Below are 56,975 nucleotides of genomic sequence, written 5' to 3' on the forward strand. Positions count from 1 at the left end.
AGGGCTCCGCCGACGCTCTGGATCGCGAAGTCGACGATGGTCGTCGTACCGCCCCAGGCGGCGGCCCGGGTGCCGGTCTCGAAGGTGTCGACTGCGCGACCAGCCCCCACCGACCCGCACGACACAACTCAACAGCACCACCCCGCATCCTGAACCACCCCCCACGCACTCGCTGCACCTCTCAACGACGAGAAGAATGAGGCCAGTTCACATGCGCATCCGCAGAAGCCGCGCCCTCCCCCTGATAGCCGGCGCCGCCACCCTCGCGCTGTCCCTGTCCGCCTGTGGCCAGAGTGGCTCGGGCGGTAGCAAGGAGAAGGAGAGCAGCGCCAAGGGCGGCACGATCGGCATCGCGATGCCGACGAAGTCCTCCGCGCGCTGGATCTCCGACGGCGACAACATGGTCAAGGACCTCAAGACCAAGGGCTACAAGACCAAGCTGGTCTACGGCGAGGACGACCCGGACACCCAGGTCTCCCAGATCGAGAACATGATCACCCAGGGCGTCAAGGGCCTGATCATCGCGGCGATCGACAACAAGTCCCTGAACAACGTGCTCCAGGAAGCCGCCGCCGCGAAGATCCCGGTCATCGCCTACGACCGCCTCATCCTCGGCACGAAGAACGTCGACTACTACGCGTCGTTCGACAACACCAAGGTCGGTGTCCTCCAGGCCACTTACATCGTCAAGAAGCTCGGTCTGGACGCCGGCAAGAAGGGCCCGTTCAACATCGAGCTGTTCGCCGGCTCGAACGACGACAACAACACCAAGTACTTCTTCAACGGTGCGATGAGCGTGCTCCAGCCGTACATCGACCAGAAGGTACTGGTCGTCAAGTCCGGCCAGACCGCGCTCAACAAGGTCACCACCCTGCGCTGGGACGGCACCAAGGCGCAGAACCGCATGGAGGACATCCTCACCGGCTCGTACAAGAGCGGCCGGGTCGACGCGGTGCTCTCGCCCTACGACGGCATCTCCATCGGCATCCTGTCCGCGCTGAAGTCGGACGGCTACGGCTCGGCCAGCAAGCCGCTGCCGGTGATCACCGGCCAGGATGCCGAGCTGGCGTCGGTGAAGTCGATCATCGCGGGTGAGCAGACGCAGACCGTCTACAAGGACACCCGTGAGCTGGCCAAGGTCGCGGACACGATGATCGACGACGTCCTCAACAAGAAGACGCCGCAGACCAACGACACCAAGACCTACGACAACGGCACCAAGGTCGTCCCGGCGTATCTGCTTCAGCCGGTGAGCGTGGACAAGACCAACTACGAGGACGTGCTGGTCAAGGGCGGGTACTACACGGACGCGCAACTCAAGTAGTTCCGCGGCCCGTCACCCGACCCCACACTTGATTGGAAGGCACGACCATGGCGGGACCCGTCCTGGAAATGCGCTCGATCGTCAAGACCTTTCCCGGTGTCAAAGCGCTCTCGGACGTCACGCTGACGGTCCGTCAGGGCGAGGTCCATGCCATCTGCGGTGAGAACGGCGCCGGGAAGTCCACCTTGATGAAGGTGCTCTCCGGCGTCCATCCGCACGGCAGTTACGAGGGCGACATCCTCTTCGAAGGGGAGGAGTGCCGCTTCCGCGACATCCGGGCCAGCGAGCACCGAGGCATCGTCATCATCCACCAGGAACTGGCGCTGGTGCCGTTCCTCTCCATCGCCGAGAACATCTTCCTCGGCAACGAGCACGCCACGCGCGGGCTCATCAACTGGAACGAGACCCTGCGGCACGGCACCGAACTGCTGCGCCGGGTGGGCCTGAGCGACCACCCGGAGACCCGCGTCGCCGACATCGGCGTGGGCAAGCAGCAGCTCGTGGAGATCGCGAAGGCGCTGTCGAAGAAGGTGAAGCTGCTCATCCTGGATGAGCCGACGGCGGCGCTGAACGACGAGGACAGCGGCAAACTCCTGGATCTCATCCTGGAGTTGAAGAAGCAGGGCATCACCTCGATCATCATCTCGCACAAGCTGAACGAGATCCGCAGGGTCGCCGACTCGGTGACGATCCTGCGCGACGGCCGCTCCATCGAGACGCTCGACGTGAAGGCGCCGGAGACGACCGAGGAGCGGATCATCTCCGGCATGGTCGGCCGCGACCTCGACCACCGTTTCCCCGAACGCACCGCGTACGAGGGCGAGTCGGAGGCGGCGCCCGCGCTGGAGATCCGCGACTGGACCGTGTTCCACCCGATCGACCAGCAGCGCAAGGTAGTTGACGATGTGTCAATAAATGTGCGCAGGGGCGAGATCGTCGGCATCGCCGGACTCATGGGCGCCGGCCGCACCGAACTCGCCATGAGCGTCTTCGGTCGCTCCTACGGCCGCTACGCCGGTGGCACGGTCCTCAAGGACGGCCAGGAGATCCGCACCAAGTCCGTCGCGGAGGCGGTCGGGCACGGCATCGCCTATGTCACGGAGGACCGTAAGCACTACGGCCTGAACCTCATCGACACGATCAACCGGAACATCTCGCTGGCCGCCCTGAACAAGGTGTCCAAGCGCGGTGTGGTCGACGAGCAGGAGGAGCGGCAGGTCGCCGAGCGGTTCCGCACGTCCATGAACATCAAGGCGCCGACGGTCTTCGAGCCGGTGGGCAAGCTGTCGGGCGGCAACCAGCAGAAGGTCGTCCTCAGCAAGTGGATCTTCGCGGGTCCCGAGGTGCTGATCCTGGACGAGCCCACGCGCGGCATCGACGTGGGCGCCAAGTACGAGATCTACACGGTCATCGACCAACTCGCCGCCGAGGGCAAGGCGGTGGTCTTCATCTCCTCCGAACTGCCGGAGCTGCTCGGCATGTGCGACCGCATCTACACGATGGCGGCGGGCCGGCTGACCGGTGAGGTGCCCCGGGCCGAGGCCACGCAGGAAGTGCTGATGCGCCAGATGACGAAGGACAAAGAGGTAACGCGATGAGCACGGACGTCACCGACAAGATCCCGGCCGCGGCACCGCCGGGCAAGGACGGATCGGGCGCGGGCGGTGGCCTGTTGCGGCTGGTGCTGGACGGTCTGCGGCGCAACATGCGCCAGTACGGCATGCTGATCGCCCTCGGTCTGATCGTGATCCTCTTCGAGGTCTGGACCGGCGGGGACCTGCTGCTGCCGCGCAACGTCTCCAACCTGGTGCTCCAGAACAGCTACATCCTGATCCTCGCGATCGGCATGATGCTGGTCATCATCGCCGGGCACATCGACCTGTCGGTCGGCTCGCTGACCGCGTTCGTGGGTGCCTTCGCGGCGGTCCTGATGGTCAATCACCAGGTGCCGTGGCCCGTCGCGTTGGTGCTGTGCCTGCTGATGGGCGCGGTGGCGGGCTCGGTGCAGGGGCTGTTGATCGCCTACGCGGGCATACCGTCCTTCATCGTCACCCTCGCCGGGATGCTGCTCTTCCGCGGCCTCACGGAGATCCTCCTCCAGGGCCAGACCCTGGGCCCGTTCCCCGGCGGCCTTCAGAAGATCGGCAACGGCTTCCTGCCGGCGGTCGGCCCGAACACCAACTACCACAACATCACCCTGCTGTTGGGCCTCGTGATGATCGCCGCGGTGGTGTGGCAGGAGGTGCGCGACCGGCGCCGGCAGCAGGAGTTCTCGCTCGACGTGGCGCCCGCCAAGCTGTTCCTGCTCAAGCTGGTGGCGATCGTCGCGGCGATCCTCTGGCTGACCCTGCTGCTCGCCAGCTACGACGGCGCGCCGATCATCCTGATCATCCTCGGTGTCCTGGTGGCCGGTTACGGCTACGTGATGCGCAACACCGTCTTCGGCCGCCACATCTACGCGATCGGCGGCAATCTGCCGGCCGCGAAGCTGTCCGGTGTCAAGGACAAGCGCGTCACCTTCCAGGTGTTCCTGAACATGGGCGTGCTCGCGGCCCTGGCGGGTCTGGTGGTCACCTCCCGCCTCAACGCGGCCTCGCCGAAGGCGGGCGACGGCTTCGAACTGGAGGCCATCGCCTCCTCGTTCATCGGCGGCGCCTCCATGAGCGGCGGTGTCGGCACCGTCCTCGGCGCCATCATCGGCGGTCTCGTCCTCGGCGTGCTGAACAACGGCATGAACCTCCTCAGCGTCGGCACCGACTGGCAACAGGTCATCAAGGGCCTCGCCCTGCTGACCGCGGTCGGCTTCGACGTGTGGAACAAACGCAAGTCCGGTTCGTAACTTCAGCCCGGGCCCCGCACGTCTGTCATTCGCACAGCACGGCGGGGCCCCTTCCATGTGCAGGAGCCGCTCGATGGAACTGAACAGACGCACGGTCATTGCAGGCGCGGCAGCCGCGGGCATCGCCGCGAGCACCCTCGGTACAGGTACGGCGCAGGCGGCATCCGGAGGCAGGAAGCCCGTGAAGGAACTCTTCGGCACCCTCGCCGACGGCAGCAAGGTCTACCGCTGGTCCCTGGAGAACGGCGGCACCCGGCTCAAGGTCCTGTCGTGGGGCGGGGTCGTCCAGTCCCTCGAACTCCCGGACCGGCACGGCAAGTACGCCAACGTCTCCCTCGGCTTCGACAACATCGCCGACTACGTGGCGAAGACCCCGTACTTCGGCGCGCTGATCGGCCGCTACGGAAACCGCATCGCCAAGGGCCAGTTCACCCTGGACGGCAAGAGCTACCAGCTCTCCGTCAACGACGGGGTCAACAGCCTGCACGGCGGCACCCAGGGCTTCGACAAGCACATCTGGGACGTCGAGGGCTTCACCTCCGGCTCCGACGTCGGCCTGCACCTGCACTACACGAGCATCGACGGCGAGATGGGCTACCCCGGCACCCTCAAAGTGAAGGTGACGTACACGCTCAACAAGCACGGCGACTGGCGCATCGACTACGAGGCCACCACCGACAAGGCCACGGTCCTCAACCTGACCAGCCACGTCTACTGGAACCTCGCCGGCGAGGGCAGCGGCACCATCGAGAACCACCAACTCACGATCCCCGCCGCCCGCTACACGCCCACCGACTCGGGGCTGATCCCCACGGGCGAACTCGCCAAGGTCTCCGGCACCCCCTTCGACTTCCGCAAGACCAAGCCGATCGGGCGCGACATCCGGGCCGGCCACGTCCAGCAGGTGCAGGCCAAGGGCTTCGACCACAACTGGGCCCTCGACAAGGGCATCACCGCGAAGCCCGAGCACGCCGCGACCCTGCACGACCCGCACTCCGGCCGCACCCTGAAGATCGCGACGGACCAGCCGGGGTTGCAGTTCTACACCGGCAACTTCCTCGACGGCACCCTGACCGGCACCGGCGGCCACACCTACCGCCAGGGCGACGCCCTGTGCCTGGAGACCCAGCACTTCCCGGACTCGCCGAACCACGCGAACTTCCCGACGACCGTGCTGAGGCCAGGTCAGACGTACAGGACGTCGACGATCCACACCTTCAGCGCCTGACCATTCACTACGGGACGCAAGGCTCGGGTCAGGGGTTCCCGAACTCACACTAATTTCACATCCGTTGAACAGCGCCACTCCCGTCTCCGTATTCAAGGGCGGCCCGTGCTCCCCCGCGCGGGCCACCCAAGACGACGGGCCCGGTCGTCCCCGCCGGGCCCGCCTTCATACGGAGGTTCCATTGGCCGACTCCAACGTCACCTCGCTGTTCCGCAGTACGGCGGCGCACAGCCCGTCGATGGCAGCGCTGGCGCGTGAGAGCGACGGCACCGGCCCCGTGGACTTCTGTATCCCGTGCAACCCGTACTTCCCCACCCCCGCCATGTTCGACGAGATGGCGGCGCGGCTGCGCGAGATCATCACGTACTACCCGAGCAGCGCCGACACCATCACGGCCGAGTTGTGCAATCTGCTCCAACTCCCGCCGAGCTGCGTCGCGATGGGCAACGGTTCCACCGAACTGATCACCTGGATCGACCACTTGATGGTCCGCGAGTCACTCGCCATCCCCGTCCCCACCTTCGGCCGCTGGACCGACCAGCCCATGGAGACCGGCAAGCGGGTCGACATGTTCCCGCTCCAGGAGTCCAACGGGTTCGTCCTGGACCTCGCGCAGTACGCGGAGTTCATCCGCAAGCGCAACACCAAGGTCGCGGTCATCTGCAACCCGAACAACCCCGACGGCGGCTTCCTGCACAAGCAGGCCCTCGTGCAGTTCATGGACGCGATGGCCGACCTGGACCTCGTCATCATCGACGAGTCGTTCCTGGAGTTCGCCGACGCCGAGGTCGAACCCAGCGTCGTACAAGAGGCGATGCTCCGCCCGAACGTGGTCGTCCTGCGCAGCCTCGGCAAGAACTTCGGCCTGCACGGCATACGGTTCGGCTACCTCGTCGCCAACCCCGCGCTCGCCGGGCGCATCCGCTCGATGCTCCCGAAGTGGAACCTCAACGCCTTCGCCGAACACGTGGTGTTCATCCTCAAGGAGCACGGCGCGGAGTACGCGCAGAGCCTCCAGCAGGTGCGCCGCGACCGGCTCGACATGGCGAGCCATCTCTCCGCGCTGCCCGGCCTGACGGTCTATCCGTCGCAGGGCAACTTCCTCTTCGTACGCCTTCCCGTGGGCGCCGAGGGGACCGTGGTCCGGGACCGGATGCTCACCGAGCACCGCATCCTGGTCCGCGAGTGCGGCAACAAGATCGGTTCGTCCAGCCGCTTCCTGCGGCTCGTGGTGCGCCCCCAGACGGACGTGCGTCGCCTGGTGTCCGGCCTGGAACAGGTGCTCTACGGGACCAGGAGGGGAGCCGCCGTACCCGAGCTGAGCACAGGGACCAGCTACAGCTCGGGTACGGCGGCCGTGGATCGCCTTGTCGGCGCGACGAACGGTGCCGGCATTCAGATGCCGGCGGCTGTCGCGCAGATGCAGATGCAGCCGCAGCCCGTGCCCGTACCCATGCAGGCGCCTGCGGCCGCGGTGCCTCAGCCGCAGCCCGTGCCCATGCCTGTACCGCAGCCTCAGCCTCAGCAGCAGCCGCAGTACCAGCCGATGGTGGCCGCGGCGCAGGTTCCGCAGATGCCGATGCAGCCGGTTGCGCAGATGCCGGAGCAGTTGGCCCAGGTGTCGCAGCAGATGCCGGTCATGCAGCAGCCTCAGCAGCAGCCGTACGGGACGCCCGCGCCGGCTCCTCAAGGGCCTACGCCCACTGGAGTTCCGGCTCGCAATGGGCTTACGGCCGCGCAGGTGCGGGGAGCCACCAGCCCCAACGGGATGCAGAATCTCGCGCCCGCGCCCGCCACCGGGTGGCCCAATGCACAGAGTTGGCCCAATGCCGCGGGGATGGGGCAGGCGGGCTAACGGCAGCGAACGGCGCTCAGCAGCGAGGCTCCGAGCGGCAGCGCGTGACAGCCGCGCACCTCGAAGCCCGTCTTCTCCAGTAGGAGGCGGTAGTGGGTCTCGTCCCTCTCCTGGCCGCCGACGTTGCACAGCATGTGGATGTCCCACGCCACCGCCGTCGGAGTCGGCAACAGGCGTTCCACCACCAGTAGTTGGGCTCCTGGGCGCATTGCCTTGGCGCAGTTGTCGAGGATGGTCAGGCAGCGGTCGTCGTCCCAGTCGTGGAGGACTCGGGACAGCAGGTAGATGTCGCCGCCCTCCGGTACGGACTCGGTGAAGTCGCCCGCTACGAAGGCGCAGCGTTCGGGGAGTTGGGGGCGGGCCGCTTCCAGGGCCTCGGGGCGTTCCAGGAGTACGCCCTCCAAGTGGGCGTGGGTGCGCAGGAGTCGGGCCAGTAGGGCGCCGTTTCCGCCGCCCACGTCGACCACGCGCCGTGCGGCCGAGAAGTCGATCAGGGTCGGCACCGGGGCGAACATCTCGGAGCTGGCCGCCATCGCGCGGTGGAACAGGTCGCCGAGTTCCGGGTGTTGGGCGAAGTACGGGAAGTGGTGCTGGCCGTAGCGGTGGGCGAAGGCTTCCTGGCCGGTGCGTACGGAGTGGGTCAGGCCGGCGAAGGAGTCGTAGAACGGGCCCGCGTAGAGGCGTGCCAGCGGGTGGAGGCTGAACTCCGTTCCGGTGCGCAGGGGTTGGCCCGTGGCGGTGAGGTGGTACGTGCCGTCGGACGCGGTGAGCAGGCCCAGTGAGGTCAGGTAGCGGAGCAGGCGGCGCAGAGCCTCGGGGTGGGTGGCCGTGAGGTGGGCCAGGGTGTCGGCGTCGGTGCCGGGGTGGTCGGTCAGGTGGTCGGCGATGCGCAACTCGGCCATGGTGGCCACCGCTTGGGTGGCCCAGGCTCCCGTCATGACGCCGAGGAGTGCGGTCGTGGGGTCGGGGAGCGGGGTGTGGCGGCCGGGGAGGCGGAGTTCGAAGCGGCGGTGGGTCCGGGTGCGGTGGTAGAGGACGGTGACGTTCTCGTGGCCGTTGTAACCGCCGCCGTCGGGGACCGCGCCGCCCCGCTCCTGGAGGAGGAGCCGTAGGCCTGCGGGGACCACCGGGCCGGGGGCGGTGACCGCGAAGGCGTGGTGGGATTCGTGGTCGGCGGCGCGTTCGTCCGCCGCTACGGCCTCCAGCGGGGAGTCCGGGGGAACGGGGAGCGCGAAGATCTCCACGCTGCGGGGGCCTGCCGTGACGTGCACGATAGCGACCGGGGTTTCGGCGAGGGTGGGGCCGTAGCGGCGGGCGAGGCGTTCGCGGACCACGACGCTCGGGGTGACGGAGCCGGGTTCGAAGCCGAGGCGGCGGAGTTCTTCGCAGAGGCCGTCGAGGGAGTCGGGGAAGACCAGGACGGCGGTGTGGTCGAAGACCAAGTGGCGGGCCACGTCGGCCCGTTCGGCGGGGGTGAGGTCCGGGAGCAGTTCGGCCAGGACGGTGTCCGTGTCGTGGGCCTCGACGTAGGCCGCCGCTCGCCGGATGCGTTGTACGTCGGCCTCGGCGAGGCGCGCCTGTACGACGGGGAGGTTCATCAGGGGGTTCCCGGTGATCGTGGGTGGGGACGGGAGACGGGCTCAGATGCCGGTGTAGTTCTCGGCGAAGAAGTCCTGGTGCGTACGGGAGTGGCGCAGGCTGTGGAGGCGGGCGTACTGGAGCGCGCGGCCGTAGCGGGCCTCGGCGTCCTCGGTGACGGGGCCGTGCAGCAGGCCGCTCATCCAGTGCGAGAACTCGTGGGCCCGCCAGACGCGGGGCAGGCAGTCGGCGGCGTAGCGGGCGAGGTCGCTCTCGTCGTCGCGGGTCACCGCCGACGCCAGTGCCTGGGCCAGGCGTTCGGCCTGGAGTACGGCGAGGTTGGCGCCCTTGGCGGCGGAGGGGCTGATGAGTCCGGCGGCGTCCCCGGCCAGCCAGAGGCGTCCGGCGCCGGGGCTGTCGAGGACGTCGGAGCGCAGGTCGACGACCGTCTTCTCCAGCACGGGGCCGTCCTTGAGCGGGCCGAACTCGGCGGTCCTGAGCCGGATTTGCAGCTCGGTCCAGATCCGGTCCTCGCTCCAGTCGGCGGGATCGGTGCCGCGCGGACACTGGAGGTAGTAGCGGGTGACGGTCGCCGTACGGGCCATGTGGCCGGCGAATCCGCGGTCGTGCAGGGCGTATCCGACGGCGGCGAGGCTGGGCGGGGCCTCGGCGAGCACCGCCAGCCAGGTCACACCGTGGTCCCGGCGGGCGGTACGGGTGCCCTGTGCGGTGAGGGTCGCGCGGGCGATTCCCCGGTGTCCGTCGCACCCGGCGACGTAGCGTCCGGTGATCTCCGAACCGTCGCGCATCCGCACCCGGCCCTCGGAGATCTCCTCGGCCTCGGCGCCGAAGCGGAGTTCGCCGCCGCGTCGGAGGTACTCGGCGAGCAGGTCCCGTACCAACTCCTGCTGGGGGTAGACGGTGTGGACCTCGCCGCGTCCCAACTCGCCGTAGTCAAGGGTGAATTCACCCTGCTCGCTGCGGAAGAGGCAGGTGCGGTGCGTCCGGCCGCCGGCCAGCAGGCCCGCGTCCAGGCCGTGTTGGGCGAGTACGCGGACGGAGTGGGCGGCCAGGAACCCTGCCCTGGCCCGCCCTTCCACCGCCTCGCGTCCGCGCCGTTCCAGGATCACGCAGTCGATGCCCTGGTCCAGGAGCAGGTTCCCCAGGACCAGCCCCGCCGGGCCCGCCCCGACGATCACCACCCCGGTCCGCGCCCCGGAGTCGAATCGTTTCCCCACAAACACCCCTGATCTTGCTTTTTCTGCCAAGGGGTTTCATATCAGCCAGATCGCGGTGATGAGGAATTCATAATGACTAAATAGCGCTTAAGGCCCAATTGGGCATATGTCAGTGGTCGTTGTCCAGGTGCAGCTTCAGCAGGTCCACGCCGTAGTCGCCGCCGTTGGGGGTGCGGATGATGGTGTGGATGTGCTCCTGGGACGGGGTGCCGCCGCCCATGCCCATGCCGCCGCCGGGAGGGCCACCGCCGTTGACGCTCGGGCTGGCACTCGGGCTGGCGCTCGCGCCGGCGCTGGGACTCGCGGAGGAGGCCTCGTGGTAGAAGAGCGGGGCCTGGGCGTCGTACTCGATGAGCACGACCGGGCTGTGGATGCGGTAGTAGAAGGCGGACGTGTCCTTGGTCTCGCCCATCCAGTAGAAGTACGTGTCGTCGAGGTGCTTCTCGACCTCGGTCATCTTGACCTCGGCGTGCCCCTCGTTGATGTAGCCGATGTACACCTGGGCCACGGCCAGCAGCTTCTTCCGCTGTGCGGCGGTGAGTTCGGAGCCGCGCAGGCCCTCGTAGGCGAGCTTGAGGTTGTCCGAGCCTGCGCCCGCCTTCATGTCCTCGTTGCCGTTGCCCTGCGAGGAGACCGCCTTGGCGAGCTGGGCCTTGGTGAGGGAGCGGATCATCGCGAGGCCTGCCGTCGTCTCCGGCCGGAACAGGCTGATCTTCTCGCCCTTGTATGTGGCCGTCGTCGGCTCGGAGCCCATGAAGGTCGGGGTCATCACGACCTGGTCGCCGAGCACGAAGTAGTTGATGGCGACGTGGTGGCCCTCGTACTGGAAGCCCCAGGGCTTGGTGGTCGACGGGGTGCCCATGAAGGTGAAGAAGTAGTGGCCTTCGGTCAGGGTCTTCTGGTTGCCGCCGTTGGAGTCGCCGAGGAACTGGTTGAGCTTCATGATGTTGCGGGTCTGGGTGAGACCGTCGGCGGAGAGCGCGACGCCGAGCAGCGCGAATCCGAGGTCGCGCTTCTTCTCGGTCAGGTCGCCCATGCGGACGCCCTTGCGGGCGTAGCCGTCGACGTTGCTCCAGGCCGTCCACTCGTCGGCGTCGATGTCGAAGGTGCAGGACTTGCGCTCCTTCGCGGAGAGCCCGTCGAGGAACGCCTGCGCCGCCTTGACCAGTCCGTCCGTGGAGACGCCGGTCGAGTGGATGGTGAACAGGTCGTCGACGACCGTACCGTCGGTGGTGACGCCCTTGAGATCCTTGTACTTGACCTGGGAGACCCCGGGGCCCATGCCGCCACCGGCACCACCCCCACCGGCTCCGGGCCCGCCCGAGGGCATACCGCTCGGGGCGCCGGACTGTGCGGCGGAGGACGAACTCGCCGTGTCCGACGAGTCGTTGGAGCATCCCGTCATGGTCGCCATGGCGGCGACTCCGCCGGCGAGCAGCGCCTTGTTCATGAACCAGCGGCGGCTGCGCTCGGATGCGGGGGTGTGGGGTCGGTGTCCATGCATGGGGATCAGGGTCCATGCCGGACCTGAAGCGTTCTTGTCAGCGACCTGTGAGGAGAAGGCTCCGGCCGGAGTACCGGAGTTACGTGAGCGGCCGGGCTCCCCTGCCGACCCGCTGCGCGAACATCATCATCCCGAGGCCGCCGAGAGCCGTCGCCGTGGTGACGGCCGTCAGCACCAGTTCGATGTCCGGGTCGACACGCACCAGGGCGACCACCGCGTGGTACAGGACGACGAGTCCGAACAGCGTGTATCCGGCGCCCCACAGCCGAGGCCTGATCACCTGGCCGGCCAACCAGGGAAGCACCCGCTGCGACACGACGGCCGTGATGCCCACGGCGAGACAGAAGAAGGCGGCGAGGAAGAGCAGTACGTCGAGGGTTATGACCACTGGTCGATCATCGCACTGACGGGGCTTCCTGGAAATGGGACGACCAGGGTGGTACGTCGACTTCCGCACGGATGGTCTTCCCTGGCGGCGGCTCGCGGTCCACCACCTCCCACCGGTCGGCGAGCGCCTCCACGAGCACGAGCCCACGCCCGGAATCCGCGAGCGCCTCGGGTTGTCGTACGGCGCCGGGTCCGGGCGGACGCGGTCCGCCGCTGCGGGTGTCGGTGACCTCGATGCGGACACTCCCCGTGACGAGGGAGAGCCGTAGTTCGAAGTCCCGTCCGGGTACGCGGCCGTGGGTGACGGCGTTGGCGGCGAGTTCGGCGACGATCGCGGCGACGGCGTCGGAGGGGTCACTGCCGTGCGGGACGCCCCAGGCGTGGAGTTGGTTCAGGGCGAGGTGACGGGCGAGGCGGGCACCGCGGGGAGTGGGGCTGAGGCGCTGGCTGAACGTGTGTACGGTGGCGGAGGGTTGGGTGGTCATGTGCCCAATGTGACGTCCGGGAAGGGCAGTTCACCAGCTTCCGGGCCCGTACGCTGCGCGAGCGTACGGGGTCACCCGCTGGACAGTACGCGCTACGTTCCGTAACCATGTGCGCGGGAGGTGGGTGCCCATGGTCGAGGGCAGCAGCGGTGAGCCGGAGGCGTCCGACAGCCTGCGGACGTTCGGGGCGATGTTGCAGGCGTTACGCGAGCACGCGGGGCTGAGCCGGGAGGAGTTCGGGCGGCAGGTCGGCTATTCCAAACACACGGTGGAATCGGTGGAGTTGGGCAGGCGGATGCCTGACGATGACTTCGTCGAGGCGTCGGAGCCTGCGCTGGGCAATACCGGCGCGGTGCGGAAGGCTGCGGAACATCTGGAGCGGCGCCCGGGGTTGGCGTCCTGGTTCCGACAGTGGGCGCGCAAAGAGAAGGACGCCATCAGCCTCTGCACCTACGAGTGCCGAATGATTCCAGGCCTGTTGCAGACGGAGGCATACGTACGTGCCCTGTCCGCCGATCAGTTGCCGCCGCTGGACGACACCGAGGTCGAGGAGTTGTGGTCCGCCCGCTCCGAGCGCCAGGAGATTCTGCGAGACCGTCCGCATACCGCGTTCAGCTTCATCCTCGAAGAGCACCTGTTCCGCAGGCGTACAGGCGGAGCGGAGGTCACACGAGGACTCATCGACCACGTGTTGGAAGTCGCTTCCCTACGGAACATCGAGATCCAAATCATGCCCCTGGTACAGGAATCGCACGCCGGGCTGCAGGGCACCATCCACTTGCTGGAAACCTCCAAACTCAAGTGGCTGGCGTACAACGAAGGCCAAGAAACAGGTCAGTTGATCAGCAACCCGAAAGTGGTCAGCGTTCTCCAAAGCCGGTATGCGAGGATGCGTTCGCAGGCTCTCACCATCCAAGACTCCTTGAGCCTGTTGAAACGGATGCGAGGGGATCTATGAGCACCTCCGAACTGGCCTGGTTCAAGAGCAGCCACAGCAGCGGCTCCGGCGACAACTGCATCGAAGTTGCCCTTGCCTGGCACAAGTCGAGCTACAGCAGCAGCGCTTCCGGCGACTGCGTGGAGATCGCCGCCTGCCCCTCCACCATCCACATCCGCGACTCCAAGAACACCTCGGGCCCCCAACTCGCCCTCGCCCCCACCACTTGGACGAAGTTCATCGGCACCCTGGGAGCGTGATGAGCACGCCTGAACTCGCCTGGTTCAAGAGCAGCTACAGCAGCAGCGGCGACGGCGACTGCGTAGAGGTCGCCCTCTCTTGGCACAAGTCCAGCTACAGCAGCGGCGGTTCGGGCGACTGCGTCGAGGTGGCCTCCTGCCCCTCCACCATCCACATCCGTGACTCCAAGAACGCCTCGGGTCCCCAACTCGCCCTCGCCCCCGGCACCTGGACGGAATTCATTCGCGCCATCTGACCGAATGCCGCATATGATCCCCGGACCATGATCCGGGGGGAGATCACATGCAGCACGTTTCCACGCCACTCGCCAGAACTCTGGGCGCGGCAGCTCTGCTGTCGGCGTCCATAGCCTGGGCGGCGACCGCGTTGCCGCCCAGGGACACTCCGCGTCTGGACGTTCTCGTGCCGTTGGGGCTGGCCTCGATGTTCAGTCTGGGGTGGGTGCTGGCCAGTCGGGCGGCGCCGCTCGTGGAGCCGCTGCCGGTGGCCGCCGCTCCGCAGGAGAGGATCCCCGGCACGCTGGGAGCCGTGCGCCGGGGCTGGGGATTCTTCCTCATCTCCTTCCTCGTCGTCTGGGCACCGTGCGCGAGCGCGAGCGCCGCTGCGGGGAAGGGCGTCGACCCGTTCCTGTTCAGCCTGTATTCGGTGGTCGCCTGGTTCTTCGGCGCGGCGTCCACCGTGTTCGCCTCCGCCCTGCTCAGGAACCCGCTCGGTCCCGGGCAGCGCATGCTCAGGGAGGACGCCGCCGCGGGCGGCGTCCACGCGATCCGCGTCCGGTTCCACAAACCGGTGAAAGTGTCGCACCGGTACCCGACCGGGAAGGGCGTCGGCCAGATCGGAACCGCCCGCAACTACTACGTCGAGTTGACGCCCGAGAACGAAGCCGACCGGCAGCGTGCCGTCCAGCTCCATGCCGTGCCCGGGGACAACTTCCGGATGGGCGTCGGCGAGAAGCACCTCGCGCACGCCGCGGCCCAACTCATGGGTCACGGCGGCTGGTTGTGCTGGCCCACTCGCTGGCAGGACATCGCGGGCACCGACAAGGCGCGCCTGGTCCCCGCCGTGTTCGTCTCCGACTCCGGCCATGTGGTCTGGGGCCAGACACATAGCGACGACTACGGGAAGTATCTGCGCGCCGGTGCCGCCCCGGTGTGCCGGACCGACACCGCGTTCGCCGTCGCACCGCTGCCCGTCCCGTCCCGGTACTTCCCGAAGGCGTACGCCGTGTCCCTGTCCATCGCGGCGGGCGGCGCCCTGCTCTGCGTACCGGTCCTGCTCGGTGTCGTCCCGCACTGGGCCGGCATGCTGCTCAGCGTGCTCGCGGGATGCGTCGGGCTCTTCGCGGGGATCAAGATGGGCGGCGTCGGCATGGTCGAGGAACCGTGGACCGTCCGCTACACCGCACACCCGTCGCTTCGCTGAGCCCGTCGTCACGGGGAGGGGAGATCACGTGCAGCACGTTTCCACGCCACTCGCCAGAACCCTGGGCGCGGCAGCCCTGCTGTCGGTGTCCATAGCCTGGGCGGCGACCGCGTTGCCACCTGGGGATGCTCCGCGTCTGGACGTTCTCGTGCCGTTGGGGCTGGCCGCGTTGTTCGGTCCGGGGTGGGTGCTGGCCTCTCGGGCGGCGCCGCTCGTGGAGCCACTGCCGGTGGCCGCCGCTCCGCAGGAGAGGATCCCCGGCAAACTGGGGGCCGTGCGCCGGGAGTGGGGATTCTTTCTCGCGGCCTTCCTCGTCGTCTGGGCGCCGTGTGTGGGCGTGAGCACCTCATGGGTGAAGGGCAATGGCGCCGGCCCACTCCTGTTCGGCCTGTACGCCGTGGCGTCCTGGCTCTTCGGTGCCGTGCTCTCCGGGTACAGCTTCGTCCTGCTCAGGAACCCGCTCGGTCCCGGGCAGCGCATGCTCAGGGACGACGCCGCCGCGGGCAGCGTCCACGCGATCCGCGTCCGGTTCCGTGGCCCTTCCAGTAGCTACTCCGTCGAGCTGACGCCCGAGAAGGAAACCGACAGACAACCCACCATCCGGCTCCAGGCCATGTCCGGCAAGAACTTCCGCCAAGGCGTCGGCGACAGGCATCTCGCCCACGCCGCCGCCCAACTCGTCGGTCACAGCGGCTGGTTGTGCTGGCCCACTCGCTGGCGGGACATCGCGGGCACCAACAAGGAGCGCCTGGTCTCCGCCGCGTTCGTCTCCGACTCCGGCCACGTGGTCTGGGGTGTGACGCCGAGCGACGACTACGGGAAGTACCTGCGCGCCGGTGCCGCACCCGTGCGCCCGACCGACACCGCGTTCGCCGTCGCGCCGTTGCCCCGGCCCTCCCGGTACTTCCCGAAGGTGCACGCGGCACACTTGTCCATCGCGGCGGTGGGCGCCCTCCTCGCCGTACCGTTCCTGTTCGGTGTCGTCCCGCACTGGGCCGGAATGCTGCTCGGTGTGTTCTCGGGGCTGGTCGGGCTCTTCGCGGGGATGACGGTGGGCCTCGTGGGCAGGGAACGGGGACCGTGGACCGTGCGCACAACCTCACACCCGTCACTCCAGTGAGTGCGCCATCACCCCGGGAAGCCTGACCGTCTGCCCGTCCTCGCCAGGGGCGCCTGCTGCTTGCGCAGGGGGCAGTCCGTGCCGACGCGGGCCGTCAACTCGGCGCGGAGGGCGGCCAGTTCGGCCATGCGGGCGTCGATGATGCTGATCTTTTCGGCGAACAGGGCGGACAGCGCCGCCGACTGGTCCGGCGCTTCCGCCAACTCCTCGCCGTGCTGGGCGATTTCGGCCAGGGAGAAGCCGAGGGCCTGGGCGGTGCGGACGTATTCGAGCCAGGGGACCGCCTCGGGCGGGTAGTCACGGTAGCCGTTCGCGCGGCGCTCGCTGGTGAGGATGCCCACCTGTTCGTAGAACCGGAGGGCGTCCCTGCTCAGGCCCACCCGTGTCGCCAACTCCCCAATTCGCATGCCCCCATGATGACTTGATGGCTTGATGGCTTGATGAATTGACGGCTTGACCTTGGACCGCACTCCACTGTTTAGCGTCGGCGGCATGAAGATCGCTTCCTATCTCCGGGTCGTGCGGGCCAGTGCCTGGTACGACCTCGTCGTGACCGCCGGCTTCGCGACCCCGTGGACGTACACGCTGGTGCACGACACGCTGTCGTCGCTCGGCCGGGACTGGGGGCTGGGCGTGCTGCCCGAACTCGACCCGATACAGACCCTGTACGCGAATCTGATGGGGTCGGTCGTGGTCGTCTGGGCTGTACTGCGGCTCGTCAGGCCGCTGGCCGCGCACGGGCTGTTCGACGGGGTGGCCCGGGTGCTGTTCACCGCCTGGCAGGGGTACGCCCTCGCGCAGGGTGCTCCTCGGTTCCTGTGGCTGTTCCTGGTCGTGGAGGCGTCGTTCGGCGTGCTCCAACTGGCGCCGTGGTGGCGGCGGGGAACAGAGTTGCGGGAGTCGCTGGTGCGATGATGCGGGCATGGCTCAGTCATCGCAGGATTCCTCGGTCACCAAGGACGGCATGACCGCGGCACAGGCCGTCGACCGCATCGAGGCCGCGGCGCCACCCCGCCCGCACGACCGCCGGCTGCACGCGCGCGGCGCCGTCTACGACGCCCGCTTCGTGCCCAGCGGGCAGGTCTCCCGGTGGACGGCCGCCGCCTGTCTCACCGCCGAGTCCGAGGCGGTCGTACGGTTCTCCAACGGGTCGGGCCGCTACGACGCCGACGACCGGGCGCGCGGCGTACGCGGGATGGCCGTGAAGTTCCTCGACGACGCGCACAAGGGCGTCATGGACCTGGTGGCGGCCACCTTCCGGGTCTTTCCCAGTCACAATCCCGAGGGGTTCATCGACCTCGTCGAGGCGCTGGGCAAGGCCGGTACGGAGGGTGGGCTCGCCGACCGGGCGAAGGGGAAGCTGGCGGCGGCCGGCAAGTTCGCCACCGTGCTGGCCCAACACCCGGAGAGCCGGGGGGCGTTGAGGTCCTTCGCGGGTCAGCAGGCGCCCGCCAGTTTCGCCACCGCTCGCTACGACGGGCTGCACGCCTTCGTGTTGGTGGACGAGGCGGGTGAGCGCAGGCCGTTCCGCTACCGTCTCGTGCCCCAACTCGGCGAGGTGGAACTGGATTCGGCGTACGGCGAGACGCTGGCCCCGGACTTCCTCATCGGCGACCTCGACTCCCGGCTCGCGACCGGCCCCCTCTCCTTCACCCTGGTCTTCCAGCTCGCGGACCCGACCGACCCGACCCACGACCCCTCACAGGCCTGGCCCGAACACCGCCCGCTGATCCCGGCCGGGCAGTTGCACGTGACGGCCCGCTCGGCCCGCGAGGAGCACTGGCAGCAGCAGGTCTTCGACCCCACCCGGCTCGCCCCCGGCGTGGAACTCTCCGACGACGAGATGGTGACCTTCCGCCGCCACGCCTACTCCGTCTCGGCCGAACGCCGCCTCACCCCCTGACCCCTCTCCCTCACCCCTCACCCCTCACCCCTCACCCCTCACCCCTCACCCCCAAAAAAGTGTGTCACTTTCCCCCCAAAGTGACACACTTTTTTACACCCACTCCCCGGACCCCCCGACCCCAGCTCCCTGTCCTGCAAGGAACTTGACGACCCGTCACTTTACCGATCACACAGCCGACGAACAGAATCCTTACCTAAAGTGCCGTGTCCATGACAGACACTTCTGGAGCAACCAACCCGATCGGGCGCCGCACCGTACTCATCGCCACCGGCACCACGGCCGCCGTACTGGCCGTAGGAGCCGCCGCGCCCGAAGCCCCCACCACCCCCGCCGCGGAAGCCTCGGCCGCGGCCGTCTGCACCCTCACCAAGGAGATGACCGAAGGCCCCTACTACCTCGACGGCGCCCTCGTCCGCGCCGACGTCACCGAGGGCAAGGCCGGCATCCCGCTCAAGCTGGCCCTCACCGTCGTGAACGACAGCACCTGCGCCGTGATCCCCAACGCGCTCGTCGAGATCTGGCACTGCGACGCGCTCGGCGAGTACTCCGGCTACGTCGGCAACAACGGCCACAGCGAACCGGACGACGGCACCTTCCTGCGCGGCGGCGTCCTGACGAACACCGCAGGACTCGCCAACATCACCACGATCTACCCGGGTTGGTACCGGGGCCGCTGCGTGCACATCCACGTCAAGGTGCACACCGGCGTCACTCTCACCTCGAACGGCTCGTTCACCGGCGGCCAGGAACTCCACACGGGCCAGCTGTTCATCGACGAGACGATCACCACCGCCGTCGCCAAGATCTCCCCGTACTCGACCAACACGGTCACCCGCACCACCCTCGCCCAGGACTCGATCTACGACGAGGGAGGCGCCGCGTCGGGCCTCATGACCCTTACCGCGCTGGGCAGTTCGACCTCGTCGGGCTACACCGGCACGCTGACTCTCGGCGTCCAGCAGAGCTGAGCCCAAGGGCCCAAGGGGGGTGGCCCGCGGTGCGACACGGGCCACCCCCACCTCACCTCACCTCACCTCAGGAGGCCGGGCACTCCTTCCACGCCATGTGGTAGATCGTGCTGATGTCGCCGTCCGTCGAGTCCATGGTCATGAAGCTGACCGCGCTGGACGACGAGGTGCCGGCCGCGACCCGCAGCTCGGTGTTGATGTTGAAGTTGCGCTGAACTCCACAGGGCGCCCAGACCAGTTGGGCCCAGTCGGTGCTGTCGGTCGCCTGCCAGTTGTCGTCGTAGGGGCCGTTGAACGGGTGGTTCTTGGCCACGGTGCTCGACGAGCCCTGGAAGTAGTACGAGGCCTTCTGCGCACCGCTCGCACCGCGCTGGAGCGAGGCGAAGCCGCGGTAGTCCACGCTCGCGATGGCGTACGTGAAGCCCTGCGGGACATGGACGACCAGGTTGAGCTGGCAGTTCTTGCGGAACGCCGTGGGGTCGGAGTTGCCGCCGACCTGGGCGAGATACGCGCTGTAGGTCACCGTGAAGGCGGTGTTGTCCTCGGAGACGGCGACCGCCGTCGTGCCCTGCGGGCAGCCCGAACCGTTCACGGTCGCGACATTGATGACGATCTTGTCCGGCGGCGGGTCGTCGAAGACCGGCGACGACGAGTGCTGCGCGGACGGCAGCGCGGTGGCGAGCAGTGCGGCGACCGCACCACTCAGGAGGAGCCCACCAGGCATGGTTTCTCCTTGGGGTTGGGGGGTGGCTGCGCCCCAAGTCTTTGAAGAACCAATGAAGTTCCTGTGAAGACCGACGGCGCGCTCGCATCGTAGGAAGCCGCACACGAAACGGTCAGGGTGAACTCAGGCCATTCACAGACGCGCCTTTCACACCTTCCCCACAGTGTATGAACTCTGTTGAAATAATGGGGAGTTGACACATCCGTCCCCAGGCCCTTCACAGCCGCACATTAAGGAATCCTTCAGGTTCGGCCCTAACTTCGCTGTCCATGACGGGAAAACGAGAGCACCCCGAGCAGCACAACGAACCACCCGCCCAGCACCGCCGGGACAGAGGCCCGCGGCGCCGCCGCGTCCTGATCGGCGGCGGCACAGCGGCCCTGGCGGGTGGCCTCGTGGCGGCCGGCCTCGCCTCGGCCGACACGGTCACGGGCACCACGACGGCCACCGACCAGGCGACCACCACCATCTCCACGGACGCGTCGGCCTCCGCCTCCAGCGGCGTCTGCACCCTCACCGCCGAGGTCACCGAGGGGCCGTACTCGCTCGCCGGCGCTCTCGTCCGCACGGACCTCAGAGAGGAGAAGGAGGGCGTCGAGGTCCAGTACACCTTCACCGTCGTCGACCAGGACAACGACTGCGCGCCGCTGGCCGACGCCTTCGTCGAGCTCTGGCACTGCGACGCGCTCGGCGAGTACTCCGGCTACGTCGGCAAGAACGGCCACACCGAGGACGACGACGGCACCTTCCTGCGCGGCGGGCAGCTGACCGGCACCGACGGGCAGGTGAGCCTGATCTCCATCTGGCCGGGGCACTACGTCTCGCGCGCCGTCCACGTCCATATGCGGGTGCACACGGGCGTGACGATCGCGGACGGCACCTACACGGGCGGCACGCTCGTCCACACCGGGCAGCTGTTCTTCGACGCGGACCTCAACACGAAGGTGCAGGCCACCTCGCCGTACTCGGACAACACCACCGCCGAGACGGTCCTCGCCGACGACACGATCTACGACGACGGAGGGGCCGCGTCCGGCCTGCTCACCCTGACCGCGCTCGGCACGAGCGTCTCCGACGGCTACACGGCCACCCTGACCGTGGGCGTCAGCACTACTTGACCGGGAGGCAGTTGATCGCACAGCACTGATCGGCGACCGCCGATCGCACCCTGACGGGCTGCCGCCCTTCGGCGGACTCGGACTCGGTCCGTGTCTTCCTCGCTTCGTCCCCGCGATGGGCACGGACCGAGTACGCCAGAGCGGCAGCCCACATCCCGTACAGCGGCCGCTACGGGTTCTCCCACGCCGCCGGTTCCGCCGCCAGCGCCCGTACCGGCTCCGGCAGCGCGTCCGCCGCGATGTCCGCGAGCGTGACGCCCTCCAGGATCTTGCGGACGTTGGCCCGCAGCGCGATCCACAGCGGCAGCAGAGGTTCGGCGGAGCCCGTGTAGGCCAGGCCCGTGGGACGCTCGCCGCGCACCGACACGATCGGGCCGTCCACCGCGCGTATGACGTCCGCGACGGTGATCGCGGTCGCGTCGCGCGCCAGCCGGTAGCCGCCGCCCCCGCCACGCCGGCTGTCGACGATCCCGGCGCGCCGGAGATCACCGAGAATTCCCTCCAGGAACTTGTGCGGGATGCCCTGCGTGGTGGCGATGGTCTCGGCCTTCAGCGGGCCGTCGTCACCCCGTACGGCGAGCTCCAATACCGCCCGTACCGCGTAATCCGCCCGTGCCGAGATCCTCATGCGTCCATTGTGGGCCGTTCTGGCGTACAGAATGACCCCGCACGACGGCCTCCCGGGATCACCACGGAAAATGGCTTCGCACGTGCCGCCGACGGTCCGGACCCGAAAGGAGCTTCCAGTGGAGCTGAGCAGGCGTACCTTCAGCACCCTCGCGGGTACGGCCGCGCTCGGACTCGCGCTGGGAGGTGGCAGCGCCGGTTCCCCGGACGCCTACGCCGCGCACGTCGTACCGACCGGCCCGCCCCCCGCCCCGCCCGGCGCGGACGGGCTGCCGCACACGATCGGCTACGACCGCTACTCCCTGCTCGTCGACGGCAGGCGCCTGGTCCTGTGGTCGGGCGAGATGCACCCGTTCCGGCTGCCGAGCCCGTCCCTGTGGCGGGACGTCCTGCAAAAAATGCGCGCCTTCGGCTACAACGCGGTCAGCATCTACGTCTCGTGGAACTACCACTCCCCCGCCCAGGGCCACTACGACTTCACGGGCGTCCGCGACCTCGACCTGTTCCTGCGCACGGCCGCCGAGACCGGCCTCTACGTCATCCTGCGCCCGGGCCCGTACATCAACGCGGAGATCGACGCGGGCGGCTTCCCCGGCTGGCTGACCGCCACCAAGGGCACCGCCAGGACGGCCGACCCGACGTATCTCTCGCACGTCGACGAGTGGCTGACCCAGGTCGACTCCATCGTCTCCAAGCACCTGTTCACCCAGGGCACGGGCACGGTCCTGCTCTACCAGATCGAGAACGAGTACGACGGCCAGGTGACCCACCCGGACGGCGTCGCCTACATGTCCCACCTGTACAAGAAGGTGCGCGCCGACGGCATCGACGTCCCCCTGTTCCACAACGACAAGGGCCGCAACGGCTATTGGACCCCGGGGTCGTTCGACACCGACGGCGACACGGGTGGTTGGCTGTACGGCTTCGACGGCTACCCGACGCCGACCCAACCGCCGCCGGACTGGGGCCACTTCGGGATCGGCGGGGCGAAGGGCGGGGCGACCGCCAGCCCCAAGACCCCTGGTTTCGTACCGGAGTTCGGCGGCGGCTGGTTCGACCCGTGGGGCGGGTCCTGGTTCGAGGGGAAGGGGTACGCGGAGTCGCGCCGGACGCGTGACGCGGCGTACGAGCGGCGCTTCTACCTCACCAACCTCGCCAACGGACTCACCCTCCACAACGTCTACATGACCTTCGGCGGCACCTCGTGGGGCTGGCTTCCGGCGCCGGTCGTCTACACGTCGTACGACTACGGCGCCGCCTTCGACGAGGGCCGCAACCCGACCGCGAAGCTCGTCCCGATGCACCAACTGGGCCATCTGCTGCGGACGGTGCCCGACTTCGCCAAGCTGGACCGGGCGGCCGACGTCACGGTGGACGGGCTGAAGGCGTACCACCTCACCAACGCCGACACCGGCTCCCACGTCTACGTCCTGCGCAACGACACCGCGGCGGCGGTGACTTCGACGCTGTCGACCTCCGACGACGACATCGAGGTCACCGTCCCCGCCCAGGACGCCCGCCTCCTCGTCACCCGACTCGCCCTCGGCGGACGGAAGTTGAGGTACTCGACCGCCACTCCGATGATGGTGCTCACCACCGGCCGGCAGGACATCGCCGTGTTCGCCGGGACGCGCGGCGAGATGGCGCACGCCGTGGTGGAGTGCCCGGAGGAGCCGGTGGTGACCCGGCTCGACGCGCAGGCCGCGTGGGTGTGGGACCGCGGCCTCCTGCATGTCACCGTCCCGCTCGGCATCGGCGGCCTGACCCGGGTCCTCGTCCAGGGCGGCGGCGTCGACAACTCCCTCCTGCTGGTCTTCGCCGACGAGGCCGGCTCCGTACGCCTGTGGCCGTACGAGACCGGTTCGGGCACCGCGCTGGTCTACGGCCCGGCGCTGCTGCGCGGGGCCACCATCAGCGGCACGACCGCCCATCTCACCGGTGACACCATCGCGGAGACCGGCCTGGAGGTGTGGGGGCCGCGCGGGATCACCGAGGTCACCTGGAACGGCAAGGCGGTGCCCGCCACCGCCACCACCGCGGGCAGCCTGCGCTCGAACCCGGACGCGCTGCTGCCCGGGGTGCCCGCGGTACCGCTCCCGGCGCTCGACGGCTGGCGGCGGAAGGTGGAGAACCAGGAGGCCGCGGTCGCCTTCGACGACTCCAAGTGGACGCAGGCGAACAGGACTTCGACCTTCAGCACGACGGCCGTCCCGTCCGGACAGCCGGTGCTCTTCTCCGACGACTACGGCTTCCACTACGGCGACGTCTGGTACCGGGGCCGGTTCACCACGGCCGCCACCGACGCCCTGGAATCGGTGACCCTCGCCTACAGCACCGGCACACAAGGCCTGCTGATGGCCTGGCTCGACGGCGAACCGCTCGGCACCCATCGCATGCCCGTACCGACCACCACCAGTGTCCGGCAGGGCAGTTGGACCGCCAAGCCGACTCTCTCCGTCCCCGAGAAGCTGCGCACGACCGGTCCGCACGTCCTGTCCGTCCTGGTCCGGCGGATGCAGCACGACCAGGACGGCAAGGCTCTCGACACCCACAAGGTCGCCCGCGGCCTGACCGCCGTGACCTTCAAGGGCGCCTCCCCGAAGGTGAGTTGGCGCCTCCAGGGCGAGACGGCACCCGACCCGGTGCGCGGCCCGCAGAACAACGGCGGCCTGTACGGCGAACGCGAGGGCTGGCACCTGCCCGACTTCCCGGACTCCGGCTGGGACCCCGTCACTCTCCCCCGCGCCGACAAACGGCAGGGCGTGGCCTGGTACCGGACCACCTTCAAGCTCGCCGTGGACACCGGCATCGACGCCTCGATCGGCCTCGTCCTCGACGACGACCCGGCCCGCGCCTACCGCGTCCAGATCTTCCTGAACGGCTGGAACATGGGCCAGTACATCAACGACGTAGGCCCACAGCACACCTTCGCCCTGCCGAACGGGATCCTCCGCACACGTGGCACCAACACACTCGCCCTGGCCGTCCTGTCGGACGGCACCACACAGGCGGGCCCGAAGGACGTAGGGCTGACGCTCATGGGCAGCGCGGCCGGAGGAGTACCGGTGACACCGGTGGCCTCCCCCGGCCGCTAGCTCCTCCGAAAGCTACGCGAGCCTGATCACGTTCCACGACAGCGGCTCCAGTACGGCGGTCAGGGTGCCGTCCTGGAGGGCGGTGCCCTCGACCTGGTGCGGGGCCACGCGCTCGGGGTCGTCCAGGGTGTTGCGGGCGTCCGGGTCGGCGTCCGCGAGGGCGCTGTGCTCGACGACCGAGGTCAAGTCGAGCCCGTTCAGGCCGACTTGGAGCGGGAGCGACTCGGTGCGGCTGCGGTTGACCGCGAACACCGTGACCGAACCGTCCTCGCCGCGCACCGCCGTGGCGTGCAGCAGGTCGGCCTCGCCGTACTGCTTCGTCTCATGGGTCGGGGAGTCGACGCGGACGTCCAGGACCTGGCCCCGGCCGTACTTCGAGGCCTGCGCGAACGGGAAGAACGTCGTCTGCCGCCAGGCCGGGCCGCCGGGCTCGGTCATGATGGGCGCGATGACGTTGACGAGCTGGGCGAGGCACGCGACGGTGACGCGGTCCGCGTGCCGCAGCAGGGCGATCATGAGCGAGCCGAAGACGACGGCGTCCATGACGCTGTAGTTGTCCTCCAGCAGGCGCGGGGCCTCCGGCCAGTCGGCCGGGTCCGCGTTCTTCGTGTGCTCCTCCCAGTCCGCCGTGTACCAGACGTTCCACTCGTCGAAGGACAGGTTGATCTTCTTCTTCGACTTGAGGCGGGCGCCCACGTGGTCGGCGGTGGCGACCACGTTCTCGATGAAGGACTCCATGTCGACGGCGGAGGCGATGAAGGAGTCGAGGTCGCCGTCGAGCGGCTGGTAGTAGGCGTGCAGCGAGATGTAGTCGACCAGGTCGTACGTCTCCTGGAGGACCGTCGACTCCCAGGCGGCGAAGGTCGGCATCGCCTGGGAGGAGGAGCCGCAGGCGACGAGTTCCACGTCGGCGTCGATCTGGCGCATCGCGCGGGCCGTCTCGGCGGCGATCCTGCCGTACTCCTCGGCGGTCTTGTGGCCGGTCTGCCAGGGGCCGTCCATCTCGTTGCCGAGGCACCAGACCTTGATGCCGAAGGGCTCCTTGTCGCCGTCGGCGGCGCGCTGCTCGGAGAGGGCGGTGCCGGCGGGGTGGTTGGCGTACTCCTGGAGTTGGAGGGCCTCGGCGACGCCCCGGGTGCCGAGGTTGATCGCCATCATCGGCTCCGCCTGGGGGCCGACCTTCTTCAGGAACGCGATGTACTCGGAGAGACCGAAACGGTTCGTCTCCGTGGAGCGCCAGGCCAGGTCGAGGCGGCGGGGGCGGGATTCGGCGGGGCCGACCGAGTCCTCCCAGCGGTAGCCGGAGACGAAGTTGCCGCCGGGGTAGCGGATGGCGGTGACGCCGAGTTCGCGGACGAGGTCGAGGACGTCCTGGCGGATGCCGTCCTCGTCGGCGGTGGGGTGGTCCGGTTCGAAGATGCCGGTGTAGACGCAGCGGCCGAGGTGTTCCACGAAGGAGCCGAAGAGGCGGGGGTTGACTTCGCCGACCGTGAAGGCGGGGTCGAGGGTGAAGCGGGCGGTGCGCGTGCTCATGGGGTCCTTTCGAACGGGTGCTTACCGTATGCCAAGACATACTGACCTTTGTCCTGAAGGGTCGCCGGTCTCGCGTCCGCTTCTTTCACGCCGTACTTGGCGAGCGGGTCCGCGCCCCGGGGAGCGGCGGCACGGCCGGACGCGCGACCCGGTCCGGCCACGGCCAAGGGGTGCCCGCGGTTCGGGTTGGGGGTCCCCCGTCCCCGCCCCTGCCGGTAGCAGTCCCCGGAGGTTCGACATACCGTACGACGCTCGTACCCTCGAACAAGACCGTAAAATCGAAGCGCGTCCACGTCAATGGGTTGAGCACAGTGCAACGTTCATTCACGGCGTCGATTTCCGGACACAGCGGTCGTTCCCGGTCCCACAACGGCCACCGGACGACATGACGACGGCAGTTGTGGACGCGTAACCTCGGACCGGCTGTGCGGCGGACGGCGAAACGAGGGAGCGTACGACGTGGTGACGACCTTCCCCGGCGGGCTGTCCGATCACTCGAACACGACCCGATGCGCCAGACGTTGGATCACCTCCGCCCCCTCCTCGGTGGAAGCGGCCGGTTTCCCGCTGCCGCGGCGACGGTGAGGTGGCTGAGTCGACGTATGTCCTGGCATATTGCAGCGGTGCGCACCAAGAAGGAGATGAGGCGGCTCGCCGGCGCCCTCATCGACCCCATGCGCGTCCCGGTCCCCGCCGATCCCGAGGCCCTGTTCGACGCGCTGGTCGACTCCGTCATCCGCTGGCGGGGACGTGAAGTCGTCGTGCGCCGCGAGGTGTTCCCGCCGCACACCGCCAGCGGGCTGTGGCTGGAGGGCGACACCTACGACGTCATCGTCATCGACAAACGGGCCGCCGCCTGGCACCAGATCGTGATCTTCTGCCACGAGGTGTGGCACATGCACCGGCGCACCACCGAGCGCGGCCCCCAACTGACCGCCGAACGCGGCCCCCGGCCCGTCGCCGCCCGCACCGACTTCAGCGTCGCCGACGAACAAGAGGCGGACCGGTTCGGCATGTTGATGAGCGGACGGCTGCGCCCCTGGCTGGAGTCCGCGACCGGCGCCGACTCCCCGTACGGCCCCGCCGAGCCCGACGACGATACGCAACAGGGCGTCGCCGGACGCATCGGCGCCGCCCTCAACTACCGCGGAACCAGAAAATGAGCGACGTCATCGACTACGTCAGCTGCGGCCTGCTGTGGCTGGGCCTGCTGGTGAAGGCCCCGGACCTGATACGTCACTGGCGCGACCCCTATCTCCGCGTCATCTGTGTGCTCCTGGGCCTGGCCGGGGCCTGCTTCTTCCTCGGGGCGCCGCCCAGCGTCGGCGCGATCAACGACCTCAGCGGCGTCCCGAACCTCGCCGCACCGCTCACCTACGCGTCGGTCACCGCGTACAGCGCCACCTCGCAGGTGCTGATCGTCTACTGGCGGGGCGGCCCGCATGTGCACCGCACCGCCCGCCGCTGGATCGTGGCCTACGCCCTCGTCGTCGTCGGCATCGCCGTGACCTTCGCACTGGGCGACACCCCCGTGGAGCGCCGCACCGACCTCGACACCTACTACGCGACGACCCCGTTCATCGCCGAGATGATCGTGCTGTACCTGGTCGCACACCTCGCCGCCGTCAGTGTCACCTCGGTGTCGGCGCTGCGCTGGGCACGGCAGGTGCACGGCTGGCTGCGGGCGGGGCTGGTCACGCTGGGCATCGGCTCGCTGTGCGGCGCCGGGTACAGCCTGACCAAGTTCGCGGCGGTGATCGCGCGTTGGTCCGGGCGGGACTGGACGAAGCTCGGCACGACCGTCTCACCGGTCGCCGCCGGACTGGGCGCGGTACTGATCGTCGTCGGCGTACTGATCCCGCTGGGCGGCCCCCGGCTGACCCAGTGGTGGCAGGCCCGGCGGGCGTACACCCGGCTCGAACCGCTGGAACACGAGCTGGACGAACTCCTCACCCGCCAGGCGCTACGGCTGCCCAAACCGCGCTGGTCCTCCCCCGCCACCCGGCTGGTGTGGCGCCAGACGAGCATCCACAACGCGCTCGGACACCTGGACGCGTTCTTCGACCGGGCCCTGTACGAGCGGACGTCGGAGGCCGCCGCGGGCACGTCGGGCGATCCGGAGCGGGCCGAGGCGACCGCGTGGGCGGCGGTCATCGCCGCGGCCGTCGTCGAGGAGCGCGGCCGGGGCCCGTGGCTCGCGCCCGCCGACGCACCGGGCCGGTTCCCGGACCCGGCCCCCAGCACCGCTCTCCTGGTGCGGATCGCCGACGAACTGACACGGTCCCCGCTCGTCGCCGCCGCCCGCACGCGCACCGGCACGACGGAAGGGAGCACCCGGGCATGAGTTTCGTCCCCTACCTCGCCGCCGTCGTCCTGTGGCTGTCCTGCACCGCCCTGCTGCGCCGCCCGCTCCACATTCCGCGCGAGCCGCTGACCCTCTCCACCTGCGCGGCGATCGTCCTCGGCTCCCTGGTCCTGGTCTGCTCGGCGCCGCTGACCCTGCGCACGGTCAACAGCCTGACGGGCGTGCCGAACTTCGGCGCCCCCCTCACGTACGGGATGCTCTCCGCGTACAGCTGCTCCCTGCTCGTCCTGCTGATCTGCTGGCGGGGCGGCTCGCCCGCCCGCATCCGCTGCCTGGTGCTGCGCAGCATGACCGCCTACGGCGCGCTGGTCGTCGCCATCGTCGTGCTGTTCGTGCTGGCGGACCCGAGCGTCGAGCGGCTCACCGACCTCGACACGTACTACGCCAACACGCCCTACATGCGCGAGATGATCGTGCTCTATCTGCTCGGGCACAGCGCGGCCACCCTCGCGGTGTGCATCGTGTGCGTCACCTGGGCCCGGAAGGTCACCGGTCTGCTCAGGACCGGTCTGCAACTGATCCTCGTCGGCACGCTGTTGGACGTGGTCGGCTTCCAACTCGTCAAGTACACGGCGGTGGTGGCCCGTTGGACCGGCCACGACCTGGACTTCCTCTCGACCGGGATCGCCCCGCCGATGGCCTCGCTGGCCGCCCTCACCTGCTCCGCGGGCTTCGCCCTGCCGAGGCTGCTGCCCACGGCCCGCGCGCACTGGCACGATCTGGGCGCACTGCGCGGGCTGGGCCCGCTGTGGTCGGAGGTGCGGTTCGCGTCCCTGGCCCCGAAGCCGCCGAGCGCGCTCTGGCAGCTTCCCCGGATGCGGCTGCACTGGCGTGAAGTGTCCATACACGACGGCCTGTTGGCGCTCGCCCCGTACTTCGACGACCGGGTCCGCGAGCGCACCCGGGACGCCGCCCTGCACGCGGGCCGCTCCCCGCACGAGGCCCGCGTGGTGGCCGAGGCCGCCATGATCTCCGCCGCCGCCCGCCGCGCCGCGGCCCGCGAGGAACCCTTCGGCACACCGAGCACCTACCGCCTCTACGCCACGGAGGTCTCCGACACGGGCGGCCTGGTGGAGCTGGCACGCGCACTGTCCGACTCCCGCCACGACGCCGGGCACAGTGAAGGCCACCCCGCGCTGAACGGCTTCTAGTCTCCTCAACCGGCAACCGGCAACCGGCAACCGCCAACCGCCAACCGGCAAACGTCAACTGTCACCCGGCAAAAGCAGGTTGCTCCAACCCCTTCCCCGCCCCCGGTACGACCAACAGCGAACCAGCCACAGGATGCGGCGAGTTGAGCCCCACGCGCGCTGTGGTGACGTAGAGGTCCGTCAGATCCGCCCCGCCGAACGCACACGCGGTCACCAACGGCACCGGCATCGGAATCACCCGCTCCAACTCCCCGTCCGGCGTGTACCTCCGCACCGCGCCCCCGTCCCACAACGCGAACCACACACACCCGTCCGCGTCGACGGTCAGCCCGTCCGGAAACCCGGCCCCCGCCTCGATCTCGGCGAAGCGCCGCCGTTTCGAAACCCGCCCGTCCGCGTACTCGAACACATCGATCCGCCGCGTGGGCGAGTCGATGTAGTACATGAGCCGCCCGTCCGGACTCCACCCCGTCCCGTTGCTGACGGCCACGTCGTCGAGGACCAGCCGCACCGACCCGTCCCCGGTGATCCGGGACAACGTGCCGCCGCAGGCCGCCTCGTCGTACCGCATCGTCCCCACCCACAGCGCCCCGTCCGGCGCCACGGCCGCGTCGTTGGCGCGCCGCCCGGCGACCGGATCCCGGTGCAGCCACCGGAACTCCCCGTCGGGATCGACGAGCCCGACCCCGTCCCGGAGATTGAGGACCAGCCCCCCGCCGACCCGCGGTTTCGCCGCGCCGACGTGCTGTTCGGTCACGCGGACCGTGCGGGCGCCGGTCGCGGGGTCGTACGTGTGGACCCTGGAGCCGAGGATGTCGATCCAGATCAGCCGCCCGGCCGCCGCGTCCCACGTCGGCCCCTCGCCGAGGGTCGCCTCGGCCCGTACCGCCACTTCGTACGTCATGCCACGCTCCGGTGTCCGAGTCGCTCCGACAGTTCCGCCGCGCCCTTCACGGCGAGCTGCTCCAGCTCGTCCCGCCGCTCGTCGCTCCAGCGGATCATGGGCACGGAGATGGAGAGCGCGGCGACGACCTGCCCGGTGCGGTCGCGGACCGGCGCGGCCACGCAGGACACGTCCGGATTCGACTCTCGGCTCTCGACCGCGACCCCGCGCTGCCGGATCTCGGCGAGGGCCGCGCGCAGGGCGTCGGGCTCGACGATGCTGTTGGGCGTCATCGCGACCAGTGTCGTGCCCGCGGGGATGCGGGCGGTCAGCTCCGGCTCGGGGAGGGAGGCCAGCAGCATCTTGCCCACGGAGGTGCAGTGGGCGGGCAGCCGGCGGCCGGCCGCGGACACCATGCGGACCGCGTGCGTGGAGTCGACCTTGGCGATGTAGATGACGTCGGTGCCTTCGAGGATGGCCACGTGCACGGTCTCGTCGCAGGTCTCGGCAACGGACCGGGCGACCTGCTGGCCCTCGGCGGCGAGGTCGAGCTGCTCGGCGTATCGGCTCCCGAGCTGGTACGGACGGACTCCCAGCCGGTAGCGTCCGGGTTGTCCGGGCACGGGCACGATGTAGGACCGGGCGGCGAGAGTGGTGACGAGTTCGTGCACGGTGGTGCGCGGCAGTTGCAGCTTGCGCACGATGTCGGGGGCGGAGAGCGTCCCGTCCCCGTCGAGGAAGAGCTCAAGGATGTCGAGAGCCCGGGTCACGGCAGGTACGAGGCGTCCCACACCGGCCCCCTTCTTAGAGTGGTGTCGACTGGCGTATCAACTGGTGTATCGACTGGCGCATCGACTGGCGTGTTCGAAATTTCAACTGACGATCGGGATAACGAACACAGGCTAGCCATAGAGGGTTGCACGGGCAATGGTCGGGTGATCGCCCGATTACCGCCGGGCCCGCGGATCCCCCAGCGCGCCGCGCAACCGCTGGGCCCGCAGGACGAGTTCCAGCTCGAAGCGCCGGTCGGGATCGTCGATCTCGCCGCCCCAGAGTTCGCGGATCTGGCGCAGCCGGTAGCGCACGGTCTGCGGGTGCACACCGAGCCGCGCGGCCACCTCCGGCGCCCCGCCACGCGTCTCCAGCCAGGCCAGCAGGGTCTCCGCGAGCCGCCGCCCGTGCGTCGGCCCGCAGTGCGCGAGCGGCGCCAGACACCGCAGCGCGAGATCGTCGATCAGCTCCTCGGGCTGCAACAGCACCAGCGCCTCGGTGTGCTCGGTGCAGTACAGAACTCCCCCGGCCGGTAACAGCCCCCGCTCCATCAGCCCTACGGCGGCCTCGGCCCAGCGCGCCGACTTCACCGCGTCGGCCAGCGGCACCGGGGGCCCGATCGCGCCCGCCCAGCCGGTCAGCGCGCGGTGCAGCAGCTCGGGGCGGCCGGCCGCGTCCGGTTCCGGGACGACCATGCGGGGCTGCTCGTACTCCATGTCGAGCAGGACCTCCTGGCCCACGGCGGGCGCGACCGCCTCGCGGGCCGGGCGCAGCAGGACGCCGACGGAGACCTTGTCGGGCAGCGGCCAGCCGATGCGGGCGGCGCGTTCGGAAAGGGCCTCGGCCGGGTCGCCGCGGTGGTGCTCGGCGAGGAGGAGTTCCATCAGCCGCCGCTGGAGGCGCAGCCGCTCCCCCGCCTGTCGCGCGGCGGCCTCCGCGTAGCCGCGCACGGACTGGTCGACCAGCCCGTCCAGGTACTCGTAGCCCGCGTCGACGAGTTCGTACATCGCGGGCGGCGGGATCTCCACGCGCTGCCCGATGTCGGCGAAGCACCGCCAGGCGAGCCGTACGCCCATGCGGTAGATCGCCTGGAGCGAGTCGAGGCTGCGGCCGTGCAGGCCCTCGCCGCGCCCGAACTCCTGGAAGACGCCCGGCGGTACGGTCGGGCGGCCCTCCGCGGTCTCCAGGTGCTGGACGAAGACCTCGATGGCGCGGCGGATACCGATCAGGGCCATGGGTTCGCCCGAGTCGTCGAGAACCAGGGGCAGTTGGGGGTGCTCGCGGCGGATCTCGCGCAGGATCTCCTCGGCGAGCGCGGGCGCCTCGGCCATGGCGATCGCGGCGAACTCGCGCACCTGGAGACGTGGCACGTCGAGCCACGCCGAACGCGCGGTCACGGCCGCCGGGCGCGCGGGCACGGGGTCAACTCCCCTGATCCGCTTGCTCGTAGGTGATCAGCGGGGTGTTCGGCTGGTCGGGCCTGGCGTCGAGCAGCGCGACGATGCCGAGCGCGGCGCCGACGGCGAGGGCGGCGGCAAGCGCCATGGTGAGTACGGCGGCGAGCAGTCTGGACATCGCAGGGTCGGCCTCTCTGTCCTGAGGTTCTGTCCCGAGGTGTTGTCCCCAGGTGCTGTCCCGAGGTCGTCCGCCCCTGCCCGTCGGCCCAGTGTCGGCAGACATTGACACTCCGTCAAGGGGCGCCTACGGTTCCCGGCCCAAGGGCCGGCGAGAACTCCGTAACCGAATTCCACTGGAGTGTCCGGATGCGCCGTACAGCCTCTCCATTCTCTTTAATTCTCCTGGGACTTGGCACGTTTCTGCTGGTCCTGGCGCCGCTGCTGGCGTGGTACGTCGAACCGCGGGCCGCCGTCACGCCGATCGACATCGACACGACCGCCGTGTACCGGGGCACCGGAAGCTACTTCGACACCGGCGAGTTGCGGACCGTCGACGACCAGCGGATCACCGTCACCCAGCAGGTGCGCGGTGATGTCGCGGACAGCGAGAAGAGCGGGGACGCGGTGTGGGACGTGACCACGACCGTCGACACCGACAAGTCCCTGCCGGCCGCCGATCCGCACGACGCGCTGGAGTTCTTCCCCAACCGGTGGGTCACGGACCGTAGGACCAACAAGCCGGTGCACTGCTGCCACGAGAACCCGTACTTCGAGGGCGACGCGTACCTGAAGTTCCCGTTCGACGTGCGGAAACAGCCGTACCAGTGGTGGGACAACTCCCTTGGCGGGACGGTCACTTTGCGTTACGCGGGGACCAAGAAGGTGCAGGGCTACTCGGGTTACGTCTTCAAGGGCACGGTCCCGCCCACGAAGATCGGCACCCGACTGGTCCCGGGGAGTCTGGTCGACCAGCCCAACTCCCCGCAGATACTCGCCGAGGAGTGGTACTCCAACCACGGCATCGAGCTGGTCGTCGACCAGCGCACCGGCCGCGTGATCTACGCCCAGACCGGCCCCCGGCGCACCCTGCGCGCCCCCGACCACGCCTACGACTCGGTGCTCCTCCTGGACGCCGACAAGCTCGCGTTCACCACGGCCACGCAGCAGGAACAGGTGAGACTGGCGAAGAAGGAGAGCGGTCAACTGCGCCTGGTGGGACAGTCGTTGCCGATCGGTGCCGCTGTGGCCGGATTCGTCCTGGCCGTAGCCGGGGCCGTTTTGGTGCTACGAGGACGTCAGCACACCAAATCTTCTGGTTCACCCGCTTCACCCGCTTATCCGCCCACGATGTGACGTGACGTCAGTTCTAACAACCCCGGAAATTGTCACGTGGGTGAGTAGCCGTCAGGAACGCCGAAGCGAAAACTGTCCACCCACCCGAGCACAGCCCACCCACAGAACTCCCGCACCGCGCCCACCCTTTGCCCGCCCTTGCCAGCCATTGCCAGCTCTTGCCAGCTCTTGTTCGCTTTTCTCCCCTTGTGTTCCCGCAGAGTTCCGCACCCCGAGACGAGTTGGAGCACCCATGCCCCAGCACGTGCCCCACCATCCGCCGCGTACCGCGTCTCCGCCGGCCGCGCAGCGCTCCCCGGCGCCGGTGCCGCAACCGCGCCGCATCGTGTTCCTCGCCCACCGGGACCTCGACAACCCCTCGGCGGGCGGCTCCGAACTCCTCGTGGACAGACTCGCCGACGGCCTGACCCGGCTCGGCCACCAGGTGACCCTGCTGTGCGGCGGCCCGGTGGCCTACCGCGACTACCGGGTCGTGTCGGCGGGCGGCACCTACGGCCACTTCCTGCGCGCCCGTACGGCGTTCACCCGGTCGATCGGTGACTGCGATCTGCTGGTCGAGGTGTGCAACGGGATGCCCTACTTCGCTCCCGTCTGGCATCACGGGCCCACCATCTGCCTGGTCAACCACGTCCACACCGACGTGTGGAGGATGCGGTTCGACGGCCCGATGGCCCCGGCCGCAAGAGTCGGCCGACGGCTCGAACAGTGGGCGCTGACCGGGGCGCAGCATCGCGGCCTGCTGGTCGCGGTCTCTCCCTCGACCGCGCACGCGTTGCGCGGGATCGGGATCGAACGGGACCGGATCCGGGTCGTCCACAACGGAGTCGAGGAACCCGGTCCTTGTGCCGAGCGCTCGCCGGAGCCGTTGTTCGTGGCGGTGGGGCGGCTGGTCGAGTACAAGCGGATCGATCTGCTGCTGCGGTTGTGGGAGCGGGTGCGTCCCGTGGTCGGCGGGCGCCTCCTGATCGTCGGTGACGGTCCTGAGCGGGGGCGGCTGGAGCGACTCGCGGGGCCCGGGGTGGAGTTCACCGGCCACGTCTCGGAGACGCGGAAGCACGAACTCCTCTGCGCCGCCTGGCTGTTGCTGCATCCCTCCGCGCTGGAGGGGTGGGGGCTCGTGGTGACGGAGGCTGCCGCCCGGGAGACGCCGGCGATCGCGTTCGACGTGCCGGGGCTGCGGGACTCCGTGATCGACGGCGAGACCGGTGTACTGGCACGGGGAGAGTCCTCCTTCGCCGCTGCCTGGTGTGCGCTCGCGCTGTCCACGCGTCGCCGTGAGCTGATGGGCAAGACGGCTCGTGATCGGGCGGCGCGCTATCGCTGGCACCGGACCGTCAGACAGTTCCGGGCTGTCGCCGCCGAGGCGGTGAGGGGCTGGGGGTCGTGACCGGCCCCAAGGATCCCTCCCTGCGCAGGTCGGTGGCCCTCTTCCGGGCCTTCCTGCACGAACAGGACGACCCGGAGTCGTGCTACTCACTGCTCGCGACCGACGCGGTCGACCAGGTCGAGGCCTACGACGGTCCCGTCACCGGCCGCACCGTCGTCGATGTCGGCGGTGGCGGCGGCTACTTCACCGAGGAGTTCCGGCGGCGCGGCGCCCACGCCTACCTTTTCGAGCCCGACGTAAGGGAGTTGGGGGAGAAGCCGCCGGACGGGACGGTCATCGCGGACGGGTATCTGCTGCCCCTGTCCGACGGGGTCGCCGATGTGACGTTCTCGTCCAACGTCCTTGAGCATGTGGCCGATCCGCAGACGTTTCTCAGTGAGCTGACGCGGGTGACCAGGCCCGGTGGGCTGATCTATGTGTCGTTCACCAACTGGCTGTCCCCGTGGGGCGGTCACGAGTGGGCGCCCTGGCACTACCTCGGCGCCGAACGGGCCCGCGCCCGCTACCGGCGCCGTACCGGAAAGCCCGCCAAGCACACCCTCGGCGAGAACCTGTTCGCCGTGCACATCGGTGCCACCCTGCGGCAGGTCCGCGCCCGCGACGACGTGACGGTCGTCGCGGCGCGCTCCCGCTACTGGCCCTTCCTCGACCGAGCCGTCGTCAAGGCGCCCGGGATAAGGGAGTTGGCCACCTGGAACCTCCTTCTCATCCTCCGGCGGTGTCCACGATGACGGCGACCACGGTCCAGACACCGCCCCCGGCGGCCGACCCCACCACCACGACGCTCGCCGGGCCCCCGGAAGGCCCGAGGTCGTGGCGCTGGCTGCTGGGGTTCTGGGCCGTGGTGTTCGTGCTGTTCCTCGCCGTGCATCCGGGTCGGCAGACCTTCGACACCAAGCTCGGCGTCACCGTCGACCCCGGTCAATTCCTCTCCGATCTGGGGCAGTTGTGGCACGACCGGGGTTCCTTCGGCGGTATCCAGGACCAGTACGCGGGCTACCTCTGGCCGATGCTGCCGTTCTACTGGCTGGCCCACGCCGTGCACCTGCCGGTGTGGCTGGCGGAGCGCCTGTGGCTGTCGCTGGTCGTCTCGGTGGCCTTCTGGGGTACGTTGAGGCTGGCCGAGCGGCTGCGGGTCGGCAGCCCGGCGTCCCGACTGCTCGCCGCCATCACCTACGCGCTGTGGCCGGTGTTCACGATCGTCGTCGGCTCGACCTCGGCCGCCGCGCTCCCCGGCGCCTTCCTCCCCTGGGTCCTGCTGCCGCTGACCAACGAGCGCTACACGGCTCGTGTGGCCGCCCTGCGCTCGGCGCTGATCGTCCCGTTCATGGGCGGGGTCAACGCGGCGGCGACCCTCGCGTCCCTGTTCCCGGTGGGCCTGTATCTGCTCTCCCGCCCACCCGGACCACGGCAGCGCAAGCTGATCGCCTGGTGGGTGCCGGGGGTCGTGCTGGCCACGGCCTGGTGGTGGATCCCCCTCCTCATGCTCGGTGTCTACGGCGAGAACTTCCTTCCCTACGTGGAGACTTCGCAGACCACGACGGACACCATGTCGGCGACGGAGGGCCTGCGCGGGGCCGGTGACTGGGTCGCCTATCTGCACCTCGGGGAGGCCTGGATACCGGCCGGCTGGACGGTCGCCTCCTCGGTGATCGTGATCGTCTGCTCGGCCCTCGCGGCAGGGCTCGGCCTCGCCGGGCTGGCCCGACGTGACATGCCGGAGCGGCGCTGGCTGGTGCTGATCGCGGTGTCGGTCGCGCTGATCCTGTTCGCCGGGTACGGCGGCCCGTTCGGGGCGCCCTTCCACGGGCTGGTCCAGGACTGGCTGAACGGCCCGCTCGTCCCGTTCCGCAACATCTACAAGTTCCAGGCGGGGCTCGCTCTCGCGCTCGTCCTCGGTCTGGCCCACCTGGTGGGCGTGGCGGCCGAGTCGCGGGGCGCCCGCCCGGTCCGGGGGCGTCGGCTCGCCCCGCTGGTCGCGGTGGTCCTGGTCCTCCCCGGCCTCGCGTGGCCGTATCTCAACGGGTCGATCCTGAACCCGGGTTCGTTCCAGCAACTCCCCAAGTACTGGCAGTCCACGGCCGACTGGCTGCACAAGTACTCCCCCGACTCCCGCGCCCTGGTCGTCCCGGCGACCGCGCACGGCATCTACACCTGGGGCTCGCCCATCGACGAGCCCCTCGACGTCCTCGCCGACTCCCGCTGGGCGGAACGGGATTACGTCCCGATGGGCACCCCCGGCAACCGGCGCGCGATGGACGCGGTGGAACAGGCCCTGGACTCCGGCGGCGAAGTCCCGGGCCTGGCCGACTACTTGAGCCGCGCGGGCATCTACTACGTCGTCGTCCGCAACGACCTCGACCCCGACCAGATCGGCTACGTCCCGACGACCACCGTCAAACGCGCCCTGGAACAGTCCGGCTACCAGCGGGTGACCGGCCTGGGCCCGGTGATGACCGGCGGCCGGATCGCCAACGACACCCCGCTCCAGGTCGAGGGCCTCTACCCGCGCCAGCGGGCGGTGGAGATCTACGAGCCGACGAGCAAGGACGTCGTACGGCCGGGCCAGGCGGGCCTGACGCCGGTGGCCGACACCGCGGTGGTGTCCGGAGGACCGGAGTCCCTGCTGCCTCTCGCGGCCGAACTCCGGGGCCGGGCAACGGTGTTGACGGGAGACAACCACCCGGGTCTTGGCTCCCCGCCGCTCCAGATCCTCGGCGACGGACTGCGCCGCGCGGACACCCGGTTCGGCCTGGTCGACGCCAACACCTCGTACACGTACACCCCCGACGAACGCAACGCGCCGGACGCCGTCCAGGACGCGGGCAAGAAACCGAAGCAGATCCTGCCGACCAAGGGCATCGCCCATCAGACGGTGGCCGAGCTGCGCGGCGCGCGCTCGGTGACGGCGTCCTCCAGCGGCAACTGGCTGTTCCAGCTGCCCCAGTTCGACCCGGTGAACGCCTTCGACGGCAACCCCGACACCGCGTGGGCCGAGGGCGCGGCGGGCTCCCCGAACGGGCAGTGGCTGCGCATCGGCTTCACGGGCGGGTCGTACGACATGCCGGGTTCGTTCAACGTGACCCCGCTCCCGCAGGAGAGTGTGCGGGCTGCGGCCACGGAGGTGCGGGTGGAGACGGCGAAGGGGTCGGCGACCAGCTACCTCCAGCCGAACGGCACGACACAGACGATCAAAGCCCCTTCAGGAACGACGAGTTGGATGAAGCTGACGATCGTCGACTCGGTGGCCCGCCGCACCGGTCTCACCGGCGCGGGCTTCTCCGAGATCGCCCTGCCGCACGTCCAGGTCACCCGGCTCCTGAAACTCCCCACCGACGCGAGCAACTCCGACTCGGCCGCCGAGATCATCTCCCTGCACCGCACGGCCGACCCGACCGGACTCGCCCCCACGGGCACGGAAGCGGGCCTGCACCGCACGTTCTCGACGCCGACGGCGGGAACGTACGAGATGAAGGCGAGCGCGGTGGCGATGCCCGGCGAGGAGTTGGACAAGCTCCTCTACGAGGTGGCCCCCGCCCAGCAGCACCGCATCACGGCGACGGCGGACTCCACGGCGGCGCTGGGCGCAGGCCTCTCGGCCCGCAACCTGACGGACGGCGACCTGACGACGGGCTGGGTGGCGGGCGACCGCCCCACGATCCATCTGTCCTGGACCGGTAAACAGGCAGTGGGCGAAGTGGTGTTGGCGCCCGCCGGCGGTCTCTCGACCCGTGCGACCGAGGTCGACATCAGCTCGCCCGACGGCGCGACGATCGCCGGGGTCGACGAGAACGGCGTGGTGCGTTTCGACCCGATCACGACGAACCGCCTCGACATCACGATCACGAAGACGGCCCCGCTCACGCTCCACAACCCGGTGGCCGACGAGAACCTCCAACTCCCCGTGGGCCTTACGGAGGCGTACATCCCGGCCCTGGACCAGTACCGCACCCCCCAGCCCGACCCCACCCGCACCTTCACGCTGGCCTGTGGAAAGGGCCCGGTGGTGGCGGTCGACGGCGAGCTGTACCGGACGAGCGTGACGGGGACGGTACGAGACCTGACCGAGCGCCGGACGGTGGAGGTGACGCTCTGTCAGGAGGGCCGGGACGATCCGGCGTTGGAGCTGACGTCGGGCACGCACCGGGTCGAGGCGGGCGACGCGGGACCCCTCTCCCTGACGAACGTGACACTCACCCGGGGAAGTGTCACACCTGCGACGGACGCAGGTCGGGACCTACGGGTCGTGGACTGGCTCGGCGACCGCCGCGAACTGACGGTCGGCTTGGGCACGGCCTCGTACCTCACCACGTACGAGAACTACAACGACGGCTGGAAAGCCACCCTGAACGGCAAGGAGTTGTCCCCGGTCCGCCTCGACGGCTGGCAACAGGGCTGGCGCGTCCCCGCAGGCGCGGGCGGCACGATCAAGCTGACCTACACCCCGGCGACAACGTACGAGGCAGGCCTCATCGGCAGCGGAGCGGCCGTGGTCGTCCTCCTGGCCCTGGTGATCTGGCGCCGCCGAGAGGCCAACCCCGACGAGTTCCAACCGCCCCCGCCCCTGCCCGGGTTGTGGCTGGGCACGGTGGCACTGACGTTGGTGGGAGTGGTGATAGCGGGCTGGTTCGCGCTACTGGTCCCGGCGTTGGCGCTACTGGCCTACCGCCGCCACGCGCTGCTGGTCCCGATCGCGTTCATCGCCCTCGCTGGAGCGGGAATCGCAGCAGCAACAGGTGCGGGCACCCCGGTCGGCGCGGGCGAGGGCGCCTTCGGCCGAGCCGCCCAACTCCTCGCGCTGATCGGCTTGTTCGCGGGACTGGTAAGCACGCGGGAGTGGAGCGCCCCTCCAGGGGCGCGGGGCAGCGACATTAGCGGCTCCGCCGCGCGGGCGCGACCAGCCCCCACCGGCCCGCAGCAAAAGGACGCCCCCCAATGACCACACTCGACGATCCCCGCTCCCCAACTCGCATCCCGTTCCCCACAGTTGACGAAATCGCCCGCCACTGCCACCAATCCACCGAACCGGAAACCGTCCACATAGAGGTCCACCTCCCAGGCCCCATAAACCCCGAAGGGCTCCGCACCGCCTTCACCCAGGCCCTGCACCACCACCCCCGCGTCCTCATGCGCGAGGCCCCGGGCCGCTGGTACCGCCGCCGCTACGAATGGGAGTTGACCAACGACCCGGACGTGGAGGTCATGACCTTCACCCCCGCCACCCCCGACGCCCTCGAACAGGCCCGCGCCCGCGCCCTGAACCACACCCCACCCCTGACCGCATCCCCACCCATCCGCCTGGAAGCCGTCGAACTCCCCCACGGCACCGCCCTTCTCCTCACCGTCAACCACACCGCCCTGGACGGCCCCGCCTGCCTCCGCGTCCTCGCCACCGCAGCGGAGCGCTACGGCGGCAAGGACAACGCCCCGGCCGCCCCACCGACCCGCCCCCCGGACACCCCCGAACCCCCCACGGCCACCCCGTCCGTATGGACCCCGCCCGCCCGCGTCGCCCCCGGCACCCCCGACCCCTCCCCCGGCGGCAACGGTCTCCTCCTCACCGAACTCGCCGTCCCGCACCGCCCCAAGGGCTCCCCGTACACCGTGAACGACCAACTCATGGTCACGACGGCCCTGATGATCGCCCACTGGAACCGCGAACACGGCGCACACCCGCGCCCGCTGCGCATCACGATGCCCGTGGACGACCGCCCCCGGGGCACGGACATGCCCATCGGCAACGGCACCCGACTGGTCGAAGTCACCTTCGCCCCGGACGAGTTGACCACCGACCCCGCCAAGATGGGCGAACTGCTCCACCGCACAGCGACCCGCACCCGCGCACTGAAAGCCCTCCCCCGCCCCCAACTGGGTCACGGTGCCGCCCTGTTGACGGCTCCCGTCGTCCCCGTCGCCTGGCGGGCGACCCTCACCCGGGGCCTGCGCAGAGCAGCCGCGCCCTGGACCTCGACGACCCTCCTGAGCAACATCGGCCGTATCCCCTACGCCCTGGACTTCGGCGGTACCGCCGGCCGCGCGCACGCCGTGTGGTTCTCGGCCCCGGCCCGGATGCCCCGCGGCTTCACCGTGACCACCGCCTCCACCGCGGGAAAGCTGCACGTGGCCCTGCGCTGGTCGCGCACCCTCCTCGGCCCCGGTGACGGCGCCCACCTCCGCGACCTGTTCGAGCACTACCTGCACACGACGGAGGAGCACGCGGCATGACGACCACCGCCCCGCACCACCCCGGCCTCCGCGACTTCTACGAGAACCCCGCCGTCCCGGTCGCCTCCGGCACCTCCCGCACCCTCCGCCAGGCCCGCGTCCTGGCCACCGCCCTCGGCCCGCCCACCGAACATCCCCTCACGGTCCTCGACATCGGCTGCGGCGACGGCACGGCGGCGGCCACCGCCGCACCCCTCCTCACCGGCCACCGCGTCATCGGCGTCGACTGGTCCCAGGACGCCCTGTCCCGCGCCCGAACTCACCTGCCGTACACGGTCCGTGGAGAACTCACCGCGCTGCCGCTACGGACGGCCGTCGCCGACGCCGTGCTGTTCAGCGAGGTGATCGAGCATCTCGTCGACCCGGACACGGCGCTCGCCGAGATCCGCCGGGTACTGCGCCCGGGAGGCCATCTCATGCTGTCCACACCGAACTTGGCCGCCTGGTACAACCGGGCCCTGCTGCTCGCCGGCGTCCAGCCCGTGTTCTCGGAGGTGAGCCTGCGCGCGATCCACGGCCGCCCGGGCAAGGAGGTCGTAGGGCATCTGCGGCTCTACACCCCGCGCGCGCTACGGGAGTTCGTGACGGCGGCCGGCTTCGAGGTCGTAGGCCTCAAGGGCGCCCCGTTCCACGGCGTACCGCGCGCCCTACGCCCCCTCGACCGACTGGCGTGCGTCAGACCGCGGTTGGCGTCGATCCTGCTGCTGCACGCGCGGAAGACGTAGGGGGCGCGGCCGTGTGGTGGGGAGTGGCCGCGGCCCTGTTGGCGAACGTGCTGTACAGCACCGGTTTCGTGTTGGAGAAGCGGGCGCTCACGGCTCTGCCCGAGGTGACGGTCCGTCAACCGGCCAGGCTGCTACGGCTGGTGCTGGGCAGCCCGCTGTGGATCGGCGGGTCCCTCGCGCTGGCCGCCGGGTTCGGCGCGCAGCTCGCCGTGTACCGGACGCTGCCGATCGCCGCCGCGCAGGGCATCTTCGTGTCCGGCCTGGTGCTGCTGGTGCTGCTGTCCGCGCGGCTGCTCGGCGAGCGGACCAGCGGCCGGGAACGGTACGCGCTCGGCGCGATCCTCGCCGCCCTGCTGATGGTCGTACTGTCGCTGAAGGAGGGCTCGGACCACGTCAGCCGCGCCGCGCCCTATCCGCTGATCCTGCTGGTGTGCGTGCCCTCGCTGGCGGCCGGCGTCTGGCTGTACCGGTCCACAGAACGCCGCGCGGCCCACCGGCACCGGCTGCCCACCACGGGCGTCGAATACGGCGTGGCGGTGGGCCTGTTGTACGGGGTCAGCTCGCTCGCCATCAAGGGGGTGTCGAGCTTCCTGACCACAAGTGACCTGGCAGGGGCGGTGGTTGACCTGTTGCGGTCCCCGTACCCGTATCTCCTGCTCTGCACGGGCGCGTTCGGCCTGGTGATGTCCCAGGCGGCACTGCAACGCTGCCGGGCCTCGCTGATCGTGCCGGTCTGCACGACGGTGACGAGCCTGTTCACGGCGGTGCTCGGCACCCTCGCGTTCGGCGAGGCGCTGCCGCACGACCCGCTGCGCCTGGCCCTGCGTATCGGGGGCACGACCCTGGCGGTCACCGTCCTGCTGACCATGCCGAAGCACGACAACGCGCCTCAACCACCCGTAGAGGCCAAGGAGTTGACTCCGCCATGAACCCGGACGACCCGCTGCTGAAGATCCTGGCCTGCCCGCTCGACAAGGGCCCCCTGCACCTGCTCCCGACCGACGCCCTCTACAACCCGCGGCTGCGCCGCCGTTACCCCATCGTCGACGGCATCCCCCAGCTCCTGCCCTCGTCCGGAGAGCAAGTGACCGACGACGAGGAGCACTTGGAACTCCTCAAACGGATGACCCCATGACAGCCACGCTCACCGCCCGCCTCGCCCCCTTCCTCCCCACCCGCCTGGTCGCCGCCACCGCCCGCGCCGTCTACCCCCGCTTCGAACCCGAACTGGCCCGCCTGGACGACCTGTTGCCGCCCGACTGCGGCACGGCGGTCGACGTCGGCGGCTGGTACGGCCCCTGGACGCACCGCCTGTGGAGACGCGCGCGCCAGGTCGTGACCGTCGAACCGGTCCCCCACCTGGCGCGGCTACTCGCCGCTGCCGCCCCCGCGCACGCCCGGGTGATCACGGCCGCCGCCTCCGACCGCCCCGGCACCGCCCGCCTGTGGCTGCCGCCGGACGACGAGGGCGACCGGGGTGTGTCCTCGCTGGTCCGCCGCGACATCCACGCCCGCGCCGTGCACGTCCCCTGCGTCACGCTCGACGGGCTGGGCCTCAAGGACGTCGGCTTCATCAAGATCGACGTGGACGGCAACGAACTGGCCGTGCTCCACGGCGCGACCGGCCTCCTGACCCGCGACCGCCCCGCGCTCTTCGTCGAACTGGAGTCACGCATCCAGCCGATCGCGCCGATCGTCACCTACCTGTCGCTGCTGGGCTACGAGGGCTGGGTCCTGCCGGACACCACCTGGACGAGACTGTCGGCCTTCCCCCTGGAGGAGCACCAGGCCCGGACCTCGTACGTCGTCTCCCAGGGCCTGCTGCGCCGAGTCCTGCCCTTCGCGCGGGGCCCCCGCTACGTCAACTCGGTCCTGTTCCTGCCCGACGGCGGCAGCCCAGGTGGCCGCGGGCCCGATGTCAGTGCCGTGCGCGACGATGGATCGCATGCCCGACGCGAAACGCCCCGCGAACCCCTTCAGCCCCCTCGACTTCCAACTCGTCCTGCTGCGCCGCATGGCGGACCACAACCCGGACCTGGTCGAGGACGCCCGACATGAGCTGGGCGCCTCGATCGCCGACATGCGCGAGGCCAACAGGCGTTGGCAGGCGATGCTGCACTCCCCGAGAGGCCGGACCGCCGCCTCCCGCTACCGCTCGATCCTCGGCACCCCGGAATCGAGCGTGACCAGGAAGATCGGCGACCTGGAGTGCGAGGCCCGGCTGTGGCCGGTCCCCCTCTGGCCCGACCTCCGTTTCGAGGTGCTCACGGCCCCGAACGGCGCCGTGTGGAACGAATGGCTGGTCCGCGCCCCCGGCGCCGCGCCCCCGTCCCTCCACACCCTCGACGACCTGACCCCCTGGTCCTGCACGGTCGACGAGGCGGCCCGCGCCTTCGCCCCCGCCCGCCCCCTGGAGGGCACGGCCCCCACCCGCTGGGGCCTCGCCTTCACGGCCCCGGACGGACAGGGCGTACGGCACCGGTGCGCGGCCGAGTTCACGTGGGGGCTGCTGCAACGGGTGGCCTGGTAGGGCAGGTTCCGGCCTGCCTGTCCTGTCAGACTGTCGGCATCGGTGAGGACCGCCCAAGTGGGAGGAACGGGCCTGGAGAGCATGGATCACCACGACATCGCGGAAGCGCTGCGGGAGCGGATCCGGCAGGGGGAGCTGGCCGTGGGGGCCAGGATGCCCACGCAGGCCCATCTGTCAGAGGAGTTCGGCGCGGAACGCGCAACAGTGCGCAAGGCCCTGGGCCTGCTGAGGCAGGAAGGACTGCTGACCGAGGCGGCCCGAGGCGCCCTGCCCCGCGTCGCCGAACAACCGGGGCCCAGGCGCTCGGACCAGAGGCCCGCCACGCCCGGACTGGGGCCCGTCCTCAGGGCCGCCTTCACGGCACCGAATGTGACGTTGGACGTGTTCACGCTCAGTGGAGAGTCGCTCGACGTGCATGTGAGGGTGTGCACCGAGGAACTCAGAACTGGGACTCTGCCATTGCCGCGTTCGATCACCATACGGATCCTGCTGCCGGTCATCGCGCACAGTCTCCCCCTGCTGCGGGCTGTCGACGATCCACAGGAATCCCGCCCCAGACAACGGCTGGCCGATCTGACGCGCCGGAGCACCGCCTCCATCCGGGATGTCGTGTCGGGGATGCGCATCGAAGGCCTGATCGAGTCCGTGTCGTTCGAGGTCCGGCAGGCACCGATCACGCCCATGCAGAAGCTCTACCTCCTGAACGGTTCGGAAGCCCTGTCCGGCTACTACCAGGCCGTCCGGCGTCAGATCCTGCCGGACGAAGGAGCCGCCCTCGATGTGTACGACTTCCTGGGACTCGGCACTCGCCTGTTCCACCACCCCACGGGAAGTCCCTTCGTGGAGAAGGCCCGTGGCTGGTTCGAGCACCACTGGTCGAGCACCGATACCGTCCCGTTCGAGACCCGCAACTGATCCGCGCGCTATCGTCGGATGTTCCGAAGCGCCGTACAGGCAAAGGGTGGTGGGGGATTGCGCATCCTGTTCGTGCACGGGACCGGCGTACGACGCGAGCGGTTCGACGCCCTGTACACCCTCGTCGGCGACCGGCTCGCACCACTTCTTCCCGACGCCGAACTGGTGCCCGTCTACTGGGGCGACGACCACGGCGCCGACCCGACCACCCTGCGGTCCCTGCCCGGCACACAGACAACCAGGGGCATCCAGTTCCCGGACCCGCTCGAACAGGACGTGGCCCGGTGGGCGCTGCTGCTCGCGGACCCGCTGTGCGAACTGCGCGCTCTCGTGGCCGCGTTCGACGCCGACGGCGGATTCAACACACCCGGGGTGCAGTCGGAGGGACGAACCGTCGCCGACCGGCTGGCCCACGGGCCCTCCTCCGACGAGTTGTCGGCTCTCCTGCGTTCGGCGGGACTGATCGACCACTACCCGGACGCCGTCCAACTCGTCGTGCGCGCCGAGGAGTTCCAGGACGCCTGCACCAGCGCCCGGAACGCCCGTGACGCGTACGAGGTGGCCGAGTGCGCCGCACGCGCGATCACCGCCCGCATGCTCTCCGCCGCCGGCGAGGACGCCCTGTGCACGGGCGACGAACGCGACCGCGCGGTGGTCCTCCTCACCGCGCTGCTCGGCGGCACGGCCCGGGGCCCCGGCGGCAGGGCGGCCTCGGCCCTCGGCACGCTCGCGCTGCGCCTGTTCGCGCAGCCCGCCCTGAACCATTGGCGGCGGCCCCTGACGGCCGGGTCCGCACCAGGCGTAGGTGACATCCTCCGCTACCAGGCACGCGGGGCGGACCTGCGCGCCTTCCTGCACGAGCAGGTGATGCTGAGCGGCGAGCCGACCGTCCTGATCGGGCACAGCCTCGGCGGCATCGCCCTGGTGGATCTGCTCGCCCTCGCCGCCGCGCGGGGTGAACCACCCGCGCAGGTACGCCTGTTGGTGACCGTCGGCTCGCAGGCACCGTTCCTGCACGAGATCGGGGCGCTGACCGGGTTGCCGCCCGGCGCCCCTCTCCCAGCGGGATTCCCGGCCTGGCTCAACCTCTACGACCGCCACGACCTGCTCTCCTTCCGCGCCGCGCCCGTCTTCCCGGACGACCCGCGGGTGTCCGATCACGAGATCACCAGCCGCCAGCCCTTCCCGATCTCGCACAGCGCGTACTGGAAGCTGCCCGCCACCTACGAGCTGATCGCGACCGCCGTGCAGTCGGCCGCCGACGGTTCGGAGGTACATGAGTGAGCACGGGCACCACAGTCCTGTCCGACCTCTCGCCCGGCAGGACGTACGCCTTGATAGTGGGTATCGAGCGCTATGACGTGCACTCGTCCTGGAACCTGCCGGGAGCGGCACGCGACGCCGTGCGGTTCGCCGAATGGCTGACCGGTCCCGGCGGGGTCCCGCCGGAGAACGTGCGCCTGTTCACCTCGTCGCTTGAGGCCGGTCGACACTCCAGCCGCATACCACGCGAGGATGCCACGGAACGGAACATCAATCAGGCCCTGTTCAATGAACTGCCCACATGGGACGGCGATCTGCTCTGGATCTTCTGGGCCGGGCACGGCTTCCAGGACGGCGCGGAGCAGCTCCTGCTTCCCTACAGTGAGGCCACCGCCGAAAGAACCGCGCACCTCAACCTGAACTCCGCCCTGCGCTGGCTGAAGGGACTGCCGGGCGGCACCTTCCGCCATCAGATCGCCATCGCCGATTCCTGTCGCACGGACGAGCGCCAAGCCCGGGGGTTGACGCTGGGATCTGTCGACTACGGCAGCGTGGCGGTCCGCTCCGACCGCCGGCAGTCCCGGCTGTACGCGACCATGCCCGGGGACGTCGCGAAGAACCTGGCGGATCGCTTGGCCGGTCTGTTCACCGACCTTCTCCTGGATGAACTCGGCAAACGGAACGCGTGCACGGGCGCCGAGGAACTCCCCGAGGTGGCCCGCAGCCTCCAGCGCCGGCTCCGGCAGGCCGCGCAGACGCCGCAGTTCATCGACGGCCGTGACTGGAACGACTCGTCCCTCTTCGACTACTCCCCGGCCGAGCCCGTCCCCCGCCTCGACAACACCGCCTGGCGCGAGCTGAAGACGCTGGCCGGCGAACAGGATCTGCCCGCCTACACCTATGACGCGGTCCTGTGGGCCTTCGCCAGCGCCGAGTGCGCCGCACCGCCGATCAGCACCCTGCCGCCGCCCGAGGACGGCCTGACCGCGCTCGTCCGCGATCTGGAGCAGCGCCAGGGACGGTCCGGTGTGCCTTTCTCCCTGTTGTTCGCCCGCTGCCTGGCCGCCCACGCCGAGGACCCCGACTGGGGCGTACGCCTGGACTCCTGGGTGGACCGCACGTCCGCCCGGCTCGGTGTCGGCGCCGTGCCTCCCGCGCCCGCCCGTCGTGCGACGGCGCCCGAACTGCACATCCAGCTGCGCAAGTCCGGTGTGGAGGGCGCCTACTTGGTGGACATCTGGCTGCACCACGACAGCTTCGACACGGTGTGGTGCTCGCGGGACCCGCTGGACGTGCCGGCCGCCCGGCAGGAGTTGGGCGGTCAACTCGGCGCGCTCCTGGAGCGGTTCGCCTCGGACGGTGGGGAGCAGACCTCCATCGACCGTATCGAGTTCCATCTGCCGTTCGAGCTGCTGTCCGAGCAGGTGGAGGAGTGGGAGCTGCCGATCGGGCGACGCGGCCGATTGCTGCGCCTCGGCGGGAAGTTCGAGGTGGTGGTGCGCTGCCCGGAGGAACGCACGGGCGCGGCCTACCACTTGTGGAAGCGCAAGTGGGCCTGGTTCAAGGCGTACGGCGGCGGCGAATGGGCGCTGTTCACGCCAGGCACGGGACTGCCGTCGCAGCCCATCTGGCTGCTCGGCCGGCCCTCGGTGTCCGCCCGCCTCGGCCTGGAGTTGCAGGCCGACCGCCATGTGCCGGTGTGCGTGTTGGCCGGGGTGTCCGCCGAAGAGTTGCCGGACGCACTCGACGCGGTGCTTGAGGCGGGGGTGCCGATCGCCGTGTGGCGCCGCGACGGACCGCCGAACGGCGGTGCGTTCGCCACCGACGCACCGGGCCTCGACAGGGCGCTCGCTCCCGCGGGCACCCATGTGAACCTGCGCGAACTACCGCAAAAACTACGCCGGTTACGGATCGAGGGGATGGGTGTGCAGCCGCAGGACCAGACATGGGAGCACGGTCTCGCACTCCTCTGGGACGATCCGGAGCGCAGACCCGAACGCCTGCGGCTCGGCTAGGACCCGGCCGCGGCACAGTCGACAGGGCCCGCAAAGGTCTTGGGAAGGAACAAGGGCACCGTGCAGGACTGGTGGATCTACCAGGGGCCGGGCACCGCGGCGGAGCGGCTCGACCGGCTCGAACGCAGCGCGCCCCCGTGGCGGCGGTTCCGGGGTGTCGGCTCGCGGTACCGGCCGCCGACCGAGGGTGCCGCCTGGGAGGAGACCCTGGAGCGCGGTACCGGGTTCGTGCCCGAAGACCATGAGATCGACGTGGTCAACACAGCGCTGTATCTGCGCCGTCCGCTCCTGATCACCGGCAAGCCGGGGGTCGGCAAGTCGACCCTGGCGTACGGCATCGCGGCGGATCTGAGGCTCGGCCCGGTTCTCCGCTGGCCGATCACCAGCCGCAGCGGTCTCCAGGACGGCCTCTACACGTACGACGCCATCGGCCGGTTGCACGACTCCTCGCTGCACCGGTCGCCGCCGGAGGCCACGGGCCGCGACAGCGCGGAGCCGCTGCCCATTTCCGCGTATCTGCGCCTGGGGCCGCTCGGCACCGCCCTGCTCCCCCAGTCACGCCCTCGTGTCCTGTTGGTCGACGAGATCGACAAGTGCGACATCGATCTTCCCGGCGATCTGCTGACCGTTTTCGAGGATGGGTCGTTCGAGATCCCGGAGTTGGCCCGGATCGCCGCCCAGGACGCGGCTCCGCCGGTCGGCACCGCGGACGGGCCGGAGCCCTCGGCGCGGATGGAGAGCGGGCGGGCGCAGTGCAGCGCCTTCCCGGTGGTGGTCCTGACCAGCAACGGCGAGCGGGAGTTCCCCCCTCCGTTTCTGCGCCGCTGCATCCGGCTGAACATCGAGCCGCCGGAACGCGACCGCCTGGAGGAGATCGTGCGCAAGCGGCTGGCCGTCGACCCCGGTACGGATCCCGCGAGCGGCCTGATCGACGCCTTCCTCGGCCGCCGCGCGAGCGGTGACCTCGCGACCGACCAACTCCTGAACGCCATCCAGCTGCGGCTGAGCGGCGCCTGGCCCGACCCCGCCGACAACGAGCGGCTGCTCTCCGTCGCCCTGGAGCAGCTCACCGACAGCCCGAGTGCGTGAGCCGACCGTGCTGGACCAGGTACAGGCGGCCATCGCGGCGGCGGGAGTCGACACAGGGCCCGAGGAACTGGCCGACATCCTCTGGCTCGCCCGATGCATGAGCGGTCCGCCGACACCGCCCGCACCCCGGCAGGCCCCCGCCCGGCCACCGGCCCCCACGACGGCGGGCACGACGGCGGCCACTCCACCGCCGTCCCCGGCCGCACCCGCCCCGGCCGCGCCCGCCGCTCCCCCGCCCCCGGGCATCCCCCTCTTCCCCGCGCCCCCGCACACGGACCCCTCAGCCGCCCCGCGGCAGCGCCCGTCCCTGCGGCCCGCCGCCCGGCGCGGCGGCGCCTACGTCCGCGTACGCCGGGCGGCACCGCTGGACGACCCGCTCTCCCTGATGCGCGCGCTGCGCCCACTGGGCCGACGCCGACTCCCGGGCAACCGCCCCGAGTTGGACGAGGAAGCGACCGTCCTGGCCAGCATCGGACACCGGACGCCGCTGCCCGTACTCCGACCGGCGAAGGAGCGCTGGCTCGATCTGACCGTGGTCGTCGACACCCACAGCTCGATGCTGCTGTGGCACGACCTCGTCGCGCAGTGGCACCGCGCTCTCGTGCAGACCGGGCTCTTCCGCACCACCCAGGTGTGGCATCTGCACACGGACACCGAAGCCGTCACCCTGTCCCGCACCCCGTACGGACGGCGCCTGCCCGCCTCGGTGCTCGCCCGGCCCCGGGAGAACGGCCTGGTACTGCTGTTCAGCGACGCGGTGTCGGCCGCGTGGGACACCCGTGGCCTGCGTCAGGCCCTGCGCACATGGGCGGCGCACAGCGTCGTCGCGCTCCTGGACATCCTGCCCGAACGCCTCTGGGCCCAGAGCACCATCGAGACCGCACCGCACTGGATCCGCACCCCCAAACCGGCGGCACCGAACGTCAGTTGGTCGGTGTCCGCCGCGAGCGACCGCGCCCGCCGGCACCGGACGGACCGTCATATCGCCCTGCCCGTCCTGGACCTCTCGCCGCACGCGCTGGGCGAACTGGCCCGGCTGGTCTCCGGGGACGGCCGGCGCCGGCATCTGCCGTGCCTGCTGCTCGACGACGCGCCGCGGCCCGCCGCACCGGGGCGGGGCGAGGCACCCCGCGCGTTCCAGGCCGTCCAGCGGTTCCAGCACGGCGCGTCCCCGCACGCCAGGCAGCTGGCCGGGTATCTGTCCGCGGTGCCGCTCACGCTGCCGGTGATGCATCTGGTGCGGCGGGTGATGCTGCCCGGCGGAGACCACGGGCATCTCGCCGAGGTGGCACTGGGGGGGCTGTTCGAACCGTGGGAGGTCACGGCCGGGACCGATCCGGCCAGGGCCCTGTTCCATTTCCGTCCCGGGGTACGGGAAGCGCTGCTCGGCGCCCAGTTGCGGCAGGACGTGACCGCCGTGCAGGAGATCGTCAGGCAGGAGATCTCCGCGTTCCTGCGGCAGTCGCCGGGCAGTGGCGGGGACTTCCTCGCGCTCCGGCTCATCGAGGACGAACCGGCCGCACAGCCGATCCCGCCCGAATCCGAAGCCTTCGCCTACACGCTTACGACGGCGGTGACGTCCGGCGGCACGGCACAGCAACGGGTCGTCAACGCGCTGCTGGAACAGCTCGTCTCCGGCAGTCTGCGCGTCGGCGACACACTGCCTCCCCAGCGTCAACTGGCCGCAGACTTCGGCGTATCCCGGGACACCGTGCAACGCGCCTTGAGGGAGCTGCTGGCCGAGGGGTACATCGAGAGCCGCCAGGGCTCCGGCACTCGCGTGACGTCAGTTCCCCTGCGGAACCCGGGAATCGGCCCGGAGCCCGCCCCGGCCCAAGAGCCGATCGAGGCCGACCTGGCCCAGGAACTCGTCGAGACATTCACGTCCCCCGTCGTCACCATCGACGTGGTCGCCCCCGCCCTCAGCCAGCTCCTGAGCGCGCTCGCACCCCGCCTTGAAGACACCCGACGAGGGGCATCGCGCCCCTCGTCGCTCCGCATCCGGGTCCTGCTCACCGTCGCGCCCTCGGACAACCTGGACACCACGGCCCGCATCCGGGCGCAGGAACTACGCACGCAGCTTGAGCCGATCCGCTCCTTGGTCCCCGACATGCGCCTCGAAGTGCACCCGCTGCCCTCCCACCCGCTCACTGTCCTATACAACCTGAACAACGACCGCGGCCTCACGTCCCTTCTAGTCACCCCGGACGATCTCGTCGACCCGCCCCTGTACACCCAGCCGCCCGCCGAACTGACTGAAACACAAGCCTGGTTCGCCAGCTGGTGGAACATGCTCACGGAAGACGCCCCGGATCCCCCCGCCGATCCCCCCTCGTAGAAACCACGCCCGTAGCCTCAGCCCTCGGTCCGGCCGGCGGCAGCCGCGAGCACCGCCCCCACCACCACCCCCACCGACCCCGGATGCAGATCCAGAAAGAGGTTCGGCTCGACCAGTTCCAGTTCCATCACACACGGCTGTCCGTCCGGCCCGTCCACCAGGTCCACGCGCGCGTACAGCAGCTCGGGTGCGTCCGGTACGGCGGCCAACGCCTGTTCCGCGACGGCGAGTTCAGCCTCGGTGGCGGTCCACGGTTCCAGGTCCGGGTGGGACACCTTGTCGTCGTCGTAGGCCGTGCCCCGCGACAGTACGGCGCCCTTGCGGGAGGCGTGGACGTATCGCCCGCCGAAGAACAGCAGCGCCCGCTCCCCGCTGACGTCCACGTTCGTGAGGTACGGCTGCACCATCGCGGTGAACCCCTCCGCGTGCATGCGCTCCAGCTGTCGTACGGCCGTCCCGTGCTCGTCCGGTGTGTAGCGGGCGGCGAAGCGGGCGCCCGCGCCGGAGGTCGGCTTGACGACGTACTCGTGGTCGTCGGGGAGGTCGACGGGGTCGCCTGCGGCGACATAGCGGGTCGGTACGACGGGTACGCCGGCCGCCGCGAGGACGCCGAGGTAGCGCTTGTCGGTGTTCCAGCGCACGACCTGCGCCGGATTGGCGAGCCGCGTCGCCTTGCCGACCCGCTCCGCCCAGGCCACGAACTCGGCCGCCCGCCAGCTGTAGTCCCAGGTCGAGCGGATGAGGACGAGGTCGTAGCCGCCCCAGTCGGTCTTCTCGTCGTCCCAGGGGACGGCCACGGCCTCGGCCCCGGCCGCCCGCAGCGCCTCGACCAGTACGGGGAGGTCACGGTCCTTGCTGGGGTGCGGTCCGGGATCGTAGGTGGCGAGCGCGATTCGGGGCACGGGAGCCTCCAGCTTCGTACGGCGGTAGATCGTTTTTGCAGGGTAACCACGGCCCACGCGACCTGGGCAACCGGATTGACCTTCACCCTCGGTGAAGCCCCAGCATCGGTGGCGGAACCCGAAGAGACAGGGGCTCGGATGGACATGCTGACGATCGGGGCCTTCGCGCGGGCGTGCAGGCTGTCGCCCAAAGCACTGCGGCTGTACGACGAGCTGGAGCTGCTGCGGCCCGCGCGGGTGGACCCCGACACCGGATACCGGTACTACGCGGTCGAGCAGCTGGAGCGGGCGCGGCTGGTCGCGTGGCTGCGGCGGCTGGGGATGCCGCTGGCCTCGATCCGTGAGGTGTGCGCCCTCGAACCGGCCGCCGCCGCCCGCGAGATCCGTGCCTTCTGGGCCCGGGTCGAGGCGGAGACGGCGGAGCGCCGGGATCTCGCCGGGTTCCTCGTCGACCATCTCGCGGCCGTGACGGCCGTAGCCGCCGTACCCGGAAAGGACACCACCATGCTCGAACTTCGTTACTCCGCCCACTCGGACCGCGGGCAGGTCCGCCCCACCAACCAGGACACCGCCTACGCGGGCGCGCGGCTGCTCGCGGTCGCCGACGGGTTCGGTCCGGCGGGCGGGCCCGCGAGCAGCGCGGCCGTGGAGGCGCTGCGTTTCCTCGACACCGAGGAGGTGTCGGCGGGCAATGTGCTCAACCTGCTGGAGGAGGCGGTACGGGGTGCCACCGACGCGGTCCGTGACGTGGCCGATCCCGACGAGAACGGCACGACCCTGACCGCGCTGCTGTGGACGGGTTCGCAGCTGGCGCTCGTGCACATCGGGGACTCGCGCGCCTATCTGCTGCGCGGGGGCGGGCTGTTCCGGATCACCCACGACCACTCGGTGGTCCAGTCGCTGATCGACGAGGGCCGGCTGACCGTCGAGGAGGCCGGGTCCCACCCCCAACGCACCTTGCTGCTCAAGGCGTTGGCGACCGGTGCCCCCGACCTGAAACTCCACGACACCCGCCGCGGCGACCGCTATCTGCTGTGCTCGGACGGCCTGACCGGAGTCGTCCCCGAGCACCGGATCCGCGAACTCCTCACGGCGGGCCGGGACCCGGAGGGGACGGTACGGTCCCTGGTCGACGCGGCGAACGCGGCCGGGGGTCCGGACAACATCAGTTGTGTGGTGGCGGACGTGGTGTAGGAACGGGGGTGTCCCCGACGTCCGGGGACCCATGCCCCCGACGACCAAGGAGCGCGCCGCGTGTCCACCCTCTTTCCGGCTCTGACGAACCCGGGCGGGCACCCCGCTCTCCGGTTCGGTGACCGGTCCCTGACGTACGCGGAGCTCGGCGCGGCGGCGGACGCCCTCGCGGTCCGGTGCACGGGCAACGACCGGGTCGCCGTGTGGGCCACCAACTCGCTGGAGACGGCGGTCGCCGTGGTGGCGGCGCTGCGGGCCGGGGTGGCCGCGGTGCCGCTCAACCCGAAGTCGGGCGACAAGGAGCTGGGCCACATCCTGGCCGACAGCGCGCCCGCTCTGGTACTGGCCGCGCCTGGCGACGAACTTCCTTCTGCGCTACGGGACTTGGAGCGCGTCGACGTCGACGTGCACGCGGTGGGGACGGTCGCCGATGTCCAGGTGACCGACGAGGATCCCGCCCTCGTCGTCTACACCTCCGGTACCACCGGCCCGCCCAAGGGTGCCGTGCTCCCGCGCCGGGCGATCGCCACGACGCTGGACGCGCTCGCCGACGCCTGGCAGTGGACCGGCGAGGACGTCCTCGTGCAGGCGTTGCCGCTGTTCCATGTGCACGGTCTTGTGCTGGGCGTCCTGGGCCCGCTGCGGCGCGGCGGCTCGGTGCGCCACCTGGGCAGGTTCAGCACGGAGGGCGTGGCGCGGGAGCTGAACGACGGCGCGACCATGCTGTTCGGCGTCCCGACGATGTACCACCGCATCGCGGAGACCCTGCCCGACGACCCCGGACTCGCCAAGTCCCTCGCCCGGGCACGGCTGTTGGTCTCCGGTTCGGCCGCGCTGCCGGTCCACGACCACGAGCGGATCGCGTCGGCGACCGGGCGCCGGGTGATCGAGCGCTACGGCATGACGGAGACCCTCATGAACACGAGTGTCCGGGCGGACGGCGAGCCGCGCGCCGGGACGGTGGGGGTCCCGTTGCCGGGCGTGGAGTTGCGGCTGGTCGAGGAGGACGGCACGCCTCTTCCGGTCTACGACGGCGAGAGCGTGGGCGAGATCCAGGTGCGCGGGCCGAACCTGTTCACGGAGTACCTCAACCGGCCGGATGCCACGGCCGCCGCGTTCACCGCCGACGGCTGGTTCCGTACCGGGGACATGGCCGTGCGCGACCCCGACGGCTATGTCCGGATCGTCGGCCGCAAGGCCACCGACCTGATCAAGAGCGGGGGTTACAAGATCGGCGCGGGTGAGATCGAGAACGCGCTGCTCGAACACCCCGGGGTGCGCGAGGCCGCCGTCACCGGGGAACCGGACCCCGACCTGGGCGAGCGGATCGTGGCCTGGATCGTGCCGGTGGACCCCCAATCCCCGCCGGAACTCGCCGAGTTGGCCGACCATGTGGCGAGCCGTCTGGCCCCGCACAAGCGCCCGCGTGTCGTCCACCACCTCGCCGCGCTCCCCCGCAACGACATGGGGAAGATCCTCAAGCGCGCCCTGACCCATGACTGAGCGGCTGTCCGCCCGCGAGACCCTGGCCCTCGTCGCAGACGATTTCGGCGAACTTCCGTACCCCGTACGGGAGTCGAGGCCCGACGGTCCCCTCGCCTGGGAGGGTTACGACGCCTCGCTGGCCCGTGCCGCCGACCGGACCGGTGAGTCGGAGTCGGTGGTGTGCGGTACGGCGACGGTCGGGGGTACGCGGGCGGTGCTGATCGCCTTCGAGTTCGGCTTCCTGGGCGGTTCGCTGGGCGAGCGCACCGGGGACCGGCTGGAGTCGGCGTACACGTATGCCCGTGAACACCGGTTGCCGGTCGTGCCGTTGGTGGCCACCGGGGGCAGCCGGATGCAGGAGGGCATGATCGCCCTCACCCAACTCCAGCGCGTGGCACGGCAGTCGGTGCTCACCAGGGAGGCCGGGCTCGCGCAGGTCGCGGTGGTGCGGGACCCGACCACGGGCGGCGGCTGGGCCACGCTGGGCGCGGGCGCCGATGTGGTCCTGGCGCTGCCCGGCGCCCAGGTCGGTTTCGCGGGCTCGCGGGTCCGCCCACCGGACGCGGACCCCACGGCGTACACGGCCGAGGCCCAGGTGGCGGCGGGCGCGGCCGACGCGGTCGTGGCACCGGCGGAGCTGCGGGAGACCTTGGGGAGGTGGCTGCGGCTGCTGACCACGCCGTGGGCCGGGCAGGCGCCGGTGCCGGTGCCTCTGGGGGTGACCGGCCTCCCGGATACCGGGTGGGAGGCCGTGCGGCGGGCCCGTTCGCCCCAACGGCCGCGTGCGGAGCGCTACTTGGACGACTACTTCACCCACCGGCTGGCGATCGGCGGGGAC

General features: G+C 70.1%; 50 protein-coding genes (1 of these 50 running past the window's edge). 36 read left to right on the plus strand and 14 right to left on the minus strand.

What is annotated here, in order from left to right:
- Positions 1-211 precede the first annotated feature (211 nt).
- The 5 genes from chvE to ACWIHT_RS41730 all read left to right on the plus strand — a co-directional run bounded on the left by chvE (position 212) and on the right by ACWIHT_RS41730 (position 7,246).
- Entirely contained in the window at positions 212-1,324 is a 1,113-nt protein-coding gene (gene chvE / locus ACWIHT_RS41710) for a multiple monosaccharide ABC transporter substrate-binding protein (RefSeq protein WP_456173824.1), read from the plus strand.
- 47 nt (positions 1,325-1,371) lie between these two features.
- The gene (gene mmsA, locus ACWIHT_RS41715; protein WP_456173825.1) at positions 1,372-2,922 is read left to right on the plus strand and encodes a multiple monosaccharide ABC transporter ATP-binding protein; all 1,551 of its coding nucleotides are present in this window, start codon (positions 1,372-1,374) and stop codon (positions 2,920-2,922) included.
- Positions 2,919-4,163 (plus strand): multiple monosaccharide ABC transporter permease, encoded by a 1,245-nt coding sequence (gene mmsB, locus ACWIHT_RS41720; RefSeq protein WP_388111924.1) that lies wholly within the window; start codon positions 2,919-2,921, stop codon positions 4,161-4,163. Before mmsA ends, mmsB begins: the two co-directional genes overlap by 4 nt.
- A gap of 73 nt (positions 4,164-4,236) precedes the next feature.
- Positions 4,237-5,391, plus strand: a complete 1,155-nt coding sequence (locus ACWIHT_RS41725) for an aldose epimerase family protein (RefSeq protein ID WP_456173826.1) — start codon at positions 4,237-4,239, stop codon at positions 5,389-5,391.
- Positions 5,392-5,572: 181 nt separating this feature from the next.
- Positions 5,573-7,246: an aminotransferase class I/II-fold pyridoxal phosphate-dependent enzyme gene (locus ACWIHT_RS41730; RefSeq protein WP_456173827.1), complete on the plus strand. Its 1,674-nt coding sequence runs from the start codon at positions 5,573-5,575 to the stop codon at positions 7,244-7,246.
- Here the strand turns inward: ACWIHT_RS41730 and ACWIHT_RS41735 are convergent.
- The 5 genes from ACWIHT_RS41735 to ACWIHT_RS41755 form a co-directional block, all read right to left on the minus strand.
- On the minus strand, positions 7,243-8,844 hold the full coding sequence (locus ACWIHT_RS41735; protein ID WP_456173828.1) for a methyltransferase: 1,602 nt from the start codon (positions 8,842-8,844) through the stop codon (positions 7,243-7,245). The two genes, ACWIHT_RS41730 and ACWIHT_RS41735, sit on opposite strands and share 4 nt — an antisense overlap.
- A gap of 42 nt (positions 8,845-8,886) precedes the next feature.
- Positions 8,887-10,062 carry a 4-hydroxybenzoate 3-monooxygenase gene (locus tag ACWIHT_RS41740; protein WP_456173829.1) on the minus strand — a complete coding sequence of 392 codons (1,176 nt, stop codon included), beginning with the start codon at positions 10,060-10,062 and terminating at the stop codon, positions 8,887-8,889.
- Between the two features lie 109 nt (positions 10,063-10,171).
- Positions 10,172-11,566, minus strand: a complete 1,395-nt coding sequence (locus ACWIHT_RS41745; RefSeq protein ID WP_456173830.1) for a DUF3500 domain-containing protein — start codon at positions 11,564-11,566, stop codon at positions 10,172-10,174.
- A 79-nt stretch (positions 11,567-11,645) separates the two neighbouring features.
- Positions 11,646-11,954: a hypothetical protein gene (locus ACWIHT_RS41750; protein ID WP_456173831.1), complete on the minus strand. Its 309-nt coding sequence runs from the start codon at positions 11,952-11,954 to the stop codon at positions 11,646-11,648.
- A 7-nt stretch (positions 11,955-11,961) separates the two neighbouring features.
- A complete protein-coding gene (locus tag ACWIHT_RS41755; RefSeq protein ID WP_456173832.1) occupies positions 11,962-12,438 on the minus strand; it encodes an ATP-binding protein in 477 nt (158 codons plus the stop codon).
- Positions 12,439-12,568: 130 nt separating this feature from the next.
- On the opposite strand from ACWIHT_RS41755, the gene ACWIHT_RS41760 reads away from it, so the two are divergent.
- The 5 genes from ACWIHT_RS41760 to ACWIHT_RS41780 are packed head-to-tail and all read left to right on the plus strand — an operon-like array spanning position 12,569 to position 16,178.
- Positions 12,569-13,396 (plus strand): helix-turn-helix domain-containing protein, encoded by an 828-nt coding sequence (locus ACWIHT_RS41760; protein WP_456173833.1) that lies wholly within the window; start codon positions 12,569-12,571, stop codon positions 13,394-13,396.
- The gene (locus ACWIHT_RS41765) at positions 13,393-13,635 is read left to right on the plus strand and encodes a DUF397 domain-containing protein (protein WP_456173834.1); all 243 of its coding nucleotides are present in this window, start codon (positions 13,393-13,395) and stop codon (positions 13,633-13,635) included. The genes ACWIHT_RS41760 and ACWIHT_RS41765 overlap by 4 nt, the downstream gene beginning before the upstream one ends.
- Positions 13,635-13,871: a DUF397 domain-containing protein gene (locus ACWIHT_RS41770; protein ID WP_456173916.1), complete on the plus strand. Its 237-nt coding sequence runs from the start codon at positions 13,635-13,637 to the stop codon at positions 13,869-13,871. The genes ACWIHT_RS41765 and ACWIHT_RS41770 overlap by 1 nt, the downstream gene beginning before the upstream one ends.
- Before the next feature lie 47 nt (positions 13,872-13,918).
- The gene (locus tag ACWIHT_RS41775) at positions 13,919-15,058 is read left to right on the plus strand and encodes a hypothetical protein (RefSeq protein ID WP_456173835.1); all 1,140 of its coding nucleotides are present in this window, start codon (positions 13,919-13,921) and stop codon (positions 15,056-15,058) included.
- Positions 15,059-15,086: 28 nt separating this feature from the next.
- Positions 15,087-16,178 (plus strand): hypothetical protein, encoded by a 1,092-nt coding sequence (locus ACWIHT_RS41780; protein ID WP_456173836.1) that lies wholly within the window; start codon positions 15,087-15,089, stop codon positions 16,176-16,178.
- Between the two features lie 8 nt (positions 16,179-16,186).
- Here ACWIHT_RS41780 and ACWIHT_RS41785 read toward each other — a convergent pair whose 3' ends face one another.
- Positions 16,187-16,585 (minus strand): MerR family transcriptional regulator, encoded by a 399-nt coding sequence (locus ACWIHT_RS41785; protein WP_456173837.1) that lies wholly within the window; start codon positions 16,583-16,585, stop codon positions 16,187-16,189.
- An 85-nt stretch (positions 16,586-16,670) separates the two neighbouring features.
- On the opposite strand from ACWIHT_RS41785, the gene ACWIHT_RS41790 reads away from it, so the two are divergent.
- The 3 genes from ACWIHT_RS41790 (at position 16,671) to ACWIHT_RS41800 (ending at position 19,052) form a co-directional block, all read left to right on the plus strand.
- Entirely contained in the window at positions 16,671-17,093 is a 423-nt protein-coding gene (locus tag ACWIHT_RS41790) for a hypothetical protein (RefSeq protein WP_456173838.1), read from the plus strand.
- A 7-nt stretch (positions 17,094-17,100) separates the two neighbouring features.
- Positions 17,101-18,081 (plus strand): catalase, encoded by a 981-nt coding sequence (locus tag ACWIHT_RS41795; protein ID WP_456173839.1) that lies wholly within the window; start codon positions 17,101-17,103, stop codon positions 18,079-18,081.
- 212 nt (positions 18,082-18,293) lie between these two features.
- Positions 18,294-19,052: an intradiol ring-cleavage dioxygenase gene (locus tag ACWIHT_RS41800; RefSeq protein ID WP_456173840.1), complete on the plus strand. Its 759-nt coding sequence runs from the start codon at positions 18,294-18,296 to the stop codon at positions 19,050-19,052.
- 67 nt (positions 19,053-19,119) lie between these two features.
- On the opposite strand, the gene ACWIHT_RS41805 is transcribed toward ACWIHT_RS41800, so the two are convergent.
- Positions 19,120-19,776 carry a DUF4360 domain-containing protein gene (locus ACWIHT_RS41805; protein WP_262057694.1) on the minus strand — a complete coding sequence of 219 codons (657 nt, stop codon included), beginning with the start codon at positions 19,774-19,776 and terminating at the stop codon, positions 19,120-19,122.
- A gap of 269 nt (positions 19,777-20,045) precedes the next feature.
- On the opposite strand from ACWIHT_RS41805, the gene ACWIHT_RS41810 reads away from it, so the two are divergent.
- Positions 20,046-20,894, plus strand: a complete 849-nt coding sequence (locus ACWIHT_RS41810; RefSeq protein WP_456173841.1) for an intradiol ring-cleavage dioxygenase — start codon at positions 20,046-20,048, stop codon at positions 20,892-20,894.
- Positions 20,895-21,063: 169 nt separating this feature from the next.
- On the opposite strand, the gene ACWIHT_RS41815 is transcribed toward ACWIHT_RS41810, so the two are convergent.
- The gene (locus ACWIHT_RS41815; protein ID WP_019067053.1) at positions 21,064-21,522 is read right to left on the minus strand and encodes an RrF2 family transcriptional regulator; all 459 of its coding nucleotides are present in this window, start codon (positions 21,520-21,522) and stop codon (positions 21,064-21,066) included.
- Between the two features lie 118 nt (positions 21,523-21,640).
- Between ACWIHT_RS41815 and ACWIHT_RS41820 the strand changes: the two genes are divergently transcribed.
- Positions 21,641-24,616, plus strand: a complete 2,976-nt coding sequence (locus ACWIHT_RS41820) for a glycoside hydrolase family 35 protein (RefSeq protein ID WP_456173843.1) — start codon at positions 21,641-21,643, stop codon at positions 24,614-24,616.
- Between the two features lie 12 nt (positions 24,617-24,628).
- Here the strand turns inward: ACWIHT_RS41820 and arfA are convergent, their stop codons facing one another.
- Positions 24,629-26,149, minus strand: coding sequence for an arabinosylfuranosidase ArfA (gene arfA, locus ACWIHT_RS41825; RefSeq protein WP_456173844.1), 1,521 nt, complete (start codon positions 26,147-26,149; stop codon positions 24,629-24,631).
- A 623-nt stretch (positions 26,150-26,772) separates the two neighbouring features.
- Between arfA and ACWIHT_RS41830 the strand changes: the two genes are divergently transcribed.
- Genes ACWIHT_RS41830 through ACWIHT_RS41840 form a run of 3 tightly spaced genes read left to right on the plus strand, consistent with a single transcriptional unit; the run spans position 26,773 to position 29,665 of the window.
- Entirely contained in the window at positions 26,773-27,312 is a 540-nt protein-coding gene (locus ACWIHT_RS41830; protein WP_456173846.1) for a toxin, read from the plus strand.
- Positions 27,309-28,493 (plus strand): MAB_1171c family putative transporter, encoded by a 1,185-nt coding sequence (locus tag ACWIHT_RS41835; protein WP_456173848.1) that lies wholly within the window; start codon positions 27,309-27,311, stop codon positions 28,491-28,493. Before ACWIHT_RS41830 ends, ACWIHT_RS41835 begins: the two co-directional genes overlap by 4 nt.
- Positions 28,490-29,665 carry an MAB_1171c family putative transporter gene (locus ACWIHT_RS41840; RefSeq protein ID WP_456173850.1) on the plus strand — a complete coding sequence of 392 codons (1,176 nt, stop codon included), beginning with the start codon at positions 28,490-28,492 and terminating at the stop codon, positions 29,663-29,665. The genes ACWIHT_RS41835 and ACWIHT_RS41840 overlap by 4 nt, the downstream gene beginning before the upstream one ends.
- A gap of 61 nt (positions 29,666-29,726) precedes the next feature.
- On the opposite strand, the gene ACWIHT_RS41845 is transcribed toward ACWIHT_RS41840, so the two are convergent.
- From ACWIHT_RS41845 to ACWIHT_RS41860, 4 genes are all read right to left on the minus strand, one after another.
- Complete coding sequence (locus tag ACWIHT_RS41845) at positions 29,727-30,569, minus strand: SMP-30/gluconolactonase/LRE family protein (protein WP_456173852.1); 843 nt, start codon at positions 30,567-30,569, stop codon at positions 29,727-29,729.
- Positions 30,566-31,339 carry an IclR family transcriptional regulator gene (locus ACWIHT_RS41850; RefSeq protein WP_456173854.1) on the minus strand — a complete coding sequence of 258 codons (774 nt, stop codon included), beginning with the start codon at positions 31,337-31,339 and terminating at the stop codon, positions 30,566-30,568. The genes ACWIHT_RS41845 and ACWIHT_RS41850 overlap by 4 nt, the downstream gene beginning before the upstream one ends.
- 156 nt (positions 31,340-31,495) lie before the next feature.
- Positions 31,496-32,737, minus strand: a complete 1,242-nt coding sequence (locus ACWIHT_RS41855) for a PucR family transcriptional regulator (protein WP_456173856.1) — start codon at positions 32,735-32,737, stop codon at positions 31,496-31,498.
- 4 nt (positions 32,738-32,741) lie between these two features.
- Positions 32,742-32,894, minus strand: a complete 153-nt coding sequence (locus ACWIHT_RS41860) for a hypothetical protein (protein WP_262057679.1) — start codon at positions 32,892-32,894, stop codon at positions 32,742-32,744.
- A gap of 188 nt (positions 32,895-33,082) precedes the next feature.
- On the opposite strand from ACWIHT_RS41860, the gene ACWIHT_RS41865 reads away from it, so the two are divergent.
- The 15 genes from ACWIHT_RS41865 (at position 33,083) to ACWIHT_RS41935 (ending at position 52,556) form a co-directional block, all read left to right on the plus strand.
- Entirely contained in the window at positions 33,083-34,069 is a 987-nt protein-coding gene (locus ACWIHT_RS41865) for a DUF3068 domain-containing protein (RefSeq protein ID WP_456173858.1), read from the plus strand.
- A 232-nt stretch (positions 34,070-34,301) separates the two neighbouring features.
- Positions 34,302-35,456, plus strand: coding sequence for a glycosyltransferase family 4 protein (locus ACWIHT_RS41870; RefSeq protein WP_456173860.1), 1,155 nt, complete (start codon positions 34,302-34,304; stop codon positions 35,454-35,456).
- Positions 35,453-36,187, plus strand: a complete 735-nt coding sequence (locus ACWIHT_RS41875) for a class I SAM-dependent methyltransferase (RefSeq protein ID WP_456173862.1) — start codon at positions 35,453-35,455, stop codon at positions 36,185-36,187. Before ACWIHT_RS41870 ends, ACWIHT_RS41875 begins: the two co-directional genes overlap by 4 nt.
- Positions 36,184-40,395 carry an alpha-(1->3)-arabinofuranosyltransferase domain-containing protein gene (locus ACWIHT_RS41880; protein WP_456173917.1) on the plus strand — a complete coding sequence of 1,404 codons (4,212 nt, stop codon included), beginning with the start codon at positions 36,184-36,186 and terminating at the stop codon, positions 40,393-40,395. Before ACWIHT_RS41875 ends, ACWIHT_RS41880 begins: the two co-directional genes overlap by 4 nt.
- Positions 40,392-41,681: a condensation protein gene (locus tag ACWIHT_RS41885; protein ID WP_456173864.1), complete on the plus strand. Its 1,290-nt coding sequence runs from the start codon at positions 40,392-40,394 to the stop codon at positions 41,679-41,681. Before ACWIHT_RS41880 ends, ACWIHT_RS41885 begins: the two co-directional genes overlap by 4 nt.
- Positions 41,678-42,406, plus strand: a complete 729-nt coding sequence (locus ACWIHT_RS41890; protein WP_456173865.1) for a methyltransferase domain-containing protein — start codon at positions 41,678-41,680, stop codon at positions 42,404-42,406. Before ACWIHT_RS41885 ends, ACWIHT_RS41890 begins: the two co-directional genes overlap by 4 nt.
- A gap of 23 nt (positions 42,407-42,429) precedes the next feature.
- Positions 42,430-43,335, plus strand: coding sequence for a hypothetical protein (locus tag ACWIHT_RS41895; protein ID WP_456173918.1), 906 nt, complete (start codon positions 42,430-42,432; stop codon positions 43,333-43,335).
- On the plus strand, positions 43,332-43,541 hold the full coding sequence (locus ACWIHT_RS41900) for a Trm112 family protein (protein WP_431250273.1): 210 nt from the start codon (positions 43,332-43,334) through the stop codon (positions 43,539-43,541). Before ACWIHT_RS41895 ends, ACWIHT_RS41900 begins: the two co-directional genes overlap by 4 nt.
- The gene (locus tag ACWIHT_RS41905; RefSeq protein WP_456173866.1) at positions 43,538-44,464 is read left to right on the plus strand and encodes an FkbM family methyltransferase; all 927 of its coding nucleotides are present in this window, start codon (positions 43,538-43,540) and stop codon (positions 44,462-44,464) included. The genes ACWIHT_RS41900 and ACWIHT_RS41905 overlap by 4 nt, the downstream gene beginning before the upstream one ends.
- The gene (locus tag ACWIHT_RS41910) at positions 44,352-44,936 is read left to right on the plus strand and encodes a hypothetical protein (RefSeq protein WP_456173867.1); all 585 of its coding nucleotides are present in this window, start codon (positions 44,352-44,354) and stop codon (positions 44,934-44,936) included. The genes ACWIHT_RS41905 and ACWIHT_RS41910 overlap by 113 nt, the downstream gene beginning before the upstream one ends.
- Positions 44,937-45,017: 81 nt before the next feature.
- Positions 45,018-45,851 carry a winged helix-turn-helix domain-containing protein gene (locus ACWIHT_RS41915; RefSeq protein ID WP_456173868.1) on the plus strand — a complete coding sequence of 278 codons (834 nt, stop codon included), beginning with the start codon at positions 45,018-45,020 and terminating at the stop codon, positions 45,849-45,851.
- Positions 45,852-45,908: 57 nt separating this feature from the next.
- The gene (locus ACWIHT_RS41920; RefSeq protein WP_456173869.1) at positions 45,909-47,135 is read left to right on the plus strand and encodes a hypothetical protein; all 1,227 of its coding nucleotides are present in this window, start codon (positions 45,909-45,911) and stop codon (positions 47,133-47,135) included.
- On the plus strand, positions 47,132-49,129 hold the full coding sequence (locus ACWIHT_RS41925; protein ID WP_456173870.1) for a VMAP-C domain-containing protein: 1,998 nt from the start codon (positions 47,132-47,134) through the stop codon (positions 49,127-49,129). The genes ACWIHT_RS41920 and ACWIHT_RS41925 overlap by 4 nt, the downstream gene beginning before the upstream one ends.
- Positions 49,130-49,189: 60 nt before the next feature.
- The gene (locus tag ACWIHT_RS41930) at positions 49,190-50,218 is read left to right on the plus strand and encodes an AAA family ATPase (protein ID WP_456173871.1); all 1,029 of its coding nucleotides are present in this window, start codon (positions 49,190-49,192) and stop codon (positions 50,216-50,218) included.
- Positions 50,211-52,556, plus strand: a complete 2,346-nt coding sequence (locus ACWIHT_RS41935) for an SAV_2336 N-terminal domain-related protein (protein ID WP_456173872.1) — start codon at positions 50,211-50,213, stop codon at positions 52,554-52,556. Before ACWIHT_RS41930 ends, ACWIHT_RS41935 begins: the two co-directional genes overlap by 8 nt.
- 17 nt (positions 52,557-52,573) lie before the next feature.
- Here the strand turns inward: ACWIHT_RS41935 and ACWIHT_RS41940 are convergent, their stop codons facing one another.
- Complete coding sequence (locus tag ACWIHT_RS41940; RefSeq protein WP_456173873.1) at positions 52,574-53,458, minus strand: ATP-grasp domain-containing protein; 885 nt, start codon at positions 53,456-53,458, stop codon at positions 52,574-52,576.
- A gap of 138 nt (positions 53,459-53,596) precedes the next feature.
- On the opposite strand from ACWIHT_RS41940, the gene ACWIHT_RS41945 reads away from it, so the two are divergent.
- The 3 genes in view from ACWIHT_RS41945 to ACWIHT_RS41955 are tightly spaced (at most 60 nt apart) and all read left to right on the plus strand, a layout consistent with a single transcriptional unit that may run on beyond the window.
- Positions 53,597-54,652 carry a MerR family transcriptional regulator gene (locus tag ACWIHT_RS41945; RefSeq protein ID WP_456173874.1) on the plus strand — a complete coding sequence of 352 codons (1,056 nt, stop codon included), beginning with the start codon at positions 53,597-53,599 and terminating at the stop codon, positions 54,650-54,652.
- A gap of 60 nt (positions 54,653-54,712) precedes the next feature.
- Positions 54,713-56,155, plus strand: a complete 1,443-nt coding sequence (locus ACWIHT_RS41950; protein WP_456173875.1) for an acyl-CoA synthetase — start codon at positions 54,713-54,715, stop codon at positions 56,153-56,155.
- A protein-coding gene (locus ACWIHT_RS41955) for a carboxyl transferase domain-containing protein (RefSeq protein WP_456173877.1) crosses the window boundary here: on the plus strand, positions 56,148-56,975 show its 5' portion. The gene runs 498 nt beyond the window's last position; 828 of the gene's 1,326 nt are visible here — the first part of the coding sequence; it begins with the start codon at positions 56,148-56,150; its stop codon lies off the right edge, out of view. Before ACWIHT_RS41950 ends, ACWIHT_RS41955 begins: the two co-directional genes overlap by 8 nt.

Source organism: Streptomyces sp. NPDC002276 (genome assembly GCF_053891435.1).

What these genes read in the sequence shown, in the direction of transcription:
- chvE (WP_456173824.1), top strand. Translation starts at nt 212, where the DNA reads ATGCGCATCCGCAGAAGCCGCGCCCTCCCCCTGATAGCCGGCGCCGCC.
- mmsA (WP_456173825.1), top strand. Translation starts at nt 1,372, where the DNA reads ATGGCGGGACCCGTCCTGGAAATGCGCTCGATCGTCAAGACCTTTCCC.
- mmsB (WP_388111924.1), top strand. Translation starts at nt 2,919, where the DNA reads ATGAGCACGGACGTCACCGACAAGATCCCGGCCGCGGCACCGCCGGGC.
- ACWIHT_RS41725 (WP_456173826.1), top strand. Translation starts at nt 4,237, where the DNA reads ATGGAACTGAACAGACGCACGGTCATTGCAGGCGCGGCAGCCGCGGGC.
- ACWIHT_RS41735 (WP_456173828.1), bottom strand. Translation starts at nt 8,844, where the DNA reads ATGAACCTCCCCGTCGTACAGGCGCGCCTCGCCGAGGCCGACGTACAA.
- ACWIHT_RS41745 (WP_456173830.1), bottom strand. Translation starts at nt 11,566, where the DNA reads ATGCATGGACACCGACCCCACACCCCCGCATCCGAGCGCAGCCGCCGC.
- ACWIHT_RS41755 (WP_456173832.1), bottom strand. Translation starts at nt 12,438, where the DNA reads ATGACCACCCAACCCTCCGCCACCGTACACACGTTCAGCCAGCGCCTC.
- ACWIHT_RS41760 (WP_456173833.1), top strand. Translation starts at nt 12,569, where the DNA reads ATGGTCGAGGGCAGCAGCGGTGAGCCGGAGGCGTCCGACAGCCTGCGG.
- ACWIHT_RS41765 (WP_456173834.1), top strand. Translation starts at nt 13,393, where the DNA reads ATGAGCACCTCCGAACTGGCCTGGTTCAAGAGCAGCCACAGCAGCGGC.
- ACWIHT_RS41770 (WP_456173916.1), top strand. Translation starts at nt 13,635, where the DNA reads ATGAGCACGCCTGAACTCGCCTGGTTCAAGAGCAGCTACAGCAGCAGC.
- ACWIHT_RS41775 (WP_456173835.1), top strand. Translation starts at nt 13,919, where the DNA reads ATGCAGCACGTTTCCACGCCACTCGCCAGAACTCTGGGCGCGGCAGCT.
- ACWIHT_RS41785 (WP_456173837.1), bottom strand. Translation starts at nt 16,585, where the DNA reads ATGCGAATTGGGGAGTTGGCGACACGGGTGGGCCTGAGCAGGGACGCC.
- ACWIHT_RS41790 (WP_456173838.1), top strand. Translation starts at nt 16,671, where the DNA reads ATGAAGATCGCTTCCTATCTCCGGGTCGTGCGGGCCAGTGCCTGGTAC.
- ACWIHT_RS41795 (WP_456173839.1), top strand. Translation starts at nt 17,101, where the DNA reads ATGGCTCAGTCATCGCAGGATTCCTCGGTCACCAAGGACGGCATGACC.
- ACWIHT_RS41800 (WP_456173840.1), top strand. Translation starts at nt 18,294, where the DNA reads ATGACAGACACTTCTGGAGCAACCAACCCGATCGGGCGCCGCACCGTA.
- ACWIHT_RS41805 (WP_262057694.1), bottom strand. Translation starts at nt 19,776, where the DNA reads ATGCCTGGTGGGCTCCTCCTGAGTGGTGCGGTCGCCGCACTGCTCGCC.
- ACWIHT_RS41810 (WP_456173841.1), top strand. Translation starts at nt 20,046, where the DNA reads ATGACGGGAAAACGAGAGCACCCCGAGCAGCACAACGAACCACCCGCC.
- ACWIHT_RS41815 (WP_019067053.1), bottom strand. Translation starts at nt 21,522, where the DNA reads ATGAGGATCTCGGCACGGGCGGATTACGCGGTACGGGCGGTATTGGAG.
- arfA (WP_456173844.1), bottom strand. Translation starts at nt 26,149, where the DNA reads ATGAGCACGCGCACCGCCCGCTTCACCCTCGACCCCGCCTTCACGGTC.
- ACWIHT_RS41835 (WP_456173848.1), top strand. Translation starts at nt 27,309, where the DNA reads ATGAGCGACGTCATCGACTACGTCAGCTGCGGCCTGCTGTGGCTGGGC.
- ACWIHT_RS41840 (WP_456173850.1), top strand. Translation starts at nt 28,490, where the DNA reads ATGAGTTTCGTCCCCTACCTCGCCGCCGTCGTCCTGTGGCTGTCCTGC.
- ACWIHT_RS41845 (WP_456173852.1), bottom strand. Translation starts at nt 30,569, where the DNA reads ATGACGTACGAAGTGGCGGTACGGGCCGAGGCGACCCTCGGCGAGGGG.
- ACWIHT_RS41860 (WP_262057679.1), bottom strand. Translation starts at nt 32,894, where the DNA reads ATGTCCAGACTGCTCGCCGCCGTACTCACCATGGCGCTTGCCGCCGCC.
- ACWIHT_RS41865 (WP_456173858.1), top strand. Translation starts at nt 33,083, where the DNA reads ATGCGCCGTACAGCCTCTCCATTCTCTTTAATTCTCCTGGGACTTGGC.
- ACWIHT_RS41870 (WP_456173860.1), top strand. Translation starts at nt 34,302, where the DNA reads ATGCCCCAGCACGTGCCCCACCATCCGCCGCGTACCGCGTCTCCGCCG.
- ACWIHT_RS41880 (WP_456173917.1), top strand. Translation starts at nt 36,184, where the DNA reads ATGACGGCGACCACGGTCCAGACACCGCCCCCGGCGGCCGACCCCACC.
- ACWIHT_RS41885 (WP_456173864.1), top strand. Translation starts at nt 40,392, where the DNA reads ATGACCACACTCGACGATCCCCGCTCCCCAACTCGCATCCCGTTCCCC.
- ACWIHT_RS41890 (WP_456173865.1), top strand. Translation starts at nt 41,678, where the DNA reads ATGACGACCACCGCCCCGCACCACCCCGGCCTCCGCGACTTCTACGAG.
- ACWIHT_RS41900 (WP_431250273.1), top strand. Translation starts at nt 43,332, where the DNA reads ATGAACCCGGACGACCCGCTGCTGAAGATCCTGGCCTGCCCGCTCGAC.
- ACWIHT_RS41905 (WP_456173866.1), top strand. Translation starts at nt 43,538, where the DNA reads ATGACAGCCACGCTCACCGCCCGCCTCGCCCCCTTCCTCCCCACCCGC.
- ACWIHT_RS41910 (WP_456173867.1), top strand. Translation starts at nt 44,352, where the DNA reads ATGCCCGACGCGAAACGCCCCGCGAACCCCTTCAGCCCCCTCGACTTC.
- ACWIHT_RS41915 (WP_456173868.1), top strand. Translation starts at nt 45,018, where the DNA reads ATGGATCACCACGACATCGCGGAAGCGCTGCGGGAGCGGATCCGGCAG.
- ACWIHT_RS41945 (WP_456173874.1), top strand. Translation starts at nt 53,597, where the DNA reads ATGGACATGCTGACGATCGGGGCCTTCGCGCGGGCGTGCAGGCTGTCG.